The organism is Kitasatospora sp. NPDC059160 (genome assembly GCF_042755465.1).
In the GTDB taxonomy this organism is placed as follows: Bacteria; Actinomycetota; Actinomycetes; order Streptomycetales; family Streptomycetaceae; genus Kitasatospora.
In genome coordinates, this window is the sequence record NZ_JBHZCN010000011.1 from 1 (window position 1) to 55317 (window position 55317).

Below are 55317 nucleotides of genomic sequence, written 5' to 3' on the forward strand. Positions count from 1 at the left end.
GCCACCCCGTGGGGCGGGGGCGGCGGTCGGTCACTCCGGCCGGGCCGCACGTCTGCGTGCAGCAGGCGAGGGGTGCTCTCGCAGTACCTGGAACACCAGGGTCTCCCCGAGGTCCGGAACGCCTGTCAGCCTGGACACATGCCGCAGCCCCACCCCCATCGGTGAACTTGGGCTGCCCCGCATGCGCGACCGTGTCGGCGCGTTCTTCCACGGCAGAAGGGACGGAGATCCATGGCGGACGACCAGTTCACCACCCACGCAGAACTTTTCGATCTGCGGGGGAAGTACGCCCTCGTCACCGGCGGCACCCGGGGAATCGGGCTGATGACAGCGCGCGGCCTGCTCCAGGCGGGCGCCCGCGTCGTCATCAGCTCACGCGACGCGGACGCGTGCGCGGAGGCACAGCGCCTCCTGTCCGCCTTCGGCGACGTCCGAGCGATCCCCGCCGACCTGTCCAGGCACGACGAGTGCCGACGCCTCGCCGACCTCGTCCAGGCCGACTCGGAACGCCTGGACATCCTCGTCAACAACGCGGGGGCGATGTGGCGCGAGCCGCTGGAGACGTTCCCGGACGAGGCCTGGGACGCGGTGATCGACCTCAACCTCAAGGCGCCGTTCCGGCTGGTGCAGGCGCTGCTCCCGGCACTCCGCAGGGCGGGCACCGCCGATGACCCCGCGCGGATCATCAACATCGGCAGCATCGCCGCCCTTCACGTCGCCGAGGCGCCCACCTACTCGTACGCAGCCAGCAAAGCGGCACTCCACCAACTCACCCGCGTGCTCGCCCGAGAGCTGGGCCCACAGCACATCACGGTGAACGCGGTGGCGCCGGGAGTGTTCCCGTCACGGATGACGGCGTCCACGATCGATGCCGTCGGCGGCACGATCGCGGCGGCGGCCCCGCTGCGCCGGCTCGGCCGCGACGACGACATGGCGGGTGTCGCCGTGTTCCTCGCCAGCCGGGCCGGGGCCTACCTCACGGGCACCGTCATCCCGGTGGACGGCGGCATCGCGACGACCGCAACGGGCACCCCTCCGGCCGCGGTACGGGCTTAGGGTGACGGGATGGCCACGATGGATCCACGCACCGAGATCCGGGAGTTCCTCAGCTCGCGCCGCGCCCGCATCGCACCCGCGCAGGCGGGCCTGCCCGCCTACGGCGGCAACCGTCGGGTCAAAGGACTGCGCCGCGAGGAGGTGGCGCTACTCGCGGGGGTGTCGGTCGACTACTACGCGCGAATGGAGCGCGGCAGCCTCGCCGGCGCCTCCGACGGTGTGCTCGACGCGTTGGCCTCCGCCCTGCAACTCGACGAGGCCGAGCGCGACCACCTGTTCCACCTCGCGCGCCGATCCGCGGTGCCCGGCGGCCCACGCCGACGCAGGCCTGCCGTGACGGTGCGCTCGACGCTGCAACAGGTGCTCGACGCGATCTCCGGTGCGCCGGCCTGGATCGGCAACGGCCGCTACGACGTGCTCGCCATGAACCAACTCGCCCGCGCGCTCTACTCACCGGTGCTGGCCGACCCACGACGGCCCGCGAACACGGCGCGGTTCGTCTACCTGAACCCCGAGGCGGCCAGAGAGCTCTTCGTCGACTACGACCAGATCGCCGGTGCCGTGGCCGCGAAGCTGCGCATGGAAGCCGGCCGCAATCCGCACGACGAGGAGCTGATCGCCCTCGTCGGCGAACTGTCGACGTCCAGCGAGCTGTTCCGGCAGCGGTGGGCATCCCAGGACGTGCGGCTGCACCGGTCCGGCCGCAAGCGAGTGCGCCATCCGATCGTGGGCCGGCTCGACCTGGACGTCGAGACCCTGGAACTGCCCGCCGAACCCGGCCTGCACCTCAACGTCTACACCGCACCCGCGGGCACACCGACCGCCGACAACCTGACGCTCCTGGCGTCGTGGGCGGCCACCCGACAGGCGACGGCGGCCGAGCTCGAAGCGCGCAACGGACAGACCGATCAATGTCACAACGACCACTAACTCGCTGGTTGGATCCGCTCGCTGGATCCGCTCGTCGGCAGGACCGTCGGTCGGCCGGCTCGATCAGGTGCTCCATACTGTGCGGGCCGGGCAGGACGAGAGAACGGGGAGGGCCTTCGTGGTAACCGCTGAGGATGTCGAACGATGCTTCGGTCCCGCCCGGGGTTACTCGGACGTGGAGGCGTGGACGGCCATCGAGGAGGTGGCCGGGGAACTGCCGTCGGAGTACAAGCGGTTCGTCGCCGCCTACGGTCCCGGCGTGGTCGGGAACTTCCTGTCGGTGTTGCACCCGCAAGCGCCCGAGTACACCATGCTCGATCTGATGAACGCGATGGGACCGCTGTACCAGGCGCTGGTGCCGGACAGGATTCCGTACGACCTCTACCCCCGTGAGCGCGGGATGGTGCTGTGGGCCAACACCCAGGAAGGCGACGCCTGCTTCCTGATCCCCCGTGCGGACGGCTCCTGGGGGATCGGCGTCTGGTTCCGCCAGTGGGCTGCCTGGGAGGAGTTCGACCAGGACGTCCCCAGCTGGTTGGTCGGTCAGGTCGACGGGGACCTGGAGATCCCCGGCCTGCCACTCCGTGTGCGTGGAGGTTTCACCCCGGAGGCCTGAGCGGCGGGCCGGGGACGCCGCGCTGATCAAGGCAGTCCAGCAGTGCGGTCGGAGTCCGCGGCCGGCGTTCCGGAGTCGTCGGCGGACGGGCGAACTCGCCGATCGTGCCTTGGCGCCTGCGGTGTGGACTCCTTGTTTCCCTCTCCGGCGACCTGGCCACCGGCGGTCGTCCCGGCTTGCTCAGTTTGTCGTTCAACGAGCTCGTCGGGCGAGACCGGAGAGGGATTCCGTCGGCCAGCAGAGCCAGTACAAAAGTCGATTCAGCACCACGTAGTAGTGGAAGCTGACCCGTCCGTTCTCTTTGTCGACGATCAGGGGTGCGCCGTCCCGGTAGACGTAGCGGAGGTACCGGCGGCGGATCGGTGCTCCGGCGATCAGCAACACGGGCGAGGCCGCGAGGATTCCTGCGTAGATCAGGGCCCTGCTGGTGATCAGCCTTGCCGGTTCGTCGATACGCATGACGGCAGTGTGTCGGGCCTTGGCCGTCGTGTCAGCCTGATCGTCGGGGGTTGGTTCCCTTCTGATGATGGGCGGGCCGCGCGTATGCCTCGCCGGTGGCGAGGGCTCCGCCCGTCTTCGGGGAGGGCAGCGGGCCGCTGGTTCTTCGAGCCCAGCGGCCCGCCGGGGCCCGGGGTGACTGAGGCCCGGATCAGGGTGTGGTGGGGCCCGGGGCGAAGTACTCGTGGAGCATCTCGGTGGTCCAGGCGGGCTGGTGGGTGTCGCCGCGGGGGCCGAACTCCTCGAACCAGGGCTTGACCTCGAGGATCGGAGTGCCGTCGACGGCGTCCAGGTCCTCCACGTGCAGGTCCAGGCCGTCGACCTTGAGGAGCCGGCAGCGGGAGGAGCCGAGCCAGTTGACGCGCCGCATGTTCCGGTGGCCGAAGACGCCGACCTCGGGCCACTGCGGGTTGTCGCGTGGGCGGCGGGCGCCGAAGTTCAGGTCGGTCGGGTCGGTGAGGTGGAAGCGGAAGATCACATCGAGGTGGGAGAATGCCTCCAGCCCCTTCGTGGCCTCCGGTGGGAAGCGGTCGCCGTCGAGCCGGATGACGGCGCGGGTGCCTCCCCAGTAGTCGTCGGTGGGCTCGGTGCGACCCCCCACCACGTACCCGAGTGCCTCCACGGTGAAGACTTCGGTCACTGTGTTTCCCCTCCTGTGAACGGACCGCGCCAGGTCAGCGGGTCAGGCGGTGGCCGCCAGGTAGTCGGCGGCGCGCCGGTCGACGGCGTTGATGACCGGGACCTTGCGGCCACGGTAGGCGGACAGCGCTCCGCGGATCTGCAGGGCGACGTCGCGGGTGCGGGCGGAGCGCACGCTCTGCATCGCGTCCAGCGATCGCGCCCAGATCGCGCAGGCTTCTTCGACGGAGTGCTGCTGGGCCTTCACGAGTCCGAGGTGGCCGAGGGTGACGGCGTGGGTGCGGGTGAACGCGGAGGCCTTGCGGGTCGCGACGCTGCGCTCGAACTCCCGGGCCGCGCCGTTCAGGTCGCCGATGTCCCGCAGGGCCGACGCCGTTTCATGGGCCAGGGATGCCTCGCCGAAGAAGAAGACCCGGGCCGGTTCGTCGTCACCGGGGGAGGCCGCGGACAGGTCACGCTCGGCCTGGAGCAGCGCGGCGTTCGCCTCGGGGGCGCGTCCGGCGGCGGCGAGTGCGCGGGCGTGGACGACGCCGAGGAGGGAGCGCTCGCGTGGGCTCGCCAGTGCGTACCGGGCGCCGGACATGGAGGCTTCCGAGACCCTGACGGCGTGGCCCGGCTTTCCGAGGTCGACCGCCTGGTGGGCCATGGCGCGCAGGACGTGGGCGGCCATGGCGGGATCGTCGGCCTCGGCCGCCAGCTTCACGGCGACGGTGTAGTAGTGCTGGGCGGTGGGGTGCTCGCCGTTGTCGAAGGCCGTCCATCCGGCCAGGTAGGCGAGTTCGGAGGCCGCGGAGAACATGTCGCGTCGCACCTGGTCGGAGGCGAAGGTGCCGCGGAGGAAGTCGTGGACGTCGGTGAGGAGGTACTGGGCGACCGCCGTGCGGCCGTGTCCGCCGCCGCGGCGCTGGTCGAGCTGGGAGAACAGCCCGGTCATCTCCCGCACGGCCTCCACATCGGCCTGGCCGGCGCGGTGCCGGCTGGTGTCGCGGCTGCCGGTGCGGGCCATGTGCTCCCACCAGCTGCTGGGTGGGACGGTCAATGCCGCGAGCGAGTACGGGAGGGTGCGGAGGAGCTGTCTGCGTTCCACGTCAACGTCGATCCGTCCAAGAGCCGCCAGGGCTTTCAGCGTATCCAAGTCCCAGTCCCGAAGATCCGGTTCCTCCTCGCCGAGTCCCATCGCGGCCAGGGTGACGTCCCGGTTCAGCCACCTGGTGAGGACTTCCGCGAGGTACTGCGGGAGGTTGCCGGACGGGGTCCAGCCGTAGCGGACCCACTGGGTGACGGATGATCGACTCGGCCGCGCGGGGTCGTCGTGGGCGGCCGCGACCGCGCACAGGGCCCGGGCGAGGGCTTCGTTGGGTCGACCGGATTCACGGATGAGCTGGCCCAACCGTTCGTTGGGCTGACGAGTACGCCCCATCGGGGTCTCCCTGGCGGTGCCGCTAAACACGTTAAACAGCGGACGGTCGCCAACACCTTACTCCTAGCGACCATGAACGGTTTCCTGTATCAGCAAGGCCGTTTCAGGCCGTACGACATGCCCTGGCACCCGACCCGAGTGAGTGAGGCGCCCCTCATGGAGCCGAGACCACACACCGTCACGATGAGGTTCCCCGCGGAACTGGCGCAGATCGGCGCCGTTCGCCGTTGGGTCACGAAGCAGCTGCCGATGTTCGGCCTGTGTCTGACCGATCAGCGGGTGGAGGACGCCCGGCTGGTGATGTCCGAGATCGCGGCCAACGCCGTGGTGCACGGCTGCGACGGGGGCCGGTCGGACGTGGAGCTGACTGCCGCTCTGCGCCTCTCCCCGACCGGGGTGCTGCGGATGTCCGTCGCCGACCCCGGGCCCGGTAGGCCCGAGCCCCGGAAGGCGGGGGAGGGTGCCACCAGCGGCAGGGGTCTGCTGCTGGTGGCCGGGGTGGTCGACCGGTTCGGCGTCGATGAGGGGCCGGACGGCAAGGTGGTGTGGGCCGAACTCGACCTGCCCGATGCGGCGCGGCCCGTCCCCGCATCGGTCGCGGGTAGGCAGGTCGAGTCGCAGGTCGTGGTGGGGTGCACCGGCGCCGCCGTGCGGGTTGGGCGGCACCGGTCCGCTGCTGGTGTGCGGCCCGGTCGGCAGTCGGAGCTCGACCGGATACCGGCGGCGTAACCACCCCATCCGCCCATCGACTTCGTACCGGAGGACTGCGCCGTGAGCGTCGGACCGCGCACCAGAACGCTGACCAGGATCACCAGTGAGGGCCGCAGGTACGAGGTCGCGTCCGCCTACGCGGCCCTGACCCAGGTCTGCGCCGACACCGGCGACAACCCCGCCCAGGCCGAGCTGGTCGGCGAACACCCGCACCACACCTGGTGGTTGCCCGCCTCGAACGCGCTCGCCCTCGTGGATGCCGACGCGGACGAGGCAGGGGCCCTGCTGCGCGGCGCCCGGCTGCTCCACGAGCACCGGGTCGCCGCCGTGGCCCCGTACTACGACCAGGTCCGGATCGCCCTCGGACGCGCGGTCACCTTCTGGCGCAGCCCCGGGCACCCACTGCGCGACGTCGCCGCGAGCGCGCGGCTCACCGAAACCCGTGCCGGCCGCCGGTCACCACCTCAGGAGGCCGGCACCACCACCTTCCGATCCGCAACGATGTTGGACAGGAGCATGGCCTTGATGCCCCAGAACACCCGAAGGGACAAACCGAGTTGAACACCTACTCCACCATCCCCGCCGGCGTCCGGCCCGTCCGGGTCCTCGACGCCGCCGCCCTCCTGCTCGTAGAGGCCCCCGTCCCCGCGCTGGCCGCCGAACACCAGGCGGCCGTGGACCGCGTCTGGGAGAAGGCGGTGAGCGCACAGCCCTCGCTGTTCGACGGTCCGGCCGTGGTGTGCACGGCCCTGGAAGCGGACGGTCCCGCGGTGCGGCTGTCCTGGGCGCGGACCACCTACCGGCGCTTCGCGTTGCGGCGGGTGCCCGGCGCCCCGCTCGTCTCGTCGGTGTTCGTGACCGTGGCCCAGCCCGTTCAGGACGGCCGGATCGTCGTCGGGCGGATGTCCGCCTCGACCGCCGCACCGGGGCGCTGGCAGCTGCCGGGCGGCAACGTCGAACCCCCGCTCCAGGACCGGGTCCTGGACGAGGGCGAGCTGCGGCGCCAGGCCGCGAAGGAGCTCGCCGAGGAAGTCGGTTTCGACACGGCTCCGGACGGGCTCGTGCGACTGGCGGTCACCGTCGGGGAGCACGGCAACGTCGGCGTGCACTACCTCGCGCCGCCGCTGCCCGAGCAGGGTCTCCTCGGCGGGTACGCCACCCTGGTAGACGCCGAGGTCGCGCAGGGCCGCGCCGCCGAGCTGGACCAGCTCGCCCTGCTGGCCTGTCCCGGCGACCTGGCCCGGCTTGACGGGGAGCACGTCGACTACCTGGCGCCCCTGCTGGAGCACTACGCCGTCCAGCGGTCCGGGAGGACCGATGAGTGAGCCCGGCCCGGCCAGCGCGACCACCACGGAGGAGGCGGCGGCGCGTGAACTGCGTGCCGCCGAGCTCTCCGTTTTTCCGACCTTCCCGATGGCCCGGCAGCTCCCTGGCCTGACGCTGGAAACGGCGTACCGCATCCAGCAGCACGGCACGGCCCTGCGGACCGCCGCCGGTGGCAGGCCGGTCGGGCACAAGATCGGCCTGACCTCGGTCGCCATGCAGCAGCAGATGGGCGTCAGCGAGCCCGACTCCGGCGTCCTGCTCGCCGACATGGAAGTCGCCTGTGGGGGCGGACTCTCCACCACGCGGCTGATCGCCCCCCGCGTCGAAGCGGAGATCGCCTTCCGGCTCGGCACCGACCTCACCGGGGACGACATCGGCCTCGGCGCCGCCCAGGCCGCGGTGTCCGAGGTGTTCCTGGCCCTGGAGGTCATCGACACCCGCTACGGCGACTGGCGGATCGGCCTCGAGGACAGCGTCGCCGACAACGCCTCCGCCGCCCGCTTCGTTCTCGGGCCCGCGTCGCCCGCCGAAGACCTGCCGGACCTCGGCGCCGCTCTCGTCGAGGTCCGCGTCGACGGCGAGCACGCCGCGGCCGGCCACGGCCGCGACGTCCTCGGGGACCCGCTCCGCCCCCTGCTGTGGCTCGCCCGGCGCCTGGCCACCCTCGGAGGCGCCCTGCGCGCCGGGGACGTGGTCCTGCCCGGCTCGGTGCACGCCAGCATCCCCCTCACCGCCGCGACGACGGTCAGCGCCTCCTGCGCCGGCCTTGCCCCGGTCTGCTTCCGGGCGTTGTGACGCCCGCGATCCCGTCCACCCTCGTTCTCCTCTGGGGAGAAGCATGTCCGAGCACCCCGTGCTGAACGTCGCCGTCCTCGGGGCCGGTCTCATCGGCGTCGACCTGCTGCACAAGATCCACCGGTCTCCGTACCTGGACTGCGGCCTCGTCGTCGGCCGCAGCCCGAGCATCGGGCTGGCGCGGGCCGCCGAGATGGGCCTTGCCACCACGGACGGCGGCGCGGCGGCCCTGCTGGACTCCGGGAAGACCTTCGACCTGGTCTTCGACGCGTCCAACGCCGACTCCCACGCCGAGTACTGGCGGCTGCTGGAGCCCACCGGGGCCGTGTGCATCGACCTCACCCCGCACAACAGCGGCACCCCGGCGGTGCCCACCGTCAACGGTGCCCAGGCACTGACCGACCGGCACATCAGCCTGATCAGCTGCGGTGGCCAGGCGGCCGTCCCCGTCCTGCACGCCCTCGCCCGGCACCGGACGCCCGCCTTCGTGGAGGTGGTGTGCACCGGCGCCAGCCGCAGCGCGGGGCGCGCGACCCGCCTGAACCTGGACGAGTACATCGCGACCACGCAGGACGCCGTGCGCGCCTTCACCGGGACACCGGAGGCGAAGGTGATGGTCAACGTCACCCCCGCCCTGCCGCCGCCGCCGTTCCGCGTCCACATGACGGTCCTGGCCCCGGACGTCGACCCGCACGTGGTGCGCGACCTCGTCGAGGCCGCCGCCGCCCAGGTACGCCGGTTCGCGCCCGGCTACCGGGTGACCGACTTCGAGGCGACCCGCGAGAGCATCGGCGTCACCGTCGAGGTGTCCGCGAGCGGCGGCCGCCTGCCCGAGCACGCCGGGAACCTCGACATCATCAACGCCGCGGCAATCCATCTGGCCGACCTGCGCGCCACCTCCCTGCTCACGGAAGGAACCCGAGCATGACCACGTCCATGCCCGCCGTGCTGGTCCACGACCCGACCCTGCGCGACGGCCACCACGCCGTCGGGCACCAGCTCGACGCCGACCAGCTGCGCGACTACGCGGCGGCCGCCGACCGGGCCGGCGTGCCCGTGGTCGAGGTCGGCCACGGCAACGGTCTCGGCGCCTCCTCGCTCCAGATCGGCCGCGCCAAACTCACCGACTCCCAGATGCTGGCCGCCGTCCGTGAGGCCCTGACCCGCGCCCGGATGGGCGTGTTCATGGGCCCCGGCTGGGGCACCAGCGACGACCTGCGCGGCGCGTTGCGGCATGGCGCGCAGGTGTTCCGGATCGCCGCGCACTGCACCGAGGCCGACGTCACCGAACGCCACCTCGGCTTCGTCGCCGAACACGGAGGCGAAGGCCAGGGCGTCCTGATGATGAGCCACATGGCCAGCCCCGGCCGGCTCGCCGAGCAGTGCGCCCTGATGGCCAGCTTCGGCGCGACTGCGGTGGGGATCTTCGACTCCGCCGGGTACTTCCTGCCCGAGGACGTCGCGGCGCGGATCACCGCGATCACCGAGGCCGTCGACGTGCCGGTGATCTTCCACGGGCACAACAACCTCGGCATGGCCGTCGCCAATTCGGTCGCCGCCGTGAAGGCCGGCGCCCGAATCATCGACGCCTGCGCGCGGGGTTTCGGTGCCGGGGCCGGCAACACCCAGCTGGAAGTCCTCGTCGCCGTCCTCGAACGCCTGGGCCACCCCACCGGCATCGACGTGAAGAAGGTCCTGGCCGCGGCCGACGTCGCCGAGCACCGGTTGATGAGCGCCCCGCCCTACACCGACTCGGTCGCCGTGATGAGCGGCCGCGCCGGAGTGTTCTCCGGATTCAAGAACCGCGTCCTCAAGGTCGCGGCCGCCGAGGGCGTCGACCCCGGCGACCTGTTCGACGAACTCGGCCGGCGCCACGTGATCGCCGGTCAGGAAGACCTCATCCCCCAAGCCGCCCGCCGCGTGAAGGAGCAGACCGTGAACGAGAACCCCGCCGCCCCCGTGATCGACCCCGACCTCGAAGACCTCCTGGTGTGCGAGCTGCGGGTCGACCCCGACGCGCTGGCCGCCGACGCCACCCTTGCGGCGATCGGCCTGGACTCCCTGTCCGTCATCGAGCTGGCCGTGATGCTCTCGGAGAACCTGGGCACCAAGGTCACCGAGGACGAGATCACCGACGCCCGCACGCTCGTCGGCCTCGTGCAGCTGGTCGCGTCCAAGCGCCAGGGCCGGTGACCGCGGCCATGAGCACTCTGCTCCTGCGGTCCACCCGGGCCTGGATCAGCGTCCCGGCGCCGGCCGTCAACCGGTACGACACCGCGAAGACCAGCGGCGCCCACGTCGCCCTGGTCGACCTCGAGGACTTCGTCGCCCCCGCCAAGAAGCAGCACGCCAGGATGATCGCCGAGCGGTTCTTCGACAACCAGGCCACGAGCCCGTGCCTGCTCGGGGTGCGGATCAACGCCCCCGTGCTCCTCGACGGGATCAAGGACCTGGCCGCCATGTCCGGCTGGCGCGCCAAGCCCGCCGTCGTGCTCGTGCCGAAGGTCGAGTCCGCGCGGGACATCGAGCTGGTGGCCGGCGCCCTGGGCACCGCCGACTACCGGCCCTTCCTGTTCGCGCTGATCGAGACGCCCCGCGCCATCGAGAAGCTCCCCTCGATCGTGAGGGCGCCCAGGATCTCCGGGCTGGTGTTCGGGACTGCGGACTACGCCGCCGCCCTCGGCTGCGGGATGGGCTGGGAGCCGATGCTCCACGCCCGCTCCGTCGTCGCCAACAGCGCGGCCTCCGCCGGCCTGGCCGCGATCGACTCGCCCTACTTCCAGATGGACGACCCGGACGGCCTGCGGGTGGAAGCCGAACGCGCCAAGGCGCTCGGCTTCCACGGCAAGGGCGCCATCCACACCGGGCAGCTCCCGGTCATCACCGAGCTGTTCACGCCCTCGGAAGAGGAGATCGCCCACGCCCGCGCGGTCGTCGCCGCCGCCCAGGACAGCGGCAGCAACATCACCTCCGTCGGCGGCCAGATGGTCGGGCGCCCGTTCTTCACCATGGCCCGCTCCGTCCTGGAGGCGGCCGGCACCCGAGAGGAGCCCGCCCGGTGAGCACCGCTTCCCTGCCGCCCGGCTACCGCGAGATCGACGCCCACCGGATCCGCGAGGTCGTCGGTCCCGGCTACCACGACCTCACCGAAGGGCTGCTCATCGAGCACCGGCCCGGTCGTACGATCACCGACACCGACAACACGCTGATCACCACGCTGTCCGGGAACACCGCGCCGATCCACCTGGACGCCCACTACGCCGCCAAGACCCCGTGGGGCCGGATCCTGGTGTGCAGTGGCGTCACGCTCACCTACGTGGCCGGGATGACGGTGCGGGCGGTCAGCGGCCTGACCCCGGCCAACCTCGGCCTGGACGACGTGCGCTTCGAGAACCCCGTCTTCGTCGGCGACACCCTCTACGCCGAGACCGAGGTGATCGGCCGCCGCGCGTCCAGGAGCCGCCCCGGCGAGGGCATCGTGACCTGCCGCACCGCCGGCCTCAACCAGGACGGCAAGCGGGTCGTCGGCTTCACCCGGACCTTCCTCGTGCCCACCGACCCGGACGCCGTCCGCGGCCCGGCCAACTACTAGGAGGCGCCGCGATGGAGGACGACATCGCCTTCGTGCAGGCCGACGACGGCCTCACCCAGGAGTACGACGAGCTGGCCGCCCGCTCCTTCGGTCACCCGGTCGGCGACATCACCCACCTGCGCGGCCACGCCGACGTCCGTGTCGCCGTGCGCGCCGGCCGGGTCGTCGCCGGAGGCCTGGGCATCCTCACCTCCCAGTTCTTCGGCGGCACCGCGGTGCCCACCGCGTGCCTGGCCGTCGGGAGCGTGGCCCCGGAGGAACGCGGCGCCCGCCTCGCGGCCCGCATGGTCCACGAGCGGCTGCGGCCCCTGCGCGAGCGCGGCGCGGTGATCTCCACCATCTCCACGATCTCCAACGGCTACGCGCGCCGCATGGGTTGGGAGGCTCCCGTCCCGGTGTTCGGCTGGGCGGTCAGCCCCGACGACCTCAAGCGCTCCTTCCCCACCGGGGACCTCGACATCGAGCACGGCCTCACCAAGGACGCCCTCGACCTCCAGCAGGAACTCGCCCGGCAGTGGAACGGCCCCGTCCAGCGCCCCGACTGGTGGTCGACGTGGACGACCGCGAAGAACGCGCTGACCACCTACCGCTTCACCCGCCCCGGCGAACCGGTGGCAGGCTGGGTCTCGCTCACGACCAAGCGCGGCGACCGGCACGGCATGGAGCTGGTGGTCCACGACTTCTGGTCCTCCGACCCGGACTGCGCGGCCGCGATGCTGGCCTTCCTGGGCCGGCACAACAGCCGCGCCCAGACCGTGCAGTTCCGGCGCGGCGCGCTGCCGCCCTACCCGCTGCTGCTGCACAACCTCCACCGCCACCGGGTGGTCGCCGACGCCTGGCACCCCTGGATGCTGCGCATCCTCGACGTCCAGGCCGCCCTGCGGCTGCGCGGGTGGCCGGCCGACCTCGACCTGGAGATCCCGGTGGAGATCGGCGACGAGCGGCCCGGCTCCAGCCACCGCTACCTGCTGCGGATCTGCGCGGGGTCGGCCGACCTCACACCGGTACGCACTGACGGCGCCGTGGCGTTCACCCGAGGCCAGTTCGCCGTCTGGTACGCAGGCGGCTACCGCAGCCCCGCCGCGGCCCGCCTGTCCGGCGTCCGCACCCGCTGCGAGAAGGCGCTGACCACGCTCGTGCGGGCCACCAGCGGCCAGGAACCATGGCTTCCCGAGCACTTCTGACACCCGCAGAGTCGAGCTCCTCCCGACCGCGCCGGGCGCGGAAATCCTCCGCGGTCAACGCCGGATCGTCCGCGTCCCGCGTCCGGCCGCCGATCGCCTGTGACACAGCGTGGGTCCCAGGCCATGCATCCGACGACCACCCGATCAGGAGAAGCACCTGATGGCCACCACCGTCACGTTCAGCGGCGAGGCGACACAGCGGGCCCTGATGGACGCTTGCGCTCAGACCGGCATCGACGCCACCGGTGCCCTGCTGATTCGCGCACTGGACAACGGCATCTGGCGCCTGCCGGGCGGCATCGTCGCCCGGATCCACCAGCCCGGAACCGAGACCAGCGCACTCAACGAGATCCGTGGCGCTTACTGGCTGTACGGCAACCACATCCCCGTCCCCCTACCGCGCCGACCCGCACCCGTTACGGCTGCCGGACGCCCCGTCACATTCTGGTCAGACCTCGGCGCCGGCGGTCCCGCCAACCCGGCGCAGGCTGCCAGGATCCTGCGCGATCTCCACCGTCTTCCGACACCCACCGACTTCACCCTGCCCTCCTACAATCCCTTCGCCCGTTTCCGCGCCCAGATCGCCGCCGCCCGTACCACCCCCGGAGCGAAGGCCTGGCTCACCGAGCACGCGGCCCGACCCCGTGAGCAGTGGCTCACCCTGGACGCCCTGCGCCCTCCTCGCCACCCGCTACCTCACCCACCATCCCGGCGCCACCATCGCCCACGACGTCCTCACCTCCGCCGGCACCCGCGAGATGATCCACGAACACGGCGGCCGACTCATCCGATCCCGCGTCGGCCACTCCCACCTCAAGCACGCCATGCTCGCCACCGGAGCCGCCCTCGGCGGGGAGAGCAGCGGACATTACTACTTCGGCGACTTCTGGCACGCCGACTCCGGCCCCCTCGCCGCCCTCCACACCATCGCAGCCCTCGGACACCAACCCCTGCCCGCCTCCCGCCTGCTGAGCCCGTTCACCAGGTACGTGACCTCCGGCGAGATCAACCTGACCGTGCCCGACCCCCAAGCCACGCTCGAAACCGTGAAAGGCCACTTTGCCCACCAGGGAGACCACCTCGACGGACCGACCGTCACCTACGGTCCCGCCACTTGGTTCAACCTCCGCCCCTCCAACGTCTACCCCGTCCTGCGCCTCACCATCGAGGCACCCAGCCGACGGGACGTCGAAGACCTCCGGCAACAGGTACTCGCTCTGCTGATCCCCCTGATCCCCCTGATCCCCTGATCCCCTGATCCCGCCGCCCCGCCCCATTGGCAGGGGACCGGCCCTGCTGGTTCCGCGCGACTGCCGACAGCGCGCCCGGAAGGGCGTCCGACCCCTCCACCGTCACCCGCTCGGGTGATCCGCCGAGAGCTGGCCCCGTCCGCAGACCGAGCACGGACACTGGGGGCACCGGTACTTCCGCGTCACCCAGCCAGCTCGTACGACGCCCTCGACGCGCAGCCCCGACTCCACGACACCCGTACCCCTACGGCAGGAGTGCCATGACCTCACCCAGCACGACCACGCCGGACACCAAAACCCCACAGGGAAGTGAGAGAGCATGAGTAGCAGCACAACCACCCCGCCGCCGGTGGTCGACGTCCACGTGATCGCCCGCACCCCCGACGGAAAGATCCTGCTGTCCCAGCGCGGCGACCCCTACGGCTACGGCCGGTGGCACGCCCCCAGCAGCAAGCTCAACCTCGGCGGCCTGGCGCACCACAACTGGCCCGCCGCATAAGGGCGGGGGAGGCCTGGCGCACCCCGGCCTCCCCCGGACAACTTCGATGTGACGTGGTACCGGGCAGGGGGCGCATCGGAGAGCGGCTTCCGTGTTGATACCGGCAGTCCGGTCGGCGCCGGGAGCCTGGCGCAGTTCATGCCAGGTGCGTGTGTGACGTGGGGCGCGACGACGACCACGGCGGGTCCGCGTCCCCGTATGACATCGGGATGCGGTGATGGAGCAGGGCCGCCTGATGTGTAAGCGCAAGCGCGGGCATCGGGCTTCGCACGGCTCCAGCCGAACCTAATTGATGGAGGGTCAGGAGTCGGCCTCTGAGTCGCGCGCCCATTCCTCGCGGGGCCGCAGCTTCGCCAGGATCTGTTGGGCTTCGCTGCGGACCCCGGCGTCGGGGTCCGTTGCCAGCTCTCGGTACTGCTTGATCAGCCGGTCCGCGCCTTCGGTCGTCATCCATTCGGGGTTGCAGTCCAGGGCAGCACCGAGATGGTCCACCGAGTCGTAGTTGCCCGCCTGGCTGTAGGCCAGCAGGACGTGGCGCAGGCCGATGGTGTCTTTGCGTTCGAGCAATGCCTCGGCCGTTTCCTGGATGACCCAAGTGTCCTGGGCGTCCAGGAGAAGGCGGTGGATGACGTCCGCCGCTTCCTCGGTCCTGTCCGAACCCGCGAGCTGCCGCCCAGCCGCCCCGCGGACGGACCAGGCCGGCGAGTCCGCATCCTGAATCGCGGTGCTCAGTTCTTGATCGTCCAGGGGCGCCATGCCCCCAGCCTGCCACGGAATGCGTTGATGGCCGGGAGATTTTCGCTGCCCTGACTGCTGCGTTGCCCCGGTCTGCGCGAGGCGGTATGACTCGGTGCCGGTCTCGATGGTTGTGCCGTTGAGGGTCGGCTGATCGACGATCGCCGCGCAGAGCCGAGGGTCGGTGGAGGTCTTGGTCCAGACTCCAAACGACAGCTGCGAATTTCTGCTGGACGGGTGTTAGTTCGTCCGTCTCGTGTTCGAACAGGGAACGTCTTTCACGGCCGGTGTCCGCGTTGGCTGGTGCGGGGGCGATGGCGAGTACGGCATGGCGGACACCGCCGTCCTTGAGGTGGCGGTCTCGCAGGACCGACGGTCAGTGCGGTGTCCCTGCGGAACCCCCTGAGGCCTCGTAGGCCTCGCGGGTGGATGCGGGGATCCGTCCGCGGTCGTTCACGATGAGGCCGTGGGCGTGGGCCCATCGGCGTATCGCCTCGTCCTCGGGGCGGGGTTCGTCGTGCTTGAGGGGGCGGGCGGGTGCGCCGGGGCCGCTCCAGTCTCCGGTGCTGACGCCTTCCAGTAGATCCGCCGCCTGGTGGAAGTAGGCGGACAGCGAGGCGTACACCCCTTCCTCCGGCATGGACGCCTCGGCCCACGTTCCGATCGTTCCGTTGGTCGTGTCCAGGAACGTCCCGTAGAAGCCGTCGCTCTCGGCGGCGATCGGCAGCCACTCCTGGCGCCAGAGCGGGTAGTCGGGGTCCTCCGGCGGGTCCGTCCTCTCCAAGGCCAGCTGCCGGAGGTAGACCCGCTGGATGTCCTCCAGGCCGAGCAGGAGGTGGTACCCGCCGGGCAGGGGCACGTCGCACCCCCGCTGCACCAGGGTCTCCCGGCGATCGGTGCGCTCGTCGGCATCCACGTCGTGCGCCAGGAGCCACTGCCGTACCTGCGACGGCAGTTCCAGGCCCATGTGGAGTTCGGCCCGGTCGATGGCCTCCTGGTTCCCCGGACCGCCGAGGGTGGCGAAGACCTCGGGGTCGTTCCGCTCGATCCATGTGGCCACCCGGGCCCACGCCTCCCGGACGTCCTCTGCCTGGCCCATCGGAGTGCCCTTCGTGTGCGACGGCTGCTGAACACGCATGGGAGAACCGTAGGGGTGGCCACTGACAAGGACGCCCGGCCCGGGGGTCGGGATGGCCTTCACGCCTTGGGCGACTGGTAGATGGCGGCGGCCATCGCTCCCAGGTGCTTGTTGGCCCTGAGTGCGAGGTCGATGGCGACGCTCACGGAGTCGCTGGGCACGGGGATGTTGTTCACGTAGATCGCGAAGGCGTAGCGGTGGCCGTCCTTCGCGTCGATGTAGCCGGCGAGCGCCTTCGTGCCGAGGGCCAGCTTGCCCTGGTAGGAGCTGACCAGGGTGCCGGTCTTCGCGCGGATGTGTCCTGCGGCGGGATCGGTGTGCTCGATGACGTCGGCGAGCGAACCGTCGACGCCCATGCTCGGCATGGAGTCGTAGAAGACGTCGAAGTCGTCCTGTCGTGCCAGCTGCCGCAGCAGCGCCACCTGGGCGGTCGGTGTCGCCTTGTCGTCGGGGAGGCCCTGGGCATCGACGAGGCTCACCGCATGCGGATCCACACCTGAGCGGGTGAGGAACTCCTTCTCGATCCGCATGCCGTCCGCGTAGGTTCGTTGCCCGTTGTGTGCCGCCATCAGCGGCGGCAGGAGGTTCGCCCCGAGATTGTGGCTGACCTTGTTGATCAGCTTCGCGTACTCCTTGAAGGGCGGAGAGGTATAGGTCGCCGATACGGGCAGCGAGTTCACTCCCGCCGGCGGAGGAAGCCTGCCGTCGGGGTTAGCTCCCAGCGCGGGGGCGGATACGCTGACGCCGTTTCTGGCGAGTGCCTCGATGAGGACGGTGCGGGCGAACGCCGCCGGGTCGGGGACCTGGTAGGTCGTCACGAAGGGGGCCTTCGCGTCCGCGGGGACGGAGCCTCGGACCCGGATGTGACCGGGGCTCACGCTTTCGGTCGTCACCGTCGGCTTGGTTCCGGCGGGTGTGGTCGTCACCTGCGCGTCGACGTCGAAGGCGGCCGTCTTCGGGCGCCAGTCGGCCTTGGCCGGCTCGCCGGGTGCGCCCGGCGTGATGAGCACGTCGATCAGGTTGTCGTTGACGACGGTCGGGGTGACCGGCAGCCCGCCGATCGACACCGGGTCCCAGAGCCGGTTGTCGATCACCACGTCGCCGTCGACGTGGCGGACTCCACTGGCCGCGACCTGTCGGGCCAGTTCGTCGACACCCGCCAGCGGATCCTCTCCGGTGACGGTCGCCATGCCGGGGACGGCGTTGGCGTCGTAGTGGTCGAAGTCGGGGACGTCCAGTCCGCCTGACGGGGTGGTCCGCCCGCCGAGTGCCAGATCGCCGCTCCCGACCAGGATGAGGTCGCCGGAGAGCCGACCGTCCGCGGAGACCGTACCCGAGTGCACCACGGGTGTACGGAAGCGGTGGTCGTCACCCAGGACGTCGAGCGCAGCGCTGACCGCGAAGGTCTTGGCCGTCGAACCGGTCATGAACTGGGAGTCGGCGCCCTTGGATTGGACGACCTTCCCCGTTTGCAGATCGGCGACCTGCAGGCCCCACCGGCCCGACGACCACGGCGCGGTACTCATGAGCCTCTGCAGATCGGCGCTCACCCGTGTGGCACCCGGTGCCGGAGCGGCTGGGTTGTCCGTGGTGTCGGGGGAGCACGCCGTCATCGCCACGGCGGCCGTCATCGAGGCGGCCAGCGCCAGGGCGGTACGCCGCCGTGCCCGAGGTGTCCTGGTTCCGGCGGGGGAGTTGCTCGACATTCGTTATTCGTTCTTTCCTGTTCGACTTTCGCGCTCGATCGAGCGCTTCCGGCCCTGGCCGAGGGCGATGCTGCCGTTGCGGCTGTTCCCGTACGTCGGTTCACGAGCGCAGGGCCCGGACCGCGACCGTGCGCGACGCCCGGGCCGCCTGGAGGACCAGCGCGAGGCAGGTGGTGACCAGCGTCCCGGCGGCGAGTGCCCCGAGCGTGGCCCAGGGGAGGCCCGCCAGGACGCGGACGACGTCGGTCCGGGCGCCCAAGGCGATGGTGAGGCTCGACACGGCGACGAACAGCGCGCCGAAGACGATCGCCGTCCCCGCGTAGATCGCCCCCTCGTAGACCATCGACCGGGTGACCACGCCCGGCCGCGCACCGGCCACCGTCACGACGGCGGAGTCACGGGCGCGCTCCCGCCCGACGAGGGCGATCACGGCGAGGCCCCCGACCCAGGACACGACGAAGACCCAGCCCAGCACGACCAGGATGTCGTCCAGCCCGGCGCTGCCTCCGGGCATGACCTCCCCCATCACCAGGAAGAGGCCGACGAACGACAGGGAGAGCGCGAAGGGCAGCACCGTGGTGACGCTCCTCGCCGCGCGGGCCCGGCACGACTGCACGGCAAGGTGCCAGGCGACGCCGCGCGAGGGCACCAGCGCCGTCCAGAGCTTCATCAGCGGGGTGAGCACCCACGGCCCCATCAGCAGCAGCAGGCAGACGAGGAAGAGGTTCCCGGCGAACGCGAAGGCCGTCCGCTGGGCGAGCCCGCCCTTGAGGTCGAGGCCCAGGCCGGGGATCCACATCCCGACCACGCCGGCGAGCAGGCACAGGGCGAGGCCGCCGCGGGCCACGCCGGGCCGTGCCGGGGGATCGGAGACGTCCCGGAAGGCGTGCATCTCCGGCGTCCTGGCGGCCCGCCGGGTGACGCCCCAGCCGCCGAGCAGGCACGGAACCAGTCCGCAGAGCACGCTCACGCCGACGTACCAGAACCGGAACCCGACCGAGGCCCCGTGCAGTTCGAGTCCCGTCCCCTTCCACTGCGCGAGGGTGACACCCGCGACCAGCAGGGCGAGCGGTGCGGCCAGCGCGCCGGCCACCGCGCCCAGCACCACCGTCTCCGTCCGCAGGACGAACCTGACCCGGTGGCGCGGAATCCCGAGGATCACCCACAGGGCGTGCTCGCGCCGCTGGGTCGTCAGCGTCAGACCGACCGCGGAGGCGACGATGCCCACGGCGGCGAGCACGGTGAAGAAGACGATGTTGCCGCCGAGGGCGATCGACGCGGAGACCATCCGTGCGTCACCCGCCGCCCGCGCCGCCGAGACGGCGGTGAACATCGCGATGGCCGAGCCCGCCGAGCACGCCGCGCCGACCGTGGCGCACAGGAGCGTCCACCACCACATCGACGCCTGCCGGCGGATGTCCGACAGCACGAGCCGGATCACGACTGCTCCCCGCCCGCCTCGTCCGCCGACTGCGCGGCGAGGACGGCGTCGCCCACCGCGCGGGAGTCGCCACCGGGGATGACGGCGTGGACCCGCCCGGACCCCATCACCACGACCTGGTCGGCCCGTGCGGCCGCATGGGGGTCGTGGGTGACCATGAGGACGGTGCTCCCCTGCGCGGGGAGCGCCTGCAGCCAGTCGAGCACCACATGACCCGACTTGAGGTCGAGCGCACCCGTCGGCTCGTCGGCGAAGACGATCCGCGGCCGGTTCGCCAGCACCCGGGCCACCGCGACGCGCTGGCGCTCGCCGCCGGAGAGGCGGTCGGGGCGTCGCCGCGCGTGCTTGGCGATGCCGAGCCGCGCCATGGCGTCCTCGACCCGAGCCCTGGGCACCCGGCGGCCGGCGAGCCGCGCCGGCAGGGCGATGTTGTCCTCGACCGTCAGCGAGCTGACGAGGTTGTACTCCTGGAAGACGAAGCCGATGTTCTCGCTGCGGAACGCGGCCTGCTTGCGGGGGCTGAGCGAGCGGACGTCCGTCCCGAGGATCTCGACGGACCCCGCGGTCGCCGGCTCCAGCCCGGCCGTGCAGAGCAGGAGCGTCGACTTGCCCGAACCGGAGGGGCCGACGACGGCGGTCAGCCGGCCTTCGGGAATCTCCAGGTCGATGTCGTGCAGGACGCGCGTCGTCTCGCCCCGGCGGCCGGGAATGGGGAATTCCGTCCGAAGGCCGTGCAGACGAATGCACGGCACGGGAGTGGTAGTGGCAGTGGTAGTGGAAAATGGCATGAATCAAGGAAAGCAGGGCCGGGCAGTGGAGCGCACGGGAGCCTGCACTGCTGTCGGAAGTAGACCTGGATCTACCGCCCGACCGATCCGAACTGTGCGAAAATATTGATCATGGCGCAGATTCGTGTTGCCCGGAGACTGCTGACCGAATTCGTCGCAGCGGCCGCCTTTCCGATTCTCCTGATTTCCGTTCTCGCTGCGCCGGTCTCGGTTCCGGTGGTGGCCGAACTGGACCGCTCCAGGGCGCAGTGGTGCGGAGTCCGGACGATGCCGCTGCGACCCGCCGACCGCAGCTGGCCGCAGTGGGTCGCCGGTCGGCTGCGGACACGGTCGGTGTGGCGGACCGACCTCCCGGTGTTCGTCACCGCGGCGCTCCTGTCCGCGCTCTCGCTGTTGGTGGGCTTCTTCGGATTCTTCGGCGCGCTGGCACTGGTCTTCTCCCCCGTCCTCTGGGGTTTCGGCATCGCCGCGGAAGTCGGCCCGTTCACCCCGGCCGCCCTGTGGGAAACCCTCGTGGCGGTGCCCGCGGGATTCGCCCTCGGTGCGGTCACCGTGGGCGCGCTGGCCGGCGTCTCCCTGCTCCGCGACCTGTTCCTGCGGGCCTTCGCGGGGAGCCGCAACCCCGACCTGCTCGCGAAACTGGAGGAACTCCGCGTCAGCCGGGCCTCGCTGACGGCGGCCTTCGAGAACGAGCGCCGGCGCATCGAGCGCGACCTGCACGACGGCGCCCAGCAGGAACTCGTCGCGCTCGTCATGCGCCTGGGAATCCTGGAAGCCGCGGCGACGGCCACCGACCAGGAACGGATCGTCCAGCTGGCCCGCCAGGCCCAGGCCCAGGCCGAGCGCGCGCTCGAACGGCTGAGGGAGACGGTGCGCGACATCCACCCCAGCGAACTGAGCGATCTCGGTCTCGTCGCCGCCGTCCGGGAACTGGTGGCCAGATCACCGTTGCAGGTCGAACTGACCAGCACCGGTACGGACGCCCGGCTCTCCTCGCCGATCGCCGCGGCCGTGTACTTCACGGTCTCTGAGGCCCTGACGAACATCGCCAAGCACGCGGGCGTCGGCCGCGCCCGGATCGAGCTGCGGTGCACCGAGGGCGGCGTCCGCGTCCGGGTGGGCGACGACGGCGCCGGCGGCGCGCGGATCAGCACCGGATCCGGGCTCTCCGGGCTGCGTGAGCGGATGCGGAGCGTCGGTGGGAACCTCGAAATCATCAGCCCGCCGGGCGGCGGAACGGAGGTCGTGGCATCCGCCCCGGCCCAACCCCCGTGGTGACGGAATTCGACGAAGGAATTCGACCGGGAAAAGCGATGGGAAATCGATTGTGAGAATCATCCTGGCGGACGACAGTCTGCTGATTCGCGCCGGAATCCGGGAGATCCTGGTTTCCAGCGCCCATGACGTGATCCGCGAATGCGAGGACGCCGACGAACTGGTCGCCGCCGTCGACGAACTCGCCGCCGCCGGAGCCGCCCCCGACCTGGTGATCACGGACGTCCGCATGCCGCCCGGGAACACCGACGACGGACTCCGGGCCGCGATCGACATCCGGTCGCGGCACCAGGACCTGCCGGTCCTGGTCCTCTCCGCCTACGTCACGGGCCCGTACGTGCGCGAACTCCTGAACGGCCCGGGCGCCGACGGGGCGGTCGGCTACCTGCTCAAGGAGAAGGTGGGCAGAGTGGCGGACTTCCTGCGGGCCGTCGAGACGGTCTCCGACGGCGGAGTGGTGATCGACCCCGAGGTGGTTCGCCACGTCACCCGCGCCGACCCGCCCCGGGGCCCGCTCGCCAGGCTCACGACCCGCGAACAGGAGGTGCTCGCCCTCATGGCCGAAGGCCGCTCCAACGCGGAGATCGCGGCGGAGCTGTTCCTCTCGGGCGCCGCCGTGGCCAAACACGTGGGGAACGTCTTCCTGAAACTCGGCATGCCCTCCGGCGAGGACAACCGCCGGGTGAAGGCCATCCTGACCTGGTTCGCATACAACTAGGACTTCGACGCCGTTGCGCGTGGCGCGGCGCCGTCGTCGGTTTGCGGAGGTCGTGGGTGGTCAGCCGTAGGGGATGACGGCGAGGGGGCAGTGGACGTGGTGGATGGCGGCGTGGGCGACGGGGCCGAGGTGGTGGTGGCGGAGGGGGAGGTGGCGCAGGCGGCGGCCGAGGACGAGGAGGCGGGCGGTGGCGGCCGCGTCGACGAGTTCGACGGCGGGCTTGCCGCGGACCAGGTCGGTGGTGACCTCGACGTCGGGGTGGCGGCTCCGGAGCGGGGCCAGGGCGGAGGTGAGGCCGTCCCGTTCGACGCCGGAGACCTCGCGCTCCAGGCCGCCGATGGCGTCGAAGGCCATGTACTCGCTGCCGGCCGGCGGGGACCAGACGTGGACGACGCGTAGGGGAGCGGAGCGCAGGGCGGCGGCCCGGAACGCGAACTCCAGCACCTCCTCGGCGGGGTGGGTCAGGTCGAGGCCGACGGTGACCGGGCCGTCCGGTTCGTCCTGGTCGGCGCGGACCAGGACGACCGGGCAGGCGGAGCGGCGCAGCACCTCCTGGCTGACCGAGCCGACCAGGAAGCCGCGCAGGGTGCCGAGCCCGCGGGAGCCGAGGACGAGGAGGGCGGCGCGGTGCGAGGCGGCCTCCAGGGCCTCGACCGGATCGGCGGACACGGCGGCGGAGGCGACGGGGAGGCCTGGCACCAGGGCGGTCAGTGCTGACTCGCGCTCGGCGAGGTGGGCCAGGGCGCGGTGGTAGGTCTGGTCGCTGCCGACCACGTCCCGCTTGGGCCAGGGCCAGGCCTCCAGGACCTCCAGGGGGACGGCGCGGCGCTGCGCCTCGTGGGCGGCCCACTCGGTGGCGGTGAGGCTCTCGAGGGAGCCGTCGAAACCGACGACCACCGGGCCGGTGGGGCCGGTGGCGCCGGTGGCGCTGGGGTCGACGGGGCCGGGGCCGGTGGCGCCGGCCGGCGGGGGTTCGGACACGGGGAGCTCCTCGGGTTCCGCGGCGCGGGGAGGGCCGTACCCGGCCGCCGGGGCCGCCTCAGGACTGCGACCCCAGTATCGGCGGTGGGTGGGGACGGCACCTCCCGGGGCGCTCAGGCCTGCTGCGGGGCCGGGTCCGAGAGGGCCGGGTCCGAGGGGGTCGGGTCCGAGGGGGTCGGGTCCGAGGGGGTCGGGTCCGAGAGGGGCGGGAGGAAGCCGTCGGCGAGGGGTTCGCCGGTCAGGGCGGCGTCGACCCGGGCGTGGATGTGGGCGAGGGTGGTGGGGCAGGTGAGCGGCTGGTCGCGGTGGCAGTTGAGCATGTGGGTCAGGACGGCCGCGGCGTGCTCCAGGCGGCGGGCGCGGGCCAGCATCCCGGCGCGCTGGGCCTCCAGCAGGGCCCGGCGTTCGGCGGCCTGTGCGGTGGCGAGGACGGCGCTGGTGCCGGCCACCGGGATCATGCCGTCCACGTGCCAGAGCTGGACCAGGGCGAGGCGTTCCAGGGCCGCGCGGTCGTAGTAGCGGACCCGGCCGCGGCGGGTGGTGGGGGTGACCAGGCCGCACTCCTCGTAGTAGCGCAGGGCGGGGACGGAGAGGCCGAAGGCCGCCGAGACCTCGGTGATGGAGTGGAGGTCGGACATCCGTGGTTCCTTTCCGGGCTCGCCGCTTGCGCAGTCGCTCGCACCGCCCGCTCGCACTGTCCGCTTGCACCGCCCGCTTGCACTCAAGCGCACTTGAGCGAGAACGCTTAGGCAAGCCTAACTTCCGTGATGCGAAGGGTATCCGCCCATGCCTTCTCCGACCGCCGCAACGGTCAGCACGACCACACCGACACCGCCAGGGACAGGGACAGGGACAGGGGAAGCGACACCGACGGCGACTCGCGCGGCGCCGGCCTCCGGTGCGCTGCTGGTGCTCGGCTTCGTCCTGCTCAGCCTCAACAGCCGGGTCGCCTTCGGGCAGGTCGGCCCGCTCGCCCCGGTGGCCGGCTGGGGCGCGGGCACCGTCACCGTGCTGGCGCTGATACCCCCGCTCTGCATGGGCCTGTTCGCGCCGCTGGGCGCGCTGGCCCGGCGGCGGCTCGGCGAGGAGCGCGGGTTGTTCTGGGCGAGCGTGCTGCTGGTCGCCGGGGCGGTGGTGCGGACGCTGGGGATGCCCGGACTGTACGTGGGGACGGCGTTGGTGGCCGCCGCGGTGGCGGTGGTCAACGTGCTGATCCCGGTGTTCGTCCGGACCCGCTTCGCGCCCCGGCGGATCGGCACCATGATGGGCGTCTACGCGCTGTCCATGGGCGCCGGTTCGGCCGTGGTGGCCGCGCTGGTCGCGCCCGTCGCGGGCGCGTGGTCCTGGGAGGCGGCGATCGCGCTCGCCGTCGTCCCGGCGGTGCTCGCGGTGGTGGGTACGGTCCCGCAGCTGCGGGGCCCGCGGCCTTCCCCGGCGGCGGTCGCCCCCGGGGTGCGGCGGCCGGTCGGCCGGACGGCGCTGGCCTGGAGCCTGACCGCCTACTTCGGCATCCAGACCCTGGTCTTCTACGCCACCCTGGCCTGGCTGCCCACCATCCTGGTCGGCGCGGGAGTGAGCCGGACCACCGCCGGCACCGACCAGGCCGTGATGATCCTCGGCCTCGCCGTCGGCGGCTTCCTCGCGCCCGTCCTGGCCGCCGCCCGCCGGGACCAGCGTCCGCACATCCTCGGCGTGGTCGCGGTCTGCGTGCTCGGTCTGCTCGGCCTGCTGCTCGCCCCCGCCGCCGGGGCGCCGGTCTGGGCCGGGATCCTCGGCATCGGCATGGGAGGTGGGCAGGCTCTGGCCGGGGTGCTGTTCACCCGCCGGGGCACCGACCACGACCACGTCGCGGCGCTGTCCACGATGGCCCAGACCGGCGGCTACCTGATCTCCGCGGCGGGCCCGGCGCTGCTCGCCGTCCTGCACGGCTCCACCGGGGCGTGGACGGTTCCGCTGCTCGCGCTGATCGGCCTGCTGCTGGTGGGCGCGGTGCTGAGCATGCGGGCGGGGCACGACGGGGGGTACGGCGGTGGGCGCGGTCGGGAGCGTTGTTGAAGGATTTTCTCGTCGCGCTGTCACACTCGGGCGCCGGGATCCGTCGGGTCGGTGAGAGCACGCCGGACGCCCGAGAGGAACACGACCATGAGCACCGACCTGAGCACCGACCGCGCCGACCGCACTGCCCGCTCGATCACCGCCGAGATCCCGCTGCGCCCCCGGATGGCCACCGACCCGAGCGCGCTCGTCCCCGAACTCGCCGACGTGTCGGCCGCGTTGTTCCGGGCGGTCGGCAACCGCTCGCTCCCGCGCGGCACCGTCAGCCTGGTCCAGCTGCGGGCCGGGCAGCTCGCCGGCAGCACCTACCTGACCGTCCTGCACACCGGGTTCCTGCGCAAGGCCGGTGAGTCGGAGGAGCGGATCACCTCGGTGGCCAGCTGGCAGGACTCGCCGTACCTGACCGCACCCGAGCGGGCGGCCCTGGCGCTGGTGGACGCCGTCCTGCGGCCGAACCCGGACGGCGAGCGGGTGTCGGACGAGCTGTACGCCGAGGTCGCCGCGCACTACGACGAGAAGGCGCTGGCCACGCTGATGCTGGCGATCGGCCAGGTGAACTTCTTCACGGCGATCGCGCTGATCGCCAAGCCTGTCCCCGGGAAGGCGTTCACCGACCCCTGGGCCTGAACTCCGAGGGTCTGAACTCCGGCCCGGGACCGGCCCGTCGGGCGTTTCGCCCGGCGGGCCGGTCCCGTGTTTCAGCGTGCGGCCGCGTTTCAGCCGGCGGCGAGGAGGCCGGAGACCAGGGCGCGCAGTCCGTCGCGGTAGGTGTCCTGGGCGGTGAGGGCCTCCCAGTGGCCGGCGACCTGGGCCAGGCGGGGGTGGACGGCCGGGTCGAGGCCGGCGAAGACCTGCTCGCGGTAGGTGGGGCGGTCGTCGGCGGTGCGGCGCCTGGCGGCGGTGGTGCGGACCACGATCTCCCCGGCGGTGTAGTACCAGATCGCGCGGTAGCCCTGGGCGGCGCGTTCCGGGGTCAGGCCGCAGTCGACCAGTCCGTCGACGATCTGCTCGACGAACCAGAGGGCGTGGGTGGAGAACAGGTCGTCGGCGGCCAGGACTTCGACGATCCAGGGGCAGGCGGCGAGCGCGTCGTGGATCGCGGCGGCCGCGGTGAGGACGCGCTCGCGCGGGTCGGCCGGGAGTTCGACCGGGTGGAGGGTGCGGGCGGCGTAGTCGTCGAGCAGCAGGACGAGCAACTCCTCCTTGTTGCGCACGTGGTGGTAGAGCGCCATCGGGGTGCTGCCGATGTCGGTGGCCAGGCGGCGCATGGTCAGTCGCTCGACGCCCTCCTCGGCCACGATCCGGCGGGCCGTCTCGACGACCTCCTCCCGGGAGATGCGGGGAGGACGGCCGGTGGCCTTGCGGGGAGTGGGGGAGGGCTGCTGCATGCCCTCATCATGCCCCGTCCGGGGGGTCCGTGGTGCCTCGCCCGCCCTGTGCGGCTCGACAGGGGAGAGCCTCCGAGGGTACTTTCCTTACATGTACAGAAACTCGCGAGGCCGACCCGGCCTGGTGCTCGCGGCGGTCACCGTCGCCCAGTTCGTCTTCGCCCTCGACATGTCGGTGGTCAACGTCGCGCTGCCCGCGATCCGCGACGGCCTGGGCTTCGCCCCGCTCGACCTCTCCTGGGTCGTCCACGTCTACGCGCTCACCTTCGGCGGGCTGTTACTGCTGGGCGGCCGCGCCTGCGACCTGTACGGGCGGCGGCGGTTGCTGGTGCTGGGGCTGGCCGTCTTCGGGCTCTGCTCGCTCGCGGGCGGGCTGGCCCAGCACCCGTGGCAGCTGGTCGCCGCCCGGGCCGGGCAGGGCGTGGGCGCCGCGGCGGCCGCTCCCGCCGCGCTGGCGATGCTCACCACCGCCTTCCCCGAGGGCCCCCGGCGGGTCCGCGCCCTGGGGGTGTGGAGCGCCGCCAACGCCGCCGGTGGCGCGCTGGGCGTGCTGGCCGGCGGGGTGCTGACCGAGTACGCCAGCTGGCGCTGGGTCATGCTGGTCAACCTGCCGATCGTGGCGACGGCGCTCGCGCTGCTGCCCCGGGGGATCGGGGCCGGGGCGCAGCCCGTCCGGCGGGAACGGCTGGACGTGCTCGGCGCGGTGCTGGCCACCGGGGGAGTCGGGCTGCTGGTGTTCGGCGTCGTCCGGACCGAGAGCCGGGGGTGGGGCTCGCCGGCCACCCTGGCCGCGCTGGGCGCTGCCGTCGCGCTGCTGGTCGCCTTCGTGGTCACCGAACTCCGTTCCCCCGCACCGCTGTTGCGGCTCGGGCTGCTGCGCAGCCGCTGGGTCGCCGGGGCGAACGTGCTGGTGTTCCTGGCCGCCGCCGGGCAGTTCGCGGCCTTCTACTTCGTCTCGCTCCACCTCCAGCAGGTGCTCGGCCTGGGCGCCGCCGCCACCGGGGCCGCGTTTCTGCCGTTCTCCGCCGGGCTGGTGGTGGGCTCGCTGTTCGCGACCCGGATCACCGCGCACCGCAGCCCGCAGGTGGCCCTGGTGCCCGGGGCCGTACTGGCCGCCGCCGGGCTGGGCTGGTTCGCGCTGATCAGCCCGGAGGGCGGGTTCCTCGGCGACGTCCTGGGCCCGTCCCTGGTCACCAGCCTCGGCACCGGGCTGGTGCTGGCCCCCGTCGCCGCCGCCGCGACCGCCGGTGTCGCACCCCGCGAGGCCGGGGCGGCCTCCGGCCTGCTCAGCAGCTCGCGCCAACTCGGCGGCTGCGTCGGGCTGGCGGCCCTGGCCACCCTCGCCGCCCACCGCACCGCCTCGGCCGCTGCCTCGACCACCGGATCGACCACCGGCTCGACCGCCGGATCGGCCACCGGCCGGGCCGCCTTGGACGCCGGGTACGCCCTCGGGCTGGCCGCCGGCGCCGTGCTGTTCGCGCTGGCGGCGGTCGTCGCCGTCACCGTCCTGCCCCGGCGGCGGCCCGGTGTGCCCGAGGGGCGTCCGCTCGTCGCCGGGGAACGCCACGAAGAACTCCGACTGGAAGGAACCTCCTCATGACCACCACCCCGATCGCCGTCGTCGACCTGTTCGCCTCGGCGCTGCACTTCCGCCCCGACGGCGAACTGCGGTCCACCGAACGGCGGATGGCCGGCGGTGGTGCCGGCACCGAGGGCGCCTGGCAGGTCGCGGCGTTCCACGTGGAGACCGACGCCGACGTGCACGCCGACCACTGGGAGATGCACCCGGAGGCGGAGGAGGCGGTGTGCTGCCTGGCCGGCGGTGCCCGGGTCTTCTTCCGGCCGGTCGAGCCCGGAGCGGCCGAGGAGTCGGTGCGGCTGACGGCCGGGAGCGCCGTGGTCGTCCCGCGCGGCCGCTGGCACCGGCTCGAACTCGACGGCCCCAGCGACCTGATGTCGATCACGCTGCGGGCGGGGACCCGGTTGGAGCGGCGGGGCGCCGAGGGCTGACCGCCGGGCCGGGGTGGCCGGTAGGCGCGGCGCGGATCCCGGGAGGGTTACTGGAACGCGGCGACGGCCCTCCGCCCGTGGGGTGGAGGGCCGTCGTGTGGCAACCTGCGGCGTCCGGGTCGGATGACGGATCGTCAGACTGCGGCGCGGGCGGCCTTGGTGCGGGCGGAGTCGAAGACGGCGGCCGGGTTCCCGTAGTACAGCCACGGGCCGGCGATCTCCCGGCCCATCCCGCGGAAGAGGTCCAGGGCCTGCGCCGGGCGGCCGTTCTCGATCAGGGCGTGGGCGATCCAGCCGCGCGCCGCGACGATGCCGGGGTGGGCGGGATCGGCGGCCGCCAGGTCGAGCAGGGCCGCGTCCACGGCGGCCGTGTAGGCGGGGGAACGGTAGAGCGAGGAGGCGGACCTGTCGCGCAGGATCTGCTCCCAGTACGCCCGCAGCTTGAGTGCTGTCAGCAGGCTGCCGGCCGGTGCGCCGGCGATCGCCTTGTCGGCGAACTCGTGCATCAACTCGTTGCTGCCGAGCCACTTCTCGCACCAGTACTGCAGGGCGGAGGTGTGCGCGCCGATGTGGTGGGGCTCGCGGGCCACGATCTCGGCCCACAGCGCGCGGTAGCGCTCGTGCGACCAACCCTGGCCCATCGCGATCGACTGCTGTGCCACCCAGGCGTTCGGGTCCCCGGCCGGGGCGAGCCGGACCGCCTCGTACGACACCTCCTCGGCCTCCTGCAGCACCTGGTGGAAGCCCATGGCCTGCTCGCGGGTCACCTGCGAGGCGTACTTCGCGGTGCGGATCTGCCACGCCCGCTTGACCAGCGCCTCGGTGTGCACCTGGGCGGCCTGGGGGTTGTCCGGCTGCTCCTCGCGCCAGTCCCGGAGCCAGCCGTCGTCGGTGGCCGCGAGGCGGCTGAACGGGCCCATCCGGGAGTAGCGGGTGCTCCAGTCGCCGTCGCCGCCCGAGAGGTGGGCGGCGGCCGGGCGCCAGTCCCCGGCCCTGGCCGCGTCAAGCGCCGCCCGCGCCGCCGGGTCGGTGGGTTCGTCGCCCACCTCGACCAGTTCGGCGCGCGGCACCAGACCCGCCGCGGCCGCTTCGAGCCCCCTGGAGGCCTTGCGGCGCTTGTTGAGCCAGAGGCCCAGCCTGACGAGGAGGATGACGAGGGGGACGATGACGAACGGGTGGGACATGTACCTGCTTCTCCACGGAACTTCTTCGCACAGGTGTGCGTTCGGTGAAGATCGTACCGTTCGGGTACGGAGCCGTGAACGGTGTGCGCATCGAAGGACCGTCCGGGTTTCCGCTGCTCCTCGCACGCGCGTCCGGCCCGGGGGGTGAACGATCGCCGGGTCGCGCCGATCCCCGGGCGGAGGCGGTAAGTTGGCGGCTGCCGATTGTGGGGAGGACCACTGACGTGAGCACCGACGAGGCTGCGCTCGGCAGCGCCGTCAAGGCCGTCATCGCCGCCGTGAGTGCCGATGACGTGGCCGGGCTGTACCAGGCGGTGATGCCGCCGGCGGGTGAGGACACCCCTCCGGCCGAGGTCGCCCGATGGTTCGGGCTGCTCCTCGTCCACCTGGCGCTCACCGCCGCGTCCGCTTCGGAGCTGGAGCGCGGCAGTTCCCGGGAGACGGTCTCGGAGTGGCTCGGGGAGGTGCTGGGGCCCGTACCGACCCCGGCGCTGCTGCGCGCCGGGGATCCGAGCCGCATCGACCACGTCGAGGCGGTGAGTGCCGCGGAGAGCTACGCCCGGTGCCGGGAGTACGCCGTCGACCTGATCCGGCTGGGCCTGGTCGACCCGACCGAGGAACCGGACGAGCGGGGCGTCGACGCCCACTGCGCGGTGACGAACGACAAGCAGATGCGGATCACCGTGATGGCGATGCTCGGCCGCCTCGGCGCCGGTCCCGGCGTGCGCGGTTGACGGAGCCGCGCTTCGTCGTGGGGCCGGGCTACGCGCTGTACCAGGGGCCGCTGGCGGACAGCGCGCCGCACCGGCACGCCGCGTTCCAGGTCGCCGTGGCGGCGCCGGGCGGCGAGGTGACGATCGCGGACGGCGCCGGGGTCAGGCACCGGGGTGAGGCGGTGGTGGTGGCGCCGATGGTGCGGCACCGGATGGCGCCGACCCGCCGGGTGCTGGTGTTCTACGTCGACCCGCGCTGCGCGTTCGCGGACCGCCTGCGGGCGGAGCACGTCGACGGCGTCCGGGTGGCGCCCCGGTGGCGGGAGTTGACGGAGGAGGACGTCCGTCCGTCCGGGGTGCTGCCGTCGGCCGAGGTGGACGCCCGGCTGCGGGCGGCGATGGAGGCGCTCGCGGGCGACCGGGTCGCGCTGCCGGGGCTGGCCGCGCAGGTCGGGCTCTCGCCGCAGCGGCTACGGGCGTTGGCCCGGCGGCAGTTGGGGGTGCCGCTGGCGCGCTGGCGGATCTGGCTACGGCTGGCCCGCGCGGCCGACGCGCTGGGCGAGGGGTGCACGCTCGCCGAGGCGGCGGTGGCGGGCGGCTTCGCGGACCAGGCGCACTTCACCCGGCAGATGCGGGAGATGACCGGGCTCACGCCGTCGCAGGTGCTGCCGGTGCTGCGCGCCTCGGGCCCGGGCCGAAGGTCGTCGGGCCCGAGCGGTTCGCGCCCGGCGGCCTGCTCGCTTCCGGCCTACGCGCGGTGGGCCACGTAGATCGACATCGAACCGGTGACCGTCGCGACCGTCTCGGCCTCGCGCACGCCGTGGAACCCGGCCTCGGCGATCAGCCGCGGCAGGATGCCGTCCGCGTTCGGCTGGGTGTCCTCCTTGCCGTCCGCCAACTGCACGATGCGGAAGGCCAGGCGCATGGCCGTCGTGCGCTGGCGCCCGTAGTCGGCGATCACCAGCTTGCCGCCGGGGCGCAGCGCCGCGTGCACGGACGCGAGGACGGCCCGCTTCATGGGGACGGGGCACTGGTGCAGGACGAGGCTGGAGACGACGGTGTCGGCGGCCCCGGTGCCGACCAGATCGGCGACGGCGTCGCCCATGCCGGTCAGCCACTCGGGGCCGGGGCCGGGGACGGGCGCGGGGCCGGAGCCGGGGCCGGTGGTGGAGCCGGTGGCGGCGGCCTTGCGGCGGGCCAGTTCGAGCGTGCCCGGGTCGGGGTCGACACCGATGACGCGGGCACGCGGCTCGACGCGGTTGAGGAGCAGCGCCAGCGAGCCGGTGCCGCAGCCGACGTCGACGATCACGTCCTCGGGGCGCGGGGCCGCGTGCATGGCGAGCAGGCTGCGCCAGAGGCGTTCGCGGGTGAGGGAGACGATGGGGTCGTAGAGGCGCAGCGGGGCGAGGCGGCCGGCGGCGGGGGTGAAGGCGCGATCGGTCATGAGGGCCAGTCTCGGGGGCGGTCGCCGTGAGGTCTTGAACGAATCGCTCGCCCACCACGCCGGCAGCGCGGGGGAGCGGCCGCCGCGGGTCAGCGGCGCCGGCCCGCGTAGGCGGGGGAGACCAGCGCGATCAGCACCGCGGCCACGCCGACCTGGAGCAGGTGCCGGATCCAGTCGATCCCGCCGGTGTGCCGCACTCCGAAGTACGAGGCGGCGGCATTGCCGAGCACCGCTCCGGCCGCGCCGACCAGGATGGTCAGCCACAGGGGCACGGGCTGGCGGCCGGGCAGCACGAGCTTCGCCAGCAGGCCTACCACCAGTCCCGCGACCAGGGCCCACAGAATCGTCATGGTCTCTCCTTCGGGTCGTTGTCGTTCTTCGTCGTTCTTCGCCAACGCCCGCCGTCTGCCCCGTCCTTGGGACGTCATGCCCGTCGCCCTGAGTTTCGGGCCGGGGGGTTTGGCCGGCCGGATCGGGGTCACACGAGGAACGGGTCGGCAGGGAACGGCCCGGACGGCACGGCCTCCTCCCCTCGGGGCCGCCGTTCGGGCCGCCGCCGACAGTTCAGAGCCCGGCCACCGTGACGACCGCACCCGGCGGCCGGGCGGCCCGTGCGTCCCGGGGGACGCACGGGCCCGTTGGACGGTCAGCCGAGGGCGTCCAGGTGCCGGTGGAGTTCCTTGTGTCCCGCCGCGTCGGGGTGCAGGCCGTCGACGAGTAGGTGGGGCTGGTCGCGGAGCGGCTCCCACAGGTCGAGGAAGTCGATGTGGTGGTCCGCGCACCAGGCCCGCAGGGCCGTGCGCAGGGCGAGCGCCCGGTCCGTGGTGAAGCGCAGGCCCTCGTAGTCGCCGGTGCGGGTCTCGTCGAGCCAGACCGGCCCGACGACGACCAGGCGGGCGTTGTGCCGCCGGGCGGTCGCGGCCAGCGAGTCGAGGTGGCCGGTGAGGTGGGCGAGCCCGTCGTGGCCGTCTCCCGGCGCGGCGAGCGGCACGGCGGAGTCGTTGATCCCCGCCGCCACGATCAGCGTGTCCGGGTGACGGGGAGGTAGGAGCGCGGGGGTCTGCGCGCTGACGTCCGCCAGGGTGCTGCCGGGGACGGCGAGGTTGAAGACCCGGTTCTGGGTCTCGTTCGCCGCGATGTGGGCCGCCGCCAGGTGCCCGGTCCAGCCGCCCTGGGGGTCGCAGCGCCCGTAGGCGATGCTGTCGCCGACGATGACGATGCGTGCCGCCGAGCGCAGCGGGTTCGCGTCCAGGTAGGCCCAGGCGGTCTCGCCCGAGGTGAGCAGGACCTGTCGCCGGGCGTAGTCGGCGACCTCGTACGCGTCGGCCGCGGCCAGCTCCTCGTCGGTCAGCCGCAGGACGGCGCCCTCGACCGTGCTGCCGAGCCTGCGTTTTAGGGTCAGGTGCACGTCCTGGCCGCTGGTGGCGATGACGGCCTCGTCGGTGATGGCGAGGGGCCTGGTCGCGTACCCGGCCAGGGCGGCCGGGGTGGTAGCGACGGTGCGCCCGAAGAGGGCGGTCTGGACCTGCCGGTCCAGCAGCGTGCCGAAGGAGAACAGGAGGTGGGGCTGGGACTCGGTCACCGTGACGCCGTGGCCTTTCACTTCTTTCGGAATGATCAACTCACTGTAGGCGGCCTGCCCGGCGGCTCGCACGCCCCCGGTTCTCGCGGGGGCGGGAGCGTGCCCGTCAGCCGTGGTCGAGGGCGTTCGGCAGCCCCTGCCGGTAGCGGACCTCGTCCTGCTGCTGGAGGGCGGCCAGCTCCGGCGGCTGGTACAGCGGCCACACGGTGCAGCGCGGGGTCGGTGAACCGTCGGCGTCCAGCAGGGCGTTGACCGCGCGGCGGGCGGATTCGTTGGCGCCCTCCATGGTGGCCAGGTCGATGTCGGTGGCGACGTAGTCGCCGGCCAGGAACAGGTTGGGTACGGCGGTCGCGGCGGCGGGGCGGTGGTCCAGGGTGCCCGCCGGGTGGACGAGCAGCTGCTCGCGGTTGGCCGGGGCGGGGCCGCCGAGGCCGGTGACGGCCGGGTCCATGAACCAGCCGACCAGGTCCGCGTCGTCCAGGACGGTCCGGCCGCCGGTGTTGAGGGATTCCTTGAGCTGGGCCCAGGTCTCGCGCACCACCTCCTCGCGCGAGCACTTGAGCGCGGGCCTGCCGTACAGGATCCCCGGCGCGTCCCACTGCGAGACGATCGCCGAGAGGCACTCGGCCGCCTGCCCGTCGCCGTAGTCGCGGCGGAAGTCCCGGCCGGGCCAGAACTGGGCCTGGCCGATGCAGGTGACGGCCCAGGGCGAGTCGACCAGGTCGACGTGGCCGTGCACGATCGGGGTGCGGCCACGCAGGTAGAACTGGACGCCGACCATCCAGTCGGTGCGCAGCAGGTCGCAGCGTGCGAGCTGGGGGTCGGCGGCGCGCAGGCCGGGGCCCCAGGTGGCCCGGGCGTGCTCGACGGGCATCGCGCTGACGTAGTGGTCGGCGACCACGGGGGCGCCCGCGCCCCGCAGCCGGACACCGCTGATCCGGCCGTCCCGGTACAGCAACTCCTCGACCTCGGTGTCGAGTTCGAACCGGACGCCGAGGGCGCGCAGCCGCTCCTCCCAGGGGTCGATCCAGGCCTCGCTGGTCGGGGCGTTGAGGACGCGGTCCGGTTCGCCGTCGTTGCCCCGGCCCAGGACGTTGTAGACGAAGGCCTGGAGGACCCGGGCGACGGTGCGGGTGCTGGCCTCCTCGGCCTTGGTCGCGACGATGTTGCGGGTGATGCCGACGCCCAGCAGGCGCTGGTAGTCGTACGACATCTCGCCGGCCCGGATGAACCGCCACCACGGGACGTGCTCCCACTGCTCGCGGCGGCGCGGTTCACAGCTGGTGAAGTGGACCAGCAGCCGGTTGACGAAGTAGGCCACCTCGGTGGCCGGCAGGTGCAGTGCGGTGTCCAGCAGGCCCGTCAGCGTCTGGAGCAGCGCGTCGGGCGTCAGCTCGCCGAGCGCCGGGGGAGCGGTCACGGTGCGGAACGGCAGCCGCAGCGCGGGGCGGTCGCCGGAGCGGGGGAACAGCTCCTCGGTCGCGTTCACCAGGTTGTCGTGGACGGTGCTCGCTCCGGTTGCGCCGGCCGACCCGCCCGGCAGCGGGATCCGGCGCAGGGTGTCCGGCAGGTTGCGGTAGAAGCCCGGGAAGAAGCGGAAGCCGTGCTCGCCCGGCAGCGGGTGCCGGCCGCCCCGGGCCGTGCCGGGCACGGCCATGCTGCGGGCCTTGCCGCCGAGCACGTCGATGCGCTCGTACACCGTCACCCGGTAGCCGCGCTCGGCCAGCTCGTGCGCCGCGCTCAGCCCGGCGACCCCGCCGCCGAGTACGGCGACCCGCCGCCCCGCCCGCCCGTCGGGCCGGTCCGGGGCGGGGCGGTCCGGCGCCGGTCGTTCCGCCGCCCGGGCCGGTGCGGTGGCGGTGAGGGTGAGGCCGGTGGCGGCCCCGGCGGCCGTGGTGAGCAGGGCGCGCCGGGTGGGGGCGGCCGTGGTGGTCGTTCGCATGCCCGGTCAACGAGCCCGCGCGAGTGCCGGGTACGGCCGGGCCCGTGGTGATGCCCGGGCCCGGCTCCACGCCGGGACCGCCATGACCCCGGGGGCGGTTCAGGCCCGCAGGGTGTCGCCCGGGGCCTGTCCGTAGGCGGTGCGGTAGAGGCCGGCGAAGTGTCCCTGGTGGGCGAAGCCCCAGCGCATGGCGATGCCGGTGACGGTGGCGGTGGCCGGGTCGGCGGCGAGCAGGTCCCGATGGGCCGCGTCCAGGCGGACCAGGCGGAGGTGGCCGAGCGGCGTGGTGCCGAGGTGGCGGCGGAAGGCGTACTGGAGGGCCCTCGGGGTGACGAAGGCGGCCCCGGAGATGTCCGCGAGGGTGACGTCCCGCTCGGCGTTCGCCTCGATGTAGGCGATCGCCCGGCGCAGGGTGGCCGGGGTGGCGTCGGTCCGGTCGGCGGGCACCGGATCCGTGCGGCCGGTGTGGGGCAGGGCCGCCAGGGTGGCGGCGGCGAGGTGCTGGGCGGCGGACGCGACCAGCAGTTCGCTGGCGCAGGCGGCCGGATTGCCCAGGACGTGGTCGCGTACGTAGGCGACCACCGCGCCGAGTTGCCGGTTGGAGGCCTCGTCGACCGGCCGGAGCCCGGTCAGCCGCACCGGGCCCCGGCCGTCGGCGCCCACTGGGTCGACGGCCTCCAGCAGGCTGCTGTCGAACATGGCGATGGTGTAGCGGGCCGTCCGGACCTCGCCCCGGTACGGGGCGTCCGGCGGGGCGACCAGGAAGGTCTCGCCGGGGCCGAACACCGTTTCCCCGCCCGGCCCGGTGCGGTCGGCGAGGGTCCCGGTGTGCATGCTGATCAGGCAGACCCGGCCGAGGCTGTCCGCGGTGTAGGCCAGGTCGTAGCCGAAGGACAGCCGGTCCACGCTCAGCGACCCGACCGAGCGGCGGCTGATGCTGGTCCGGGCGTCCGCCACCGACTTGCCGATCCGCATCGGCGTGTAGGCCGTGGACAGGAACTCCTCCGTGGCCTCCCTGCTCGCGCTGTCGAACGACAACGACTCGACCATCCCCACCACCCGTCGTCGGCGCGGCAGCCCCGAGCTGCGCGGTCGGTGCCGACGCTACGCGCCGGGCGGCGGGACGCAAAGCCGGGCCGTCGCGCTCCTGGCCGGGCCCGTTTCGTTTCCGGCGCTGTCCGGGGTCCGCTGCTTCGCTCCCGCAGCTGCGGGTGGAACGGACGGTGGAACAGGGTGGGATCGGTGCCCTCCCCCCCGGGCGCCGAGTGCCCATCGGGAAGGATCGCCATGACCGTGCGCAGGGCACAGCAGGCCCGGCCGCCGAGCTCCGGCGCCGACCTGTCCGGACAGCTCGCGGAGCTCGTGGCGGAGGCCGAACGACAGTTCCAGGAAGGGCTGTTGGCGTTCACCGCGCAGGACGCGGCGCTGGCCCGGAGGATCGCCGACGACCTCGTCCGGGCCGTCGGCACCGCTGCCGGGCAGGAGCGGTTGCCGGTGATCGACCGGCTGGAGGCCGTCCGTGAAGCGCTCGCCGTGATCGCCGTCGGCATCGCCCGCACCCACGGCCAGCTGGCCTGGTTCCTCGCCCGGGCCAGTACCGTGCTGACTCCGGTGCTGGCCTGGCGGTCGCTGCCCGCGGACCGGCAGCGGTCCTTCGGCACCGTCGTGCCCGGTATCGGCGAACTGGCCGACGCCGAGACCGCCGTCCGTCGGCTGGCTGCGGGGCTCACCCGGGTCGGCACGGCGGGCGTCGCTCCGCAGCCCGGCCCGAAGGTGGGTCCGGACGGCGTGGGTCCGGACGGCGTGGGTCCGGACGGCGTGGTGCCGGACAGGGTGGTGCCGGACGAACCGGCGTCGGACGGCCGGGTGCCGGGCAGTCTGGCGCCGGACGCGGTCGCGTGACGTCGGCGGGCGGCCCGTCCGGCTGATTCAGAGATAGATGATTCGGGCACCCGCCCAACCGTCCGACCACGGCCACTCAGGAAGGGGCGCTGATCATGACCACGCGTGACGACCACCGGACCCAGCCGGACGAACCGGCGGAGGAGCGGTTCGCCGAAGAACGTTCGATCACGGCCCCCACCCCGGCCGACGTCCGGGAGAAGGCGGCCGGGCCGGTCGGGGACCGGGAGCGGTCCGCCGAGGAGCGTTCGATCATCGCCCCGACCCCCGCTGACGTCCGGCGCAGGGCCGAAGGGCAGCACGATGCCGACGAGGGTGCACCGGAGCCGCCCGGAGCGGACGCCGTGTCGCCCTGACGAGCCGCCGCCGACTCCCGCTCCGGCATCCGTCCGGCATCCGCCGCCGGACGGATGCCGGACGTGCGCATGCGGGGAATGTTCGCGGGAGCAGTGCGCAACGGGCGCGGAATCCATGGCGATCCGGGGCGGTGGACCGGCCCGGAGAGGGTAGCCGAGCGCTGCCGCCGTCGGGTGCTCAACGCCGTGACGGACGACCCCGAACCCCTCGGTCACCGAATGGAGAGCTGTCCGCATGTCCGTCGCCACCTGCCGCCCCACCGCCGTCACCCTGCCCGAGGGCCCTTTTCCGCACGTCTCGTTGGAAGCGCATCTCCGGTTCGACGCCTCGCTCCCGTACGCGATCTGCCTGGCCTTCCCGCCGGTCGACGACGGGGACGAGGAGGTCCGCTGGTTCTTCGCCCGGGAGCTGCTGCACGAGGGGCGGCACGCGCCGGCCGGGCACGGGGACGTGACCGTCGCCCCCGGGCCGCGGGGGCGGACCCTGGTGACGCTGCGCAGCCGTGAGGGCAGGGCCGTCATCAGCGTGCCCTCGGAGGCGGTGACCGCGTTCCTCCTCGACGCCTTCGCCCTGGTGCCGGCCGGCCGCGAGTCCGAGCACCTGGACGTCGACGCCGTCCTCGCGCGGCTGCTCCCCTGACCCCGAGCGGGCCGACCGTGCGGGGATGACCGTGCGGGGCCGACCGTGCCGGCACGACCGCGCATGGGCCGGGTCGGACGGGGTAGCCGGAAGGGCCGGGCACGACGGCAACCGGACGGAGCGGAGCACACACATGACCGCACCAGCGATCACGGCCGCAGCCGGCGTAGCCCCCTGGCCGGCCGTCCTGCTGCTGTCCCTGCTCGTCGCCGCGCTGCTCATCGGAGCCTTCGCCTGGTGCGGCCACCGTCTGGCCCGCCGTCGCCGGTTGCGGACGGAGCGGGGGGCCGCCCGCGCGGAGATCTGGCACACTCCCGACGGCACCGGCCCGCGCGGGCTCGGGCAGCGGCCCGACGAGCGCCCTCCGGGCCGGTGAGGGCGCCCGGCGACCGGAGGAGCGGCAGACGGGCCGGGCCGGTTCGTGGGCGGACGTCCTCCGGCGCACCTCGGCCGGGCCTCAGCGCCGGTGGCGGCCCCGGGGCCGGGCGGGCGCGGGGGAGGGCCGCGCCGGGAGGAAGAGGCGGGCCGCCTCCCGGCCCAGGTTGACGCCGATGGCGAGGGACAGCGCGGTGGCGGTGGCGTGCCCGAGGCCGCTGAGCCCGGCCTCCGGTTCGCCGCGGACGAAGGCGAGCAGCCCGAAGTACAGCAGCGAACCGGGCAGCAGCGACCCCAGGGCCGCCGTGACGTACGGCAGCACCGAGCTGCCCCGGTGGCGGGCCATCAGCTGGCCGGACAGGCCGACCAGGACGGCGGCCAGTCCGGTGGCCATGATCGGCTCCGCGCCCGCGTCGGCCAGCACGGAGTATGTGGTCCAGCCCGCGGCGCTGTTGACCAGGACGGCCGGCAGGGTGGCCGGCTCGGTGTTGAGCAGCACCGCGAAGGTCAGCGCGAGCAGGACGGCGGCCGCGAGTTGCAGCGGCGGGTTGGCGGGGGCGGCCGGGTCGCTCTGGGCGGCCAGGTCGGCGCCGTTGTTGACCCCGATGTAGAGCACGGTCATCACCCCGACGACCACGCCCGCCAGGAGGTACAGCACCTCCAGCAGCCGGGCGGCGGCGGTGAGGTAGAAGCCCGCGAGGCCGTCCTGCACGGCCGCGACCATCGGCCAGCCGGGCAGCAGCGCGTACAGCCCGCCGGTGATCACCACCGAGCCGCGCAGCTGCAGGTGGTTGAAGGACATCAGGATGCCGACCACCGCGGCCGGGGTCGCGGCGGCCGCGATCCGGTAGAACTCCGGCAGGTCGTGCCGTTCGACCCGGGCGGCCAGCAGACCGCCCACCATGGTGGTGACCACGGCGCTCACGAACACCAGCCAGGCCCGGGCGTCGGCCCGGCCGCCGACCAGCAGGGTGGCGACGCCGGCCAGCAGTCCGGAGGAGAGCACCAGGACCCAGGCCGGGTAGTGGCGGCAGTGCCGGCGCACGGCGCGCAGTCGTCGGTGGGCGTCGTCCACGGCGAGCCCGCCCGCGGTGATCTCGGTGACCAGCCGGAACAGCGCGGCCAGCCCGGCGTAGTCCCCGGTGGGGCGGCGGACGAAGCGCTCGGCCGTCACCGGCGGGTCGCCCTGCCCCGGTAGGTAGGAGATCGCGACCCGGGTGAAGGCGACCTGGGGGTCGCAGGGACGGACCCGGTACGTTCGCGCCACGGCGAGCATGGCCGCTTCGACGTCCTCGGCGCCCTCACCGCAGGTCAGCATCAACTCGCCGACCAGCAGGGTCAGTCCGAGCACGGCGGCGACCACGGCGGGCCCCGGATCGGCCGCACCCTCGTCCTCCTCCTCGCCGTGCCCGGCCGCCGGGTGGGCGGAGTTCGGCGAACGCAGCAGCGGCAGCATCTGCTCCGGCCAGCGGACCGCGCCGCCCGCGGGCCGGGGCGGTCTTCCGGAGAGGGGATCGCCCTCCTCCGTTGCGCCCGGTCCGCCCTGCGGCGGCACCCGCGGCCCGTCCGGCGCGCTCGGCCCGCCCGTGTCGGCCCGCGCACCGCTCTCCTCGTGTTCCGGCATCGTCGCTCCCTGACCACCCCCCAGATTCGGCTACTTTCGGCTTCCATCCGACTACCCAAGGCCATCACTTCGTGAACGTCACACCCGGAGTGCGGAAAGATCCGCGCGCCCTGACGGAGTCGGCTGTCGGGTGGGTGCCCGGGCATGTCGCGAACCGGGGCATTCTTTCGCGATCCGGGGGCAGAAGGCCGGGCACACAACCCCGACCGAGGAGGCCGGACATGCTCCCGCTGCTGTTGGTGCTTCTGCTCGCACTGATCCTGTTCGGTGCCGGCTTCGCTCTCAAGGTGCTCTGGTGGGCAGCCGTCATCGTGCTGGTCGTCTGGTTGCTCGGCTTCGTCGCCCGAGGGACCTCGTCGACCGGCGCGCGGGGCCGTTGGTACCGCTGGTAGCCGCTCACGGAGCGGCCGGCGGCGGTCGGCCGCTCCGCGCCGAGGGGCCGTCCGGTCGGGCGGCCCCGTTGTCCTTGCGCCCAGGCGGGCGGGCCCGCAGCGGCTCCCGTGCGACGGTATGACGGGACCTCCGGTACCCCCGCCCGACGGGGTGGTGCGCCCCGGTCGCGTGGAGGTCCGGTGGAGGGCCGGGCCGGCGTCTCCGGCGGCTTTTCCCGGCCTGGTGGCGGCCGTTCCCGGCGGAACGGCCGCTGGGGTAGCCTCCGTCGGGTACCCACCGCACCCGGAGCGCGGACCGGCCACGTCCGGTCCGCCCGGCGGTGTTCACGACCGGATGCCGGGCCGAGGCCCCGCGTTCTACGGAGGCGACGTTCGATGGCTGTCCCGACCACGACCGACGGCCCACGGCAGCGCCCAGCGGGCGAGCCGGAGACGGCATTGGTGAACGAGCCCGAACTGCGCCAGCTGCTCGCCGGGTTGACGGCCGTCCGGGACGGTGACTTCAGCACGAAGCTGCCCGACGACGAGCACGGGTTGCTGGGCGAGATCGCCTCGGTGTTCAACGGGATGGTCGACCAGCTGTCGCACTTCACCTCGGAGGTGACCCGGGTCGCCCGGGAGGTCGGCACCGAGGGCCGGCTCGGCGGGCAGGCCAAGGTGCCGGGCGTGTCGGGCACCTGGGCGGACCTCACCGACTCGGTCAACGCGATGGCCGGCAATCTCACCTTCCAGGTGCGCGGGATCGCCCAGGTGACCACGGCGGTGGCCCGCGGCGACCTCACGCAGAAGATCGAGGTCGACGCCCGGGGCGAGATCCTGGAGTTGAAGAACACCGTCAACACGATGGTCGACCAGCTCTCCTCCTTCGCCGGGGAGGTGACCCGGGTGGCCCGGGAGGTCGGCACCGAGGGCCGGCTCGGCGGGCAGGCCAAGGTCGAGGGCGTCTCGGGGACGTGGCGGGACCTCACCGACTCGGTGAACTCCATGGCGGGCAACCTCACCGGCCAGGTCCGTGCGATCGCCCAGGTGGCCACCGCGGTGGCCGAGGGCGACCTCTCGCAGAAGATCACCGTCACCGCGCGCGGGGAGATCCTGGAGTTGAAGGAGACCATCAACACGATGGTCGACCAGCTCTCCTCCTTCGCCGACGAGGTGACCCGGGTGGCCCGGGAGGTCGGCACCGAGGGCCGGCTCGGCGGGCAGGCCAAGGTCGGGGGCGTCTCCGGCACCTGGAAGCGGCTCACCGAGAACGTCAACGAGCTGGCGGGCAACCTGACCCGGCAGGTCCGGGCGATCGCCGAGGTCACCAGCGCCGTCGCGGCCGGCGACCTGACCCGCTCGATCACCGTGGATGCCTCCGGCGAGGTCGCCGACCTCAAGGACAACGTCAACTTCATGGTCGAGTCGCTGCGCGAGACGACCCGCGCCAACGAGGAACAGGACTGGTTGAAGACCAACCTGGCCCGGTTCTCCGCGCTGATGCAGGGCCGACGCGACCTGGGCGTCGTCGCCGAGTCCGTGATGGACGAACTCGCCCCGCTGGTCGGCGCCCAGTGCGGCGCGTTCTACCTCGCCGAGGACGGCGGCGGGGGGACGGTGCTCCAACTGGTCGGCTCCTACGCGTTCCCCGACGGCGAGCGGCCCACCCGCTTCCGGATGGGCGAGTCCTTCGTCGGCCAGGCGGCGCGCAGCCGGCGGACCATCGCGGTGGGCGCCCTGCCGCCCGGCTACCTGGCCGCCTCCTCCGGCCTCGGCCGCACCGAGTCGCTGTCGCTCATCGTGCTGCCGATCGTGGTCGAGGGGCAGGTCCTCGGCGTCATCGAGCTGGCCTCCGTACTGCCGTTCACCCAGGTCCACCGGGACTTCCTGGACCAGCTGATGGAGACCATCGGCGTCAACGTGAACACCATCATCGCCAACGCCCGGACGGACGAGCTGCTCGGCGAGTCCCAGCGGCTCACCGCCGAACTCCAGGCCCGGTCGGCCGAGTTGCAGGCCCGGCAGGAGGAGCTCCAGTTCTCCAACGCCGAACTGGAGGACAAGGCGGAGCTGCTGGCCGCCCAGAACCGGGACATCGAGACCAAGAACCTGGAGATCGAGCAGGCCCGCCAGGAGCTGGAGGAGCGTGCCCACCAGCTGACCCTCGCCTCGAAGTACAAGTCCGAGTTCCTCGCCAACATGAGCCACGAACTGCGGACCCCGCTCAACAGCCTGCTGATCCTCGCCCAGTTGCTGGCGCAGAACCCCACCCGCAACCTGAGCGCCAAGCAGGTCGAGTACGCCGGCATCATCCACTCGGCCGGCTCCGACCTGCTCCAGCTGATCAACGACATCCTCGACCTGTCCAAGGTCGAGGCCGGGAAGATGGACCTCAGCGTCGACGCGGTACCGCTGCAGACCCTGTTGGACTACGTCGAGGCCACCTTCCGCCCGATGACCGGGCAGAAGAACCTCGCCTTCGCGGTCCGCACCGCCAACGGGGTCCCCGGCGAACTGCGCACCGACGACTACCGCTTGCGGCAGGTGCTGCGCAACCTGCTGTCCAACGCCGTCAAGTTCACCGAGCACGGCCGGGTCGAGCTGCGGATCGAGCCCGCCACCGCGGCCGAACTCCCCGACGGCGTACGGCGCGGCGTGCCGGTGCTCGCCTTCCGGGTCACCGACTCGGGGATCGGCATCGCGCCCCAGCACCTGGAGACCGTGTTCGGGGCCTTCCAGCAGGCCGACGGCACCACCAGCCGCAAGTACGGCGGAACCGGCCTCGGACTGTCCATCAGCCGGGAGATCGCCTACCTGCTCGGCGGCGCGATCACCGTCGAGAGCAGCCTGGGCCGGGGCAGCGTCTTCACCCTCTACCTGCCCGTGGTCCACGCGGAGGTCGCCGTCCCCGAGGCCCCGACGGCGGCCGTGGAGCCGAACGACGGCGTCTGCGCACGGCCCGCCGCGGACCAGGCCCACGAACCGGCCGACCGCTCGTCCGCGGGCCGGCCGCGTCGGCTCCTGGTGGTCGAGGGGCGGCCCAGCGGGCTGCTGACCCTGGTGGCGGAGAACGCCGTCGCCGACCTCGCCCGCTACTCCGCCGGGCACCGGGAGGTCGAGATCGTCACCGCCGTCGGTGCCCAGGAAGCCGCCACCGCGCTGGCCACCGCCCCCTGCCACTGCGTCGTCCTGGAACTGGACCTACCGGACGGCACGGCAGCGACCCTGCTGTCCGAGATGGAGGGCGACCCGGCGCTGCACACCGTGCCGGTGCTGGCGCACAACAACCGGAGCGTCGCCGTCCAGCACCCGGACGCGGTCACCCGCCCAGGCGGGCGACCGCTGGAACTGCTCGCCAGCCTCGACGAACTGCGCGAGCGGATCGCCCTCCACATGAGCGCCGACCACCCCGGCGGCGCGCTCCCGTCGGTCCGCGACGGGGACCGGGTCCAGGCCTGGAGCCCCGCCACCGGGCCGGCCCTCGCCGGGCGTACGGCGCTGGTGGTCGACGACGACGACCGCAACCTGTACGCGATCACCAGCATCCTGGAACTGCACGGGATGCGGGTCCTCCAGGCCGAGAACGGGCGCGCCGCCCTGGAGTCGCTGACCGCCCACCCCGGCATCGACGTCATCCTGATGGACGTGATGATGCCCGAGATGGACGGGTACACGGCCACCGCGGCGATCCGCGCGATGCCCGAGCACGAGGGGCTGCCGATCATCGCCGTGACCGCCAAGGCGATGCTCGGCGACCGGGAGAAGAGCCTGGCCGCAGGGGCGAGCGACTACATCACCAAGCCGGTGGACGCGGACGAGGTGATCAACCGGATCACCCACCACCTCACCCGGTAGCCGCCGTCCGGAGTCGCCGTCCGGAGCCGCCGTCCACGACCCAGGAGCCCACCACCGTGCAGCACCCACCGGAGCAGCCCGCAGCCGATCGCGCTCGGGCGGCGGACCCGGCCACCGTCCTGCCCAGGGTCGGCGCCCAGCGCACCCCGGCCGGTCCGCAGCCGGTCGGCGACGCAGCCCCGCCCGGCGAGGCGTCCCCGTCGTACGGTCCGGAACCGACGGGCCGCCCGGCAGCCCCGGGCGGCCCGGACCCGGACCCGGACCCGGACCCGGACCCGGACCCGACGGCGACCGCCATGGGCCGGCTCGCCAGCACGGTGGAGTGGCTGCGCCGGGAACTCGACCAGGCCCAGGCCGACTCGGCGGGCCGCGCCGTGGTAGAGCTGGCCGTCGGCGTCCTGGTGGAACGGCTGCGCTGCGGCCCCACCGAGGCCGCCCGCCAGCTGGAGGGCCTCGCCGAGCAGGCCGGGGTGACCACCCTGGCGCTGGCCGCCGACCTGGTCAACCAGGTCGCGGCCGACCGGATCTCCGCACTCGCCCGTGACTTCGTCGCCGGTACGGCCGTCCGTACCACGGACCCGGTCGCCCGCCGGCTGCGCAGCATCGAGGCCGACACTGTCGCGGGCGGCGACGCCGAGAGCGCGGCCCGCTCCATGCTGGAGCACGCCCTGCGGCCGCTCGGCGTGGCCGCGGTGGCCGTCTGGGCCGCCCATCCCGACCTCTCGCTCTCCCTCGCGGGCAGCGCCGGGTTCCAGCCGGAGGAGGCCCGCCGCTGGCGCCACGTACCCCCGGGCGTGCCCACGCCGGCCCGCCGGGCGCTGGACGAACGAGGCACCGTCGCCTACCCCGTGCTCGCCGACGCCTCGCTGCCCTCGATCGGCCAGCACGACGTCCGCGGCGGTCGGCTGGCCGTGCCGGCCGGGGTCGGCGGCCGGCTGATCGGCGTGCTGGAGCTCTGCTGGAACGAGGAACTCCCCGAGCGCTCCCAGCCCCTGCAACGGCAGTTCGAGGCGCTCGCCGAGGTGGCCGCCGCCACCCTGGAGTCCTGGGACGGACGGGAGTTCTCCGCCACCGATCCCGCGGACGCCCAGTTCGACGAACTGCGGCAGCTGGCCGACGGACTGTTCGACCCCTGCCTGGTCCTGCGGCTCGCCCCGGACCACGACGGACTCCCGCCCCGGTTCGTGATCCGGCACGTCAACCCGTCCTTCGCGGACTTCGCCGGCCGGCCGACGGTGGCCATCGTGGGTCGCCGACTGCTGGAGGCCTACCCGCTGGCGGCCGCACCGGGCGGTCTGGCCGAGATGGTCGAGCACGTCTTCGCCACCGGCGAGCCCTTCCGTACCCAGGACATGCGGCTGGCCGCCCTGGTCGACGGGGTGCCGCTGACCGCCCGGGCCCAGGTGGGCATCAGCCGGCACGGCACCCACCTGGTGGTCGTCTGGCGGCTCGACGACGGTACCCCGCGGGTCGCCCGACTGCTCCAGCACGCCCAACGCCTCGGCCGCATCGGCGGCTTCGAGGAGAACCTGGCGACCCGTCGGATCGACTGGAACGAAACCCTGTTCGAGCTGCACGGGCTCGCGCCGACCGACCGGCCGATCGCCCTCGACCAGCTCGCCGAGCACGCCCACCCGGACGACCGGCAGACCATCGGCCGCTTCCTGCGGACGCTGCTGCACCACCGGCGGCCCGCCTCCACCGCCTTCCGCCTCCAGCGCGCCGACGGGGTCACCCGGCACATCCGGGTGGTGGCGGAACCGGTGCACGACCCGGACAGCGGACTGCGCGTGGTCCGCGGCGCCTACCAGGACATCTCCGCCCAGCACTGGACCGAGGTCGCCCTGGCCGCCACCCGCGACCAGCTCGCCCAGAGCGAGCAGCAGGCCGCCGAGCGCAGCCGCCTCGCCCTCCAGCTCCAGCACGCCATCATGCCGCCCGCCCGGGGGCCGCTGGACCTTCACGACCTGCACGTGGCGGTGCGCTACCGCCCCGCCGAGAAGGACCACCTGGTCGGCGGCGACTGGTACGACGCCCTCGTGCTGCCCACCGGCGACGTCCTGATCTGCGTCGGCGACGTCGCCGGGCACGGCATCGAGGCAGCCACCGGCATGGTCGCGTTGCGCAACGCCCTGCGCGGCCTGGCCGCCACCGGTGCCGGACCGGGCCAACTGCTCAACTGGCTGAACAGCGTGACCCACCACCTCACGGACAACGTGACCGCCACCGCCGTCTGCGGGCTCTACGAACCCGCCACCCGGCGGCTGCGCTGGGCCCGCGCTGGCCACCCGCCACCGGTCCTGCTGCGCGAGGGCCGGGCGCGGACCCTCCCGCAGCTCGGCGGGATCCTGCTCGGCGCCGTCGACCAGGCGGACTACCAGGAGGAGGAGATCGTGCTCCGGCCCGGGGACACCCTGGTGATGTACACCGACGGGCTGATCGAGCGCCGCGACGAGTCCCTCCAGGCGTCGCTGAGCAACCTGACGACCCTCGCCGAGCGGGCGCACCGGCTGGCCGCCGAGGGTGGGGACGGCCTCGAGGGGCACCTGGACCACCTGTTGCAGTACAGCGGTGCCGACACCGACGACGACACCTGCTTGGTCGGGGTGGCGGTCGGCTGACCCGGGCCGTCGCAGCGGCCGGAGGCTGACCCCGGTCGCAGGCCGAGGTCGTCGGAGGCTGACGTCGTCTCATCATGTGGACGGTTGTGCGGTTCTCCGGCCGGAAAGCGGCGGGCTGCCCGTAGGGTGGCGGGTGCAGCTGGTTCGCCCCGTCCGCCAGGCGGGGTGTCGTAAGAGGGAACCCGGTGACGCCTTTCAACTGGCCAGTCCGGGACTGCCCCGCAGCGGTGAGTGGGAACGACCGCCGTCATACGCACTGGGCCCGGTTCGGGTCTGGGAAGCGACGGCCAGTAGGTGCCGGTCCTCGAGGAGGACGGGCGGGCCCGCGAGTCCGAAGACCTGCCACTGCCCGGGTGCGACCGTTCGCGCCCGGCCATCCGGTGACCTCGAGGGCGGGTCGGCGACCACACCTGGCGGAGCCGTACCCGTGTGCGGGGGCCCGTCCGGTCCGTCGTCCCTTCGCGTCCTCGTCCCCGTCGCCGGGCACTTGAGGAACCAGACTCGCGAAGGAGAGTCCCTTGACCACGAAGTCCGCAGCCGCGGCGACCCTCGCCACCGCCCACGGCTACCCCCGCCAGGGGCGGGGCCGGGAGTTGAAGAAGGCGATCGAGGGGTACTGGAAGGGCGCCGTCACCGCCGAGGTGCTGCTGGCCACCGCCGCCGACCTGCGCCGGGGGAACTGGCAGCAGCTCGCCGACTCCGGCATCGAGGAGGTCCCGACCGGCGACTTCTCGCTCTACGACCACGTCCTGGACACCACCGTGGCGGTCGGCGCGATCCCGCCGCGGCACCGGGCGGCGGTCGACGCCGACCCGCTGGACGGCTACTTCGCCATGGCGCGCGGCAACCAGGACGTCGCTCCGCTGGAGATGACCAAGTGGTTCGACACCAACTACCACTACCTCGTCCCGGAGCTGGGGCCGGACACCGCCTTCGCCGCGAACCCGGCCAAGGCCGTCGCCGAGCTCAGGGAGGCGCTCGCGCTCGGCCACGGCGCCCGTCCGGTGCTGGTCGGGCCGGTCAGCTACCTGCTGCTCGCCAAGCCGGCGCCGGGGGTGGCCCCCGACTTCCAGCCGATCACCCTGCTGGACCGGCTGCTGCCCGTCTACGCGGAACTGCTCGCGGCGCTCCGGGCCGCCGGTGCGGAGTGGGTGCAGCTGGACGAGCCCGCGCTGGTCCAGGACCGGACCCCGGCCGAGCTGAACTCCGCGGCCCGGGCCTACCGCGAGCTGGGCGCGCCGACCGAGCGCCCCAAGCTGCTGGTGGCGAGCTACTTCGACCGCCTCGGCGACGCCCTGGCGGTGCTGGCCAAGGCCCCGGTGGAGGGCCTGGCGCTGGACTTCACCGGACCGGCCGCCGCCAACCTGGCGGACCTCGCCGCCGTCGGCGGGCTGCCCGGCAAGCGCCTGGTCGCCGGGGTGATCGACGGCCGCAACATCTGGATCAACGACCTGGGCGCCTCGCTGGCCACCCTGGCCACCCTGCTCGGGCTCGCCGACCGGGTCGACGTCGCGCCCTCCTGCTCGCTGCTGCACGTGCCGATCGACGCCACCCTCGAACGCGACATCGACCCGCAGATCGCCCGCTGGCTCGCCTTCGCCAAGCAGAAGGCCACCGAGACCGCGCTGCTGGCCCGCGCCCTGCGCGAGGGCACCGGCGCGATCACCGCCGAACTCGCCGCCAACCGCGCCGACCTGGCCTCCCGCGCCACCTCGCCGATCACCCGCGACCCGGCCGTGCGCGCCCGCACCGCGGCCGTCACCCCGGGCGACGCCCGGCGCGCCCAGCCCTACCCCGTACGGGCCGCGGCCCAGCGGGCCCGGCTCGCACTGCCGCTGCTGCCGACCACCACCATCGGCTCCTTCCCGCAGACCACCGAACTGCGCGTCGCCCGGGCCGACCTGACCGCCGGGCGGATCGACGCCGCCGCGTACCGGGAGCGGATGGAGGCGGAGGTCCGCGAGGTGGTCGCCTACCAGGAGAAGACCGGCCTGGACGTCCTGGTGCACGGCGAGCCCGAGCGCAACGACATGGTCCAGTACTTCGCCGAGCAGCTCACCGGCTACCTGGCCACCCGGCACGGCTGGGTGCAGTCCTACGGCACCCGCTACGTCCGGCCGCCGGTCCTGGCCGGGGACATCTCCCGCCCGCAGCCGATGACCGTCGACTGGTTCCGCTACGCCCAGGACCTGACCGACCGCCCGGTCAAGGGCATGCTGACCGGCCCGGTCACCATGCTCGCCTGGTCCTTCGTCCGCGACGACCAGCCGCTCGCCGAGACCGCCCGGCAGGTGGCCCTCGCCCTGCGCGACGAGGTCGCCGACCTGGAGGCCGCGGGCGCCGCCGTCGTCCAGGTCGACGAACCGGCCCTGCGCGAGACCCTGCCGCTGCGCGCCGCCGGTCGCCCGGCCTACCTGGACTGGGCCACCGAGGCCTTCCGGCTGGCCACCTCGGGCGTGCGCGCCGACACCCAGGTGCACACCCACATGTGCTACGCCGAGTTCGGCGCGATCATGACCGCGATCGACGAACTCGACGCCGACGTGATCTCCCTGGAGGCGACCCGTTCGCACATGGAGGTCGCCGGGGAACTGGCCTCCGCCGGGTACCCGCGCGAGGTCGGCCCGGGTGTCTGGGACATCCACTCCCCGCGGGTGCCGAGCACCGAGGAGGCCGTCGAGCTGCTGCGGGCCGGACTGGCGGCGATCCCCGCCGAGCGGCTCTGGGTCAACCCCGACTGCGGCCTCAAGACCCGCGGCTGGCCCGAGACCCGCGCCTCGCTGGACAGCCTGGTCGCGGCCGCCCGCCGCCTGCGGGCCGAACTCGCGGGCTGATCGGGCGGGTTGATCAGATGGGCTGATCAGGCGGGCCGATCGGACGGGTTCGGGGGCGGGCGCGGCACGGCTGCCGGGCCCGCCCCGTGGGTTGGTCAGCCCGCGCGCTGGGTGCGGGCCAGGGTGCTCGCCTCGGTGCGGCGGTCCGGGGAGGCCACGTCCACCGGGGTGCCGGCGCCCGAGCCGGGGCGTTCGGCCCAGCCGCGCAGGCGGTCGGCGAGCCGGTTCACCCGGCGGTCCTGCGGGCCGAGGGCGAGGTAGAACAGCGACTCGTCCACCTCGTCGTCGTCCCCGCCCCAGCGCACCACGCCCTGGCAGTCGGCGAGGATGTCGCGCAGCACCAGTTCCTGGTGGGCGAAGAGGCCGCCCTTGGCCGAGGCGCCGGGGCGGATGCGGACGGCGGTGCCGGAGGCGAGGTTCGACTCCGGCAGTGCCGTCCGCAGGCCGCCGATCTCCTGCCAGCCGAGCAGGTCGCCGTCGGGGAGTTCCTCCACCTCGTAGTGGAAGCGCCGGATCAGGTGGACGAGGATCTCCTCGACGTCGCCGATCCGGAGGTCGACCGAGAGCCCGGTGCCGGCGACCTGGCGGGTCCAGACGGTGGAGACGTGGTTGGCCTCCTTCTCGATCGTCCAGCCGTTGGCGCTGGTGGGGAGCTTCCGTTCGGTGAGTTCGGGGAGCCCGGGAGCCTGCGGCGGGGTGGTGCCCGGGGCGGCCGAGGCCGTGCCCGGGAGCAGGGCGGCCGTGGCCGCGGCCGCGCCGAGGACGGCGGCGCCCCGGACGGCGGTCCGTCGGGTGACGGTGCGCCGGGTGACGGTGGTCTGCACGTTTTCCAACTCTCTTTCTCCTACAGGACGACGATGAGCACGAAGGTGGGCACCAGGGTCAGCAGGACGCTGGTCGGCCAGTACACCGCGCGGCGGCCGTGCGGGGCGGTGCGGCGCCGCAGGGCGCGGTTGGCGAACCACCACAGGACGGCGGAGCCGAGCACCAGGGGGCCGGGCAGCAGCAGCCACGGCAGGACACCGTCGTTCTCCGTCGGCTCACGGCTGGTCCAACCGAGTGCGGCGAGCGGCCAGTTGGCGGCGAAGTAGTAGAGCAGCCAGACCGGGACGATGCCGGGCACCCCCAGCAGGAGGTTCACGACGGCGGCGGTGGGGGAGTAGTCCCGGGGCCGTTCGGCGTCCGCCGGGGCAGCGGAGCTCACTTGGTGCGGGAGAGCAGGTTGTAGCCCTCCAGGACGTTGTACAGGCCGATCAGCTCGCGGCCGTACTGCTGGGCGTCCTCGCCGAGGCCGTTGTACCGGGCGAGCAGGGCCTGGGTGTCGGCCGGGCCAGTGGTCAGGTCGGGGCGGGCGATCTTGAGCTGGTGGGCGTTGTAGACCGTCAGGTAGGCGACCGAGCGGATGTTGTAGGCCGGGTCCTGGAGCTTGTCCCAGACCTCCCGCAGGTTGGGCTCGGCCAGCGGGGAGCCGTTGATCAGGCCTTCCTTGAGGCAGTAGTTGCGGGCGGCCATGGCGACCCGGGCGAAGATCTGGCCCCAGCCCGTGCTGCAGTCCTCCAGGATCCCGTTGCGGACGCCGGCGTCGGAGACCGCGTCGAGCGGGTTCAGCTTGCGCAGCTCCCACAGGACGGGGGCCTGGATCAGGGCCTTGCGCAGCTTCAACTCGCGGGCCAGCGCGGTGAACAGCCAGTCCGCGCTGAGCACCAGGTCGTACGCCTTGGTGGTGGAGACCCCGCCGAGGGTGACCCAGTCGGAGTCCGTCCAGCCGGAGCCGCCGGTCTCCGGGACGCCGATCGAGGTGAGGTACTTCTGCACGTCGCGCAGCATCGGGTCGCGGTAGGCGGTCTTGTCCAGGTCCACGTCGAGCCCGGCGACGCTGGGCAGGCCCGGGTCGAAGTCGCCCTGGCCGGTGTCCCGGCCGGAGGCGATGTTGTTGTCGATCTCGATGGCGCCCGCGCCCGAGCCGACGGTGATGGTGGCGATCTGGTCGAAGGCCCAGTTGGTCGGCATCGGGTAGCCGAGGTTGCCGGAGAAGCCGCTGGACATGTCGGAGACGAAGCTGGTCTCCGCGTAGCCCGCGTCGGCGACCCGCTGGCAGACGTTGCGCGGGCCGTAGATCCCCACCCGGTACGGGGAGTTCTCGCTGATGGTGTGGTGGACGCCCCGGAAGTGCGGGACGATCTTGGCGGTGACCTCGCCGTCCATCGCGTCGTAGTCGACGGCGAAGTAGATGGTGGTGCCGGGCTTGAAGCCGTGGAAGCGCGCCCACTCGACCGCGCGGAAGGCGTCGTTGTTGCCCTGCTCGTAGCCGAAGTAGTCCGCCGACCGGCTCCAGGTCTGGTAGATCGGGAAGCAGCGCAGGCCGTACTGCTTGATGGTGGCCAGCTCGCCCGGCTGGATCTGCTTCTCCGGCAGGCTGGTGGTCGAGGCGTTGGAGAGGTACCGGCCGATGTACTGGTAGCCGGCGTCCTTGAGCGCCTGGGCGCGGGCCGGGGTGATCTTGGTGACGCCGTCGCAGGCCGTGCCCCGGCGGGTCTGGTCGCCGTAGGAGACCAGCAGCGAGGCCCAGGTCTGGAAGTCGCCCGTGCCGGTGACCGGCAGCTTCACGAAGGACTGGAAGGCCTCCACGCCGCTCTTCACGGTGGCGGTGAAGTCGCCGAGCGGGACGTCCCGCTTGTTGAGGATCATCGCCGCGGTGAACAGCGTCGGCCAGGTGCCGGTGGCGCCGACCGTGAGGGTGCGGCCCTTCAACCCCGCCTGGGTGCCGGGGCCGAAGGCGCCGTTCGCGGTGCCGTCGGCCATGCCCAGCTCGTACTGGATCGCCAGCAGCATGGACTTGGCGACGTCCCGGGAGTGGTGCCCGTCGCAGGGGATGACGAAGAAGTCCTTGCGGTTGACGTAGCGGCCGTTCAGCCACCGCTGGATGGCCCGGACGCCGTCCGTGCCGCCGTTGACGGTGACGTAGGCGTCCATGGTGAGCAGGCCCTTGACCACCTTGGGTTCGAGGGCGCTGCCCGGGAACACCGACTCCAGGCCCATGTGGGTCTTGAGCCTGCCGACCGCGGCCTTCACCCGGTCGTTGTACTTCCCGTCGATCTCGCCGCCGTCGTAGCCCTTGCAGTACAGGGCGGCCTGGAGGATACGGCAGAAGTTCGCGGACGGGACGGTCGACTCGTCGAGCCTCGGGTACTTGGCCTGGAGGGTCGAGAGGGTGGTCGGGCCGAAGGAGTTCGACAGCGCTGTGATGCCCATCTCGTACTGGAGCGCGCGGGTCAGCGCGTACATGGTCGGCCAGCCGGTGCGGCCGTCCTCCTCCAGCTTCGAGATGCCGAGCATGGCACCGCTGTTGTAGGTCGTGTTGATGAACTTCTGAGCCAGACGAACCATCTCGTCAGCCATGAGCTGTCTCCCGTGTTCCGGTGGAGCGCCGCCACCCCTCTCCGGGGCACGGGGGAGACCGCGGGGCGGCCGGGCGCGAGCAGGGCGGCACCTCCGCCACCGTGGCGGTCCGGTGGAACGAGGCCGGCGGTGATGCCCCCCCTGGAAACGGCCGCGGTCCCCCCGTTGCGGCACGAGGAGGAACTTTACCAGGGCTTTGGGGAGAATTGACCTGCTGTTTGGTTCTGCTCGGCTCGGCCTGGTTCTGCCCGGCGCGGCCCGGTGCTCTTCTCGGGCCCGGTGATCCGGGGTCAGGACGTCCGGTGGGGGTGGAAGCCGTGGCCGCTCTTGCGACCGAGGAGGCCGGCCTCGACCATCCGGGAGAGCAGTGGCGGCGGGGCGTAGAGGGGCTCCTTGTACTCGTCGTACAGGGAGCGGGCGATGGCCTCGACGGTGTCCAGGCCGATCAGGTCGGCGAGGGCGAGCGGGCCCATCGGGTGGGCGCAGCCGTGGACCATGCCGGCGTCGATGTCCTCCGGGGTGGCGTGGCCGGCCTCGGCCATCCGGATCGCGGACAGCAGGTAGGGCACCAGCAGGGCGTTGACGACGAAGCCGGCCCGGTCGCGCGAGTGGATGACGTGCTTGCCGAGGGCGTCCCGGGCGAAGGCCTCGACCCGGCGCAGGGCGGTGCGGTCGGTGTGCAGCGAGGAGACGAGTTCGACCAGCGGCATCACCGGCGCCGGGTTGAAGAAGTGCAGGCCGAGGACGTGCGAGGCGCGGCCGGTGGCGATGCCGAGGCGGGTGACCGGGATGGACGAGGTGTTGGTGGCGAGGATCGCCCCGTCGTCGACGAGGACCTTGTCGAGGGTGGTGAGCACCTCGGTCTTGGCGTGCTCGTCCTCGACGACGGCCTCGACGACGAGCTGGCGGTCCGCCAGCGCCGCCGGGTCGTCGGCGAACAGCAGGTGCGCCCAGGAGGACTCGCGCTCGGCCGGGTCGATCCGGCCGCGGTCGACGGCGCGGTGCAGGGAGCGGTCGATGCGGCCGCGGGCGGCCCGGAGCGCGGCCCGGTCCTTCTCGCAGACGACGGTGTCCAGGCCGGCGCGGGCGAAGACCTCGGCGATGCCCGCGCCCATCTGTCCGGCGCCGACGACGGCGACGCGGCGGATCTCGTTCGTTCGGGTCTCGTCCGTCGGGAGCTCGGTCGTTCGGATGTCGTTCATGGTGCGGTGCCTCCGTGGTGGTGTGGCTCAGGCCGTGGCGCGCACGCGGACCAGGTGGCGGGCGTAGGCCTCGGTGGTGAGGAAGGCGGGCAGTTCGTCGCCGAGGGAGGTCTCGGTGAGGACCCGTACGGCGGCGTCGAGGAGCTCGGGGTCGACGCCCTCGGCGAGGAGGGCGGCGCGCTCGCGGTCGATCAGCCGGCGCACCAGGTCCGGGGTGGCGAGCGAGCCGCCGGTGAGCCGGGTGCAGTGGTGCTGCCACTGCCAGATCTGGCAGCGGGCGATCTCGGCGGTGGCGACGTCCTCCATCAGGCCGAACACGGCGACGGCGCCGGCGCCGCCGAGCCAGGCGGTGAGGTAGCGCAGGGCGACGGCGACGTTGGCGCGCAGCCCCTGGTCGGTGGGCAGGCCGGCGGACAGCCGGTGCACGCCCAGCAGGTCGTCGGCGGTGACCTCGACGTCCGCGCGGGTGCGGTCGAGCTGGTGCGGGAACGCGCCGAGGACGGCGTCGAAGGCGGTGCGGCA

53 protein-coding genes, 3 pseudogenes and 1 riboswitch (1 of these 57 only partly in view) are annotated in these 55317 nt (G+C 73.1%); of the genes and pseudogenes, 31 read left to right on the forward strand and 25 right to left on the reverse strand.

Annotation, left to right across the window (positions count from 1 at the left end; translation table 11 throughout):
• The first annotated feature begins 231 nt into the window (after window positions 1-231).
• The 3 genes from ACFXOZ_RS06650 to ACFXOZ_RS06660 all read left to right on the forward strand — a co-directional run bounded on the left by ACFXOZ_RS06650 (window position 232) and on the right by ACFXOZ_RS06660 (window position 2602).
• Window positions 232-1056: an SDR family oxidoreductase gene (locus ACFXOZ_RS06650; protein WP_380587977.1), complete on the forward strand. Its 825-nt coding sequence runs from the start codon at window positions 232-234 to the stop codon at window positions 1054-1056.
• Window positions 1057-1065: 9 nt separating this feature from the next.
• Window positions 1066-1986 carry a helix-turn-helix transcriptional regulator gene (locus tag ACFXOZ_RS06655; RefSeq protein WP_380587980.1) on the forward strand — a complete coding sequence of 307 codons (921 nt, stop codon included), beginning with the start codon at window positions 1066-1068 and terminating at the stop codon, window positions 1984-1986.
• 175 nt (window positions 1987-2161) lie between these two features.
• Window positions 2162-2602, forward strand: a complete 441-nt coding sequence (locus tag ACFXOZ_RS06660; RefSeq protein ID WP_380525719.1) for a hypothetical protein — start codon at window positions 2162-2164, stop codon at window positions 2600-2602.
• 192 nt (window positions 2603-2794) lie between these two features.
• Here ACFXOZ_RS06660 and ACFXOZ_RS06665 read toward each other — a convergent pair whose 3' ends face one another.
• The 3 genes from ACFXOZ_RS06665 to ACFXOZ_RS06675 form a co-directional block, all read right to left on the reverse strand.
• Window positions 2795-3061, reverse strand: a complete 267-nt coding sequence (locus ACFXOZ_RS06665) for a hypothetical protein (protein WP_380587983.1) — start codon at window positions 3059-3061, stop codon at window positions 2795-2797.
• Window positions 3062-3251: 190 nt separating this feature from the next.
• Entirely contained in the window at window positions 3252-3740 is a 489-nt protein-coding gene (locus tag ACFXOZ_RS06670) for an SAM-dependent methyltransferase (protein WP_380587986.1), read from the reverse strand.
• A gap of 42 nt (window positions 3741-3782) precedes the next feature.
• Entirely contained in the window at window positions 3783-5159 is a 1377-nt protein-coding gene (locus tag ACFXOZ_RS06675; protein ID WP_380587989.1) for a Tat pathway signal protein, read from the reverse strand.
• A 183-nt stretch (window positions 5160-5342) separates the two neighbouring features.
• On the opposite strand from ACFXOZ_RS06675, the gene ACFXOZ_RS06680 reads away from it, so the two are divergent.
• From ACFXOZ_RS06680 to ACFXOZ_RS06735, 12 genes and pseudogenes are all read left to right on the forward strand, one after another.
• Entirely contained in the window at window positions 5343-5888 is a 546-nt protein-coding gene (locus ACFXOZ_RS06680; RefSeq protein WP_380528816.1) for an ATP-binding protein, read from the forward strand.
• 42 nt (window positions 5889-5930) lie between these two features.
• Window positions 5931-6431 (forward strand): hypothetical protein, encoded by a 501-nt coding sequence (locus tag ACFXOZ_RS06685; protein ID WP_380587992.1) that lies wholly within the window; start codon window positions 5931-5933, stop codon window positions 6429-6431.
• Window positions 6428-7195, forward strand: coding sequence for an NUDIX hydrolase (locus tag ACFXOZ_RS06690; RefSeq protein ID WP_380528820.1), 768 nt, complete (start codon window positions 6428-6430; stop codon window positions 7193-7195). The genes ACFXOZ_RS06685 and ACFXOZ_RS06690 overlap by 4 nt, the downstream gene beginning before the upstream one ends.
• Entirely contained in the window at window positions 7188-7991 is an 804-nt protein-coding gene (locus ACFXOZ_RS06695; protein ID WP_380587995.1) for a 2-keto-4-pentenoate hydratase, read from the forward strand. Before ACFXOZ_RS06690 ends, ACFXOZ_RS06695 begins: the two co-directional genes overlap by 8 nt.
• Window positions 7992-8034: 43 nt before the next feature.
• Window positions 8035-8919, forward strand: coding sequence for an acetylating acetaldehyde dehydrogenase (locus ACFXOZ_RS06700; RefSeq protein WP_380587997.1), 885 nt, complete (start codon window positions 8035-8037; stop codon window positions 8917-8919).
• A gap of 8 nt (window positions 8920-8927) precedes the next feature.
• Window positions 8928-9917: pseudogene (gene dmpG, locus ACFXOZ_RS06705) on the forward strand (4-hydroxy-2-oxovalerate aldolase); the annotation flags it as partial.
• A gap of 63 nt (window positions 9918-9980) precedes the next feature.
• The gene (locus ACFXOZ_RS06710) at window positions 9981-10184 is read left to right on the forward strand and encodes an acyl carrier protein (protein WP_380588196.1); all 204 of its coding nucleotides are present in this window, start codon (window positions 9981-9983) and stop codon (window positions 10182-10184) included.
• Window positions 10185-10192: 8 nt separating this feature from the next.
• Window positions 10193-11053: an HpcH/HpaI aldolase/citrate lyase family protein gene (locus tag ACFXOZ_RS06715; protein ID WP_380588000.1), complete on the forward strand. Its 861-nt coding sequence runs from the start codon at window positions 10193-10195 to the stop codon at window positions 11051-11053.
• Window positions 11050-11583, forward strand: coding sequence for a MaoC family dehydratase (locus ACFXOZ_RS06720; RefSeq protein WP_380588003.1), 534 nt, complete (start codon window positions 11050-11052; stop codon window positions 11581-11583). The genes ACFXOZ_RS06715 and ACFXOZ_RS06720 overlap by 4 nt, the downstream gene beginning before the upstream one ends.
• An 11-nt stretch (window positions 11584-11594) precedes the next feature.
• Window positions 11595-12767, forward strand: coding sequence for an enhanced intracellular survival protein Eis (gene eis, locus ACFXOZ_RS06725; RefSeq protein ID WP_380588006.1), 1173 nt, complete (start codon window positions 11595-11597; stop codon window positions 12765-12767).
• 644 nt (window positions 12768-13411) lie between these two features.
• Window positions 13412-14017, forward strand: coding sequence for a hypothetical protein (locus ACFXOZ_RS06730; protein ID WP_380588009.1), 606 nt, complete (start codon window positions 13412-13414; stop codon window positions 14015-14017).
• 319 nt (window positions 14018-14336) lie between these two features.
• Complete coding sequence (locus tag ACFXOZ_RS06735) at window positions 14337-14516, forward strand: hypothetical protein (RefSeq protein WP_380528832.1); 180 nt, start codon at window positions 14337-14339, stop codon at window positions 14514-14516.
• Window positions 14517-14816: 300 nt separating this feature from the next.
• Here ACFXOZ_RS06735 and ACFXOZ_RS06740 read toward each other — a convergent pair whose 3' ends face one another.
• From ACFXOZ_RS06740 to ACFXOZ_RS06770, 7 genes and pseudogenes are all read right to left on the reverse strand, one after another.
• Window positions 14817-15272, reverse strand: a complete 456-nt coding sequence (locus ACFXOZ_RS06740; protein ID WP_380528834.1) for a hypothetical protein — start codon at window positions 15270-15272, stop codon at window positions 14817-14819.
• Window positions 15273-15335: 63 nt separating this feature from the next.
• Window positions 15336-15473 (reverse strand): annotated as a pseudogene (locus ACFXOZ_RS06745) (AAA family ATPase); the annotation flags it as partial.
• Between the two features lie 154 nt (window positions 15474-15627).
• On the reverse strand, window positions 15628-15891 hold the full coding sequence (locus tag ACFXOZ_RS06750; protein WP_380528873.1) for a histone-like nucleoid-structuring protein Lsr2: 264 nt from the start codon (window positions 15889-15891) through the stop codon (window positions 15628-15630).
• A pseudogene (locus ACFXOZ_RS06755) lies at window positions 15865-16389 on the reverse strand (SMI1/KNR4 family protein); the annotation flags it as partial. The gene ACFXOZ_RS06750 and the pseudogene ACFXOZ_RS06755, both read right to left, overlap by 27 nt.
• A gap of 59 nt (window positions 16390-16448) precedes the next feature.
• Window positions 16449-17939, reverse strand: a complete 1491-nt coding sequence (dacB, locus tag ACFXOZ_RS06760) for a D-alanyl-D-alanine carboxypeptidase/D-alanyl-D-alanine-endopeptidase (RefSeq protein ID WP_380588012.1) — start codon at window positions 17937-17939, stop codon at window positions 16449-16451.
• A gap of 256 nt (window positions 17940-18195) precedes the next feature.
• Complete coding sequence (locus ACFXOZ_RS06765; RefSeq protein WP_380528837.1) at window positions 18196-19536, reverse strand: FtsX-like permease family protein; 1341 nt, start codon at window positions 19534-19536, stop codon at window positions 18196-18198.
• Window positions 19533-20288: an ABC transporter ATP-binding protein gene (locus ACFXOZ_RS06770; protein ID WP_380588015.1), complete on the reverse strand. Its 756-nt coding sequence runs from the start codon at window positions 20286-20288 to the stop codon at window positions 19533-19535. The genes ACFXOZ_RS06765 and ACFXOZ_RS06770 overlap by 4 nt, the downstream gene beginning before the upstream one ends.
• 303 nt (window positions 20289-20591) lie before the next feature.
• On the opposite strand from ACFXOZ_RS06770, the gene ACFXOZ_RS06775 reads away from it, so the two are divergent.
• Together ACFXOZ_RS06775 and ACFXOZ_RS06780 are read left to right on the forward strand one after the other, a co-directional pair.
• A complete protein-coding gene (locus ACFXOZ_RS06775; protein ID WP_380588018.1) occupies window positions 20592-21602 on the forward strand; it encodes a sensor histidine kinase in 1011 nt (336 codons plus the stop codon).
• Window positions 21603-21651: 49 nt separating this feature from the next.
• A complete protein-coding gene (locus ACFXOZ_RS06780) occupies window positions 21652-22317 on the forward strand; it encodes a response regulator (protein ID WP_380588021.1) in 666 nt (221 codons plus the stop codon).
• A gap of 60 nt (window positions 22318-22377) precedes the next feature.
• Here ACFXOZ_RS06780 and ACFXOZ_RS06785 read toward each other — a convergent pair whose 3' ends face one another.
• Together ACFXOZ_RS06785 and ACFXOZ_RS06790 are read right to left on the reverse strand one after the other, a co-directional pair.
• Window positions 22378-23298 carry a universal stress protein gene (locus tag ACFXOZ_RS06785; RefSeq protein WP_380588024.1) on the reverse strand — a complete coding sequence of 307 codons (921 nt, stop codon included), beginning with the start codon at window positions 23296-23298 and terminating at the stop codon, window positions 22378-22380.
• A 113-nt stretch (window positions 23299-23411) separates the two neighbouring features.
• Entirely contained in the window at window positions 23412-23936 is a 525-nt protein-coding gene (locus ACFXOZ_RS06790; protein ID WP_380588027.1) for a MerR family transcriptional regulator, read from the reverse strand.
• A 271-nt stretch (window positions 23937-24207) separates the two neighbouring features.
• On the opposite strand from ACFXOZ_RS06790, the gene ACFXOZ_RS06795 reads away from it, so the two are divergent.
• On the forward strand, window positions 24208-25353 hold the full coding sequence (locus ACFXOZ_RS06795; protein ID WP_380588030.1) for an MFS transporter: 1146 nt from the start codon (window positions 24208-24210) through the stop codon (window positions 25351-25353).
• Window positions 25354-25518: 165 nt separating this feature from the next.
• The gene (locus ACFXOZ_RS06800) at window positions 25519-25980 is read left to right on the forward strand and encodes a carboxymuconolactone decarboxylase family protein (protein ID WP_380528877.1); all 462 of its coding nucleotides are present in this window, start codon (window positions 25519-25521) and stop codon (window positions 25978-25980) included.
• 89 nt (window positions 25981-26069) lie between these two features.
• Here ACFXOZ_RS06800 and ACFXOZ_RS06805 read toward each other — a convergent pair whose 3' ends face one another.
• Window positions 26070-26741 carry a TetR/AcrR family transcriptional regulator gene (locus tag ACFXOZ_RS06805; RefSeq protein ID WP_380588033.1) on the reverse strand — a complete coding sequence of 224 codons (672 nt, stop codon included), beginning with the start codon at window positions 26739-26741 and terminating at the stop codon, window positions 26070-26072.
• Between the two features lie 91 nt (window positions 26742-26832).
• On the opposite strand from ACFXOZ_RS06805, the gene ACFXOZ_RS06810 reads away from it, so the two are divergent.
• Both ACFXOZ_RS06810 and ACFXOZ_RS06815 read left to right on the forward strand, forming a co-directional pair.
• Entirely contained in the window at window positions 26833-28341 is a 1509-nt protein-coding gene (locus ACFXOZ_RS06810) for an MFS transporter (RefSeq protein WP_380588036.1), read from the forward strand.
• The gene (locus ACFXOZ_RS06815) at window positions 28338-28751 is read left to right on the forward strand and encodes a cupin domain-containing protein (protein ID WP_380528850.1); all 414 of its coding nucleotides are present in this window, start codon (window positions 28338-28340) and stop codon (window positions 28749-28751) included. The genes ACFXOZ_RS06810 and ACFXOZ_RS06815 overlap by 4 nt, the downstream gene beginning before the upstream one ends.
• Before the next feature lie 134 nt (window positions 28752-28885).
• Here the strand turns inward: ACFXOZ_RS06815 and ACFXOZ_RS06820 are convergent, their stop codons facing one another.
• The gene (locus ACFXOZ_RS06820; RefSeq protein ID WP_380528851.1) at window positions 28886-29935 is read right to left on the reverse strand and encodes a hypothetical protein; all 1050 of its coding nucleotides are present in this window, start codon (window positions 29933-29935) and stop codon (window positions 28886-28888) included.
• Window positions 29936-30159: 224 nt separating this feature from the next.
• Here ACFXOZ_RS06820 and ACFXOZ_RS06825 point away from each other — a divergent pair, with 224 nt between their 5' ends.
• Together ACFXOZ_RS06825 and ACFXOZ_RS06830 are read left to right on the forward strand one after the other, a co-directional pair.
• Window positions 30160-30669 (forward strand): hypothetical protein, encoded by a 510-nt coding sequence (locus ACFXOZ_RS06825; protein ID WP_380528853.1) that lies wholly within the window; start codon window positions 30160-30162, stop codon window positions 30667-30669.
• A complete protein-coding gene (locus ACFXOZ_RS06830) occupies window positions 30666-31418 on the forward strand; it encodes a helix-turn-helix domain-containing protein (RefSeq protein WP_380588039.1) in 753 nt (250 codons plus the stop codon). Before ACFXOZ_RS06825 ends, ACFXOZ_RS06830 begins: the two co-directional genes overlap by 4 nt.
• On the opposite strand, the gene ACFXOZ_RS06835 is transcribed toward ACFXOZ_RS06830, so the two are convergent.
• The 5 genes from ACFXOZ_RS06835 to ACFXOZ_RS06855 all read right to left on the reverse strand — a co-directional run bounded on the left by ACFXOZ_RS06835 (window position 31397) and on the right by ACFXOZ_RS06855 (window position 36654).
• Window positions 31397-32092 carry a class I SAM-dependent methyltransferase gene (locus tag ACFXOZ_RS06835; RefSeq protein ID WP_380588041.1) on the reverse strand — a complete coding sequence of 232 codons (696 nt, stop codon included), beginning with the start codon at window positions 32090-32092 and terminating at the stop codon, window positions 31397-31399. The genes ACFXOZ_RS06830 and ACFXOZ_RS06835 overlap by 22 nt on opposite strands.
• A gap of 89 nt (window positions 32093-32181) precedes the next feature.
• Window positions 32182-32442, reverse strand: a complete 261-nt coding sequence (locus tag ACFXOZ_RS06840) for a GlsB/YeaQ/YmgE family stress response membrane protein (protein ID WP_380528859.1) — start codon at window positions 32440-32442, stop codon at window positions 32182-32184.
• 296 nt (window positions 32443-32738) lie between these two features.
• Window positions 32739-33674, reverse strand: coding sequence for a GDSL-type esterase/lipase family protein (locus ACFXOZ_RS06845; protein WP_380588044.1), 936 nt, complete (start codon window positions 33672-33674; stop codon window positions 32739-32741).
• A gap of 106 nt (window positions 33675-33780) precedes the next feature.
• Window positions 33781-35616, reverse strand: coding sequence for an FAD-dependent oxidoreductase (locus ACFXOZ_RS06850; protein WP_380588047.1), 1836 nt, complete (start codon window positions 35614-35616; stop codon window positions 33781-33783).
• Window positions 35617-35715: 99 nt separating this feature from the next.
• Complete coding sequence (locus tag ACFXOZ_RS06855; protein WP_380588050.1) at window positions 35716-36654, reverse strand: helix-turn-helix transcriptional regulator; 939 nt, start codon at window positions 36652-36654, stop codon at window positions 35716-35718.
• A gap of 249 nt (window positions 36655-36903) precedes the next feature.
• Between ACFXOZ_RS06855 and ACFXOZ_RS06860 the strand changes: the two genes are divergently transcribed.
• The 4 genes from ACFXOZ_RS06860 (at window position 36904) to ACFXOZ_RS06875 (ending at window position 38890) form a co-directional block, all read left to right on the forward strand.
• Entirely contained in the window at window positions 36904-37518 is a 615-nt protein-coding gene (locus ACFXOZ_RS06860) for a hypothetical protein (RefSeq protein ID WP_380588053.1), read from the forward strand.
• Between the two features lie 95 nt (window positions 37519-37613).
• Entirely contained in the window at window positions 37614-37874 is a 261-nt protein-coding gene (locus tag ACFXOZ_RS06865; protein WP_380588056.1) for a hypothetical protein, read from the forward strand.
• 235 nt (window positions 37875-38109) lie between these two features.
• Window positions 38110-38514 (forward strand): SsgA family sporulation/cell division regulator, encoded by a 405-nt coding sequence (locus ACFXOZ_RS06870; RefSeq protein ID WP_380588059.1) that lies wholly within the window; start codon window positions 38110-38112, stop codon window positions 38512-38514.
• Window positions 38515-38647: 133 nt separating this feature from the next.
• Window positions 38648-38890, forward strand: a complete 243-nt coding sequence (locus ACFXOZ_RS06875; RefSeq protein ID WP_380529833.1) for a hypothetical protein — start codon at window positions 38648-38650, stop codon at window positions 38888-38890.
• Between the two features lie 81 nt (window positions 38891-38971).
• Here the strand turns inward: ACFXOZ_RS06875 and ACFXOZ_RS06880 are convergent, their stop codons facing one another.
• Window positions 38972-40513: a threonine/serine exporter family protein gene (locus ACFXOZ_RS06880; protein ID WP_380529831.1), complete on the reverse strand. Its 1542-nt coding sequence runs from the start codon at window positions 40511-40513 to the stop codon at window positions 38972-38974.
• A gap of 221 nt (window positions 40514-40734) precedes the next feature.
• Between ACFXOZ_RS06880 and ACFXOZ_RS06885 the strand changes: the two genes are divergently transcribed.
• From ACFXOZ_RS06885 to metE, 4 genes are all read left to right on the forward strand, one after another.
• Window positions 40735-40905 (forward strand): hydrophobic protein, encoded by a 171-nt coding sequence (locus tag ACFXOZ_RS06885; RefSeq protein WP_380529829.1) that lies wholly within the window; start codon window positions 40735-40737, stop codon window positions 40903-40905.
• A 441-nt stretch (window positions 40906-41346) separates the two neighbouring features.
• Complete coding sequence (locus ACFXOZ_RS06890) at window positions 41347-44739, forward strand: HAMP domain-containing protein (protein WP_380588062.1); 3393 nt, start codon at window positions 41347-41349, stop codon at window positions 44737-44739.
• Between the two features lie 56 nt (window positions 44740-44795).
• On the forward strand, window positions 44796-47360 hold the full coding sequence (locus tag ACFXOZ_RS06895) for a SpoIIE family protein phosphatase (RefSeq protein ID WP_380588065.1): 2565 nt from the start codon (window positions 44796-44798) through the stop codon (window positions 47358-47360).
• 171 nt (window positions 47361-47531) lie between these two features.
• Window positions 47532-47701, forward strand: a riboswitch (cobalamin riboswitch).
• A gap of 177 nt (window positions 47702-47878) precedes the next feature.
• Entirely contained in the window at window positions 47879-50194 is a 2316-nt protein-coding gene (gene metE / locus ACFXOZ_RS06900) for a 5-methyltetrahydropteroyltriglutamate--homocysteine S-methyltransferase (protein ID WP_380588068.1), read from the forward strand.
• Window positions 50195-50289: 95 nt separating this feature from the next.
• Here the strand turns inward: metE and ACFXOZ_RS06905 are convergent, their stop codons facing one another.
• The 5 genes from ACFXOZ_RS06905 to aceB all read right to left on the reverse strand — a co-directional run.
• On the reverse strand, window positions 50290-51018 hold the full coding sequence (locus ACFXOZ_RS06905; protein WP_380588071.1) for a hypothetical protein: 729 nt from the start codon (window positions 51016-51018) through the stop codon (window positions 50290-50292).
• Between the two features lie 20 nt (window positions 51019-51038).
• Window positions 51039-51398, reverse strand: coding sequence for a hypothetical protein (locus tag ACFXOZ_RS06910; protein ID WP_380529820.1), 360 nt, complete (start codon window positions 51396-51398; stop codon window positions 51039-51041).
• Window positions 51395-53593, reverse strand: coding sequence for a glycoside hydrolase domain-containing protein (locus ACFXOZ_RS06915; RefSeq protein WP_380588074.1), 2199 nt, complete (start codon window positions 53591-53593; stop codon window positions 51395-51397). Before ACFXOZ_RS06915 ends, ACFXOZ_RS06910 begins: the two co-directional genes overlap by 4 nt.
• Before the next feature lie 290 nt (window positions 53594-53883).
• A complete protein-coding gene (locus tag ACFXOZ_RS06920) occupies window positions 53884-54795 on the reverse strand; it encodes a 3-hydroxybutyryl-CoA dehydrogenase (RefSeq protein WP_380588077.1) in 912 nt (303 codons plus the stop codon).
• Window positions 54796-54822: 27 nt separating this feature from the next.
• A protein-coding gene (gene aceB / locus ACFXOZ_RS06925; protein WP_380588080.1) for a malate synthase A crosses the window boundary here: on the reverse strand, window positions 54823-55317 show its end. Its footprint extends 1116 nt past the window's final position; 495 of the gene's 1611 nt are visible here — the last part of the coding sequence; its start codon lies off the right edge, out of view; its stop codon occupies window positions 54823-54825.

Excerpts from the sequence above, each read along its gene's own strand:
- ACFXOZ_RS06650 (WP_380587977.1), top strand. The coding sequence starts at position 232 with ATGGCGGACGACCAGTTCACCACCCACGCAGAACTTTTCGATCTGCGG.
- ACFXOZ_RS06655 (WP_380587980.1), top strand. The coding sequence starts at position 1,066 with ATGGCCACGATGGATCCACGCACCGAGATCCGGGAGTTCCTCAGCTCG.
- ACFXOZ_RS06665 (WP_380587983.1), bottom strand. The coding sequence starts at position 3,061 with ATGCGTATCGACGAACCGGCAAGGCTGATCACCAGCAGGGCCCTGATC.
- ACFXOZ_RS06675 (WP_380587989.1), bottom strand. The coding sequence starts at position 5,159 with ATGGGGCGTACTCGTCAGCCCAACGAACGGTTGGGCCAGCTCATCCGT.
- ACFXOZ_RS06680 (WP_380528816.1), top strand. The coding sequence starts at position 5,343 with ATGAGGTTCCCCGCGGAACTGGCGCAGATCGGCGCCGTTCGCCGTTGG.
- ACFXOZ_RS06695 (WP_380587995.1), top strand. The coding sequence starts at position 7,188 with ATGAGTGAGCCCGGCCCGGCCAGCGCGACCACCACGGAGGAGGCGGCG.
- ACFXOZ_RS06700 (WP_380587997.1), top strand. The coding sequence starts at position 8,035 with ATGTCCGAGCACCCCGTGCTGAACGTCGCCGTCCTCGGGGCCGGTCTC.
- ACFXOZ_RS06715 (WP_380588000.1), top strand. The coding sequence starts at position 10,193 with ATGAGCACTCTGCTCCTGCGGTCCACCCGGGCCTGGATCAGCGTCCCG.
- eis (WP_380588006.1), top strand. The coding sequence starts at position 11,595 with ATGGAGGACGACATCGCCTTCGTGCAGGCCGACGACGGCCTCACCCAG.
- ACFXOZ_RS06735 (WP_380528832.1), top strand. The coding sequence starts at position 14,337 with ATGAGTAGCAGCACAACCACCCCGCCGCCGGTGGTCGACGTCCACGTG.
- ACFXOZ_RS06740 (WP_380528834.1), bottom strand. The coding sequence starts at position 15,272 with ATGGCGCCCCTGGACGATCAAGAACTGAGCACCGCGATTCAGGATGCG.
- ACFXOZ_RS06750 (WP_380528873.1), bottom strand. The coding sequence starts at position 15,891 with ATGCCGGAGGAAGGGGTGTACGCCTCGCTGTCCGCCTACTTCCACCAG.
- ACFXOZ_RS06775 (WP_380588018.1), top strand. The coding sequence starts at position 20,592 with ATGCCGCTGCGACCCGCCGACCGCAGCTGGCCGCAGTGGGTCGCCGGT.
- ACFXOZ_RS06790 (WP_380588027.1), bottom strand. The coding sequence starts at position 23,936 with ATGTCCGACCTCCACTCCATCACCGAGGTCTCGGCGGCCTTCGGCCTC.
- ACFXOZ_RS06800 (WP_380528877.1), top strand. The coding sequence starts at position 25,519 with ATGGCCACCGACCCGAGCGCGCTCGTCCCCGAACTCGCCGACGTGTCG.
- ACFXOZ_RS06805 (WP_380588033.1), bottom strand. The coding sequence starts at position 26,741 with ATGCAGCAGCCCTCCCCCACTCCCCGCAAGGCCACCGGCCGTCCTCCC.
- ACFXOZ_RS06810 (WP_380588036.1), top strand. The coding sequence starts at position 26,833 with ATGTACAGAAACTCGCGAGGCCGACCCGGCCTGGTGCTCGCGGCGGTC.
- ACFXOZ_RS06815 (WP_380528850.1), top strand. The coding sequence starts at position 28,338 with ATGACCACCACCCCGATCGCCGTCGTCGACCTGTTCGCCTCGGCGCTG.
- ACFXOZ_RS06820 (WP_380528851.1), bottom strand. The coding sequence starts at position 29,935 with ATGTCCCACCCGTTCGTCATCGTCCCCCTCGTCATCCTCCTCGTCAGG.
- ACFXOZ_RS06835 (WP_380588041.1), bottom strand. The coding sequence starts at position 32,092 with ATGACCGATCGCGCCTTCACCCCCGCCGCCGGCCGCCTCGCCCCGCTG.
- ACFXOZ_RS06840 (WP_380528859.1), bottom strand. The coding sequence starts at position 32,442 with ATGACGATTCTGTGGGCCCTGGTCGCGGGACTGGTGGTAGGCCTGCTG.
- ACFXOZ_RS06850 (WP_380588047.1), bottom strand. The coding sequence starts at position 35,616 with ATGCGAACGACCACCACGGCCGCCCCCACCCGGCGCGCCCTGCTCACC.
- ACFXOZ_RS06860 (WP_380588053.1), top strand. The coding sequence starts at position 36,904 with ATGACCGTGCGCAGGGCACAGCAGGCCCGGCCGCCGAGCTCCGGCGCC.
- ACFXOZ_RS06865 (WP_380588056.1), top strand. The coding sequence starts at position 37,614 with ATGACCACGCGTGACGACCACCGGACCCAGCCGGACGAACCGGCGGAG.
- ACFXOZ_RS06870 (WP_380588059.1), top strand. The coding sequence starts at position 38,110 with ATGTCCGTCGCCACCTGCCGCCCCACCGCCGTCACCCTGCCCGAGGGC.
- ACFXOZ_RS06875 (WP_380529833.1), top strand. The coding sequence starts at position 38,648 with ATGACCGCACCAGCGATCACGGCCGCAGCCGGCGTAGCCCCCTGGCCG.
- ACFXOZ_RS06880 (WP_380529831.1), bottom strand. The coding sequence starts at position 40,513 with ATGCCGGAACACGAGGAGAGCGGTGCGCGGGCCGACACGGGCGGGCCG.
- ACFXOZ_RS06885 (WP_380529829.1), top strand. The coding sequence starts at position 40,735 with ATGCTCCCGCTGCTGTTGGTGCTTCTGCTCGCACTGATCCTGTTCGGT.
- ACFXOZ_RS06915 (WP_380588074.1), bottom strand. The coding sequence starts at position 53,593 with ATGGCTGACGAGATGGTTCGTCTGGCTCAGAAGTTCATCAACACGACC.
- ACFXOZ_RS06920 (WP_380588077.1), bottom strand. The coding sequence starts at position 54,795 with ATGAACGACATCCGAACGACCGAGCTCCCGACGGACGAGACCCGAACG.